The sequence below is a fragment of the Corynebacterium sp. zg254 genome, from assembly GCF_024701495.1.
Lineage (GTDB): Bacteria > Actinomycetota > Actinomycetes > Mycobacteriales > Mycobacteriaceae > Corynebacterium > Corynebacterium zhongnanshanii.
In genome coordinates this window covers 56,072-113,742 of the sequence record NZ_WIAR01000003.1, presented here as the reverse complement: position 1 = coordinate 113,742, position 57,671 = coordinate 56,072, and the positions used below count along the sequence as shown (strand labels likewise).

Annotated in this window: 50 protein-coding genes and 1 pseudogene (2 of these 51 running past the window's edge); 32 read left to right on the top strand and 19 right to left on the bottom strand. The window is 62.0% G+C overall.

The window, feature by feature from the left end:
• The 3 genes from GC425_RS08110 to GC425_RS08100 all read right to left on the bottom strand — a co-directional run.
• Positions 1 to 2,635: the 5' portion of a Pls/PosA family non-ribosomal peptide synthetase gene (locus tag GC425_RS08110; RefSeq protein ID WP_257822966.1), read on the bottom strand. Its footprint begins 1,388 nt before the window's first position; only the first 2,635 of its 4,023 coding nucleotides appear in the window; the start codon lies at positions 2,633 to 2,635; its stop codon lies off the left edge, out of view.
• Positions 2,636 to 2,644: 9 nt separating this feature from the next.
• Entirely contained in the window at positions 2,645 to 3,097 is a 453-nt protein-coding gene (locus GC425_RS08105; RefSeq protein ID WP_151842552.1) for a MarR family winged helix-turn-helix transcriptional regulator, read from the bottom strand.
• Positions 3,098 to 3,220: 123 nt separating this feature from the next.
• Positions 3,221 to 3,526, bottom strand: coding sequence for a rhodanese-like domain-containing protein (locus tag GC425_RS08100; protein ID WP_151844638.1), 306 nt, complete (start codon positions 3,524 to 3,526; stop codon positions 3,221 to 3,223).
• 209 nt (positions 3,527 to 3,735) lie between these two features.
• Here GC425_RS08100 and GC425_RS08095 point away from each other — a divergent pair, with 209 nt between their 5' ends.
• Positions 3,736 to 4,347, top strand: a complete 612-nt coding sequence (locus GC425_RS08095; protein ID WP_151844637.1) for a hypothetical protein — start codon at positions 3,736 to 3,738, stop codon at positions 4,345 to 4,347.
• 156 nt (positions 4,348 to 4,503) lie between these two features.
• On the opposite strand, the gene GC425_RS08090 is transcribed toward GC425_RS08095, so the two are convergent.
• A complete protein-coding gene (locus GC425_RS08090) occupies positions 4,504 to 4,977 on the bottom strand; it encodes an inorganic diphosphatase (RefSeq protein WP_151842550.1) in 474 nt (157 codons plus the stop codon).
• A gap of 31 nt (positions 4,978 to 5,008) precedes the next feature.
• On the opposite strand from GC425_RS08090, the gene dacB reads away from it, so the two are divergent.
• From dacB to GC425_RS07980, 22 genes are all read left to right on the top strand, one after another.
• The gene (dacB, locus tag GC425_RS08085; protein WP_151844636.1) at positions 5,009 to 6,343 is read left to right on the top strand and encodes a D-alanyl-D-alanine carboxypeptidase/D-alanyl-D-alanine-endopeptidase; all 1,335 of its coding nucleotides are present in this window, start codon (positions 5,009 to 5,011) and stop codon (positions 6,341 to 6,343) included.
• Positions 6,340 to 7,359: a tRNA lysidine(34) synthetase TilS gene (gene tilS / locus GC425_RS08080; protein WP_151844635.1), complete on the top strand. Its 1,020-nt coding sequence runs from the start codon at positions 6,340 to 6,342 to the stop codon at positions 7,357 to 7,359. The genes dacB and tilS overlap by 4 nt, the downstream gene beginning before the upstream one ends.
• Positions 7,360 to 7,409: 50 nt before the next feature.
• Positions 7,410 to 8,015 carry a hypoxanthine phosphoribosyltransferase gene (hpt, locus tag GC425_RS08075; RefSeq protein ID WP_151842547.1) on the top strand — a complete coding sequence of 202 codons (606 nt, stop codon included), beginning with the start codon at positions 7,410 to 7,412 and terminating at the stop codon, positions 8,013 to 8,015.
• Positions 8,016 to 8,094: 79 nt separating this feature from the next.
• A complete protein-coding gene (gene ftsH / locus GC425_RS08070) occupies positions 8,095 to 10,446 on the top strand; it encodes an ATP-dependent zinc metalloprotease FtsH (protein ID WP_151844634.1) in 2,352 nt (783 codons plus the stop codon).
• A gap of 30 nt (positions 10,447 to 10,476) precedes the next feature.
• Complete coding sequence (gene folE / locus GC425_RS08065) at positions 10,477 to 11,067, top strand: GTP cyclohydrolase I FolE (RefSeq protein ID WP_151842545.1); 591 nt, start codon at positions 10,477 to 10,479, stop codon at positions 11,065 to 11,067.
• Positions 11,064 to 11,963 (top strand): dihydropteroate synthase, encoded by a 900-nt coding sequence (folP, locus tag GC425_RS08060; RefSeq protein ID WP_231699780.1) that lies wholly within the window; start codon positions 11,064 to 11,066, stop codon positions 11,961 to 11,963. Before folE ends, folP begins: the two co-directional genes overlap by 4 nt.
• Complete coding sequence (gene folB / locus GC425_RS08055) at positions 11,956 to 12,330, top strand: dihydroneopterin aldolase (RefSeq protein WP_151842544.1); 375 nt, start codon at positions 11,956 to 11,958, stop codon at positions 12,328 to 12,330. Before folP ends, folB begins: the two co-directional genes overlap by 8 nt.
• 28 nt (positions 12,331 to 12,358) lie before the next feature.
• Positions 12,359 to 12,934 carry a 2-amino-4-hydroxy-6-hydroxymethyldihydropteridine diphosphokinase gene (folK, locus tag GC425_RS08050; RefSeq protein WP_231699779.1) on the top strand — a complete coding sequence of 192 codons (576 nt, stop codon included), beginning with the start codon at positions 12,359 to 12,361 and terminating at the stop codon, positions 12,932 to 12,934.
• Positions 12,927 to 13,445: a DUF3180 domain-containing protein gene (locus GC425_RS08045; RefSeq protein ID WP_231699778.1), complete on the top strand. Its 519-nt coding sequence runs from the start codon at positions 12,927 to 12,929 to the stop codon at positions 13,443 to 13,445. Before folK ends, GC425_RS08045 begins: the two co-directional genes overlap by 8 nt.
• Positions 13,446 to 13,524: 79 nt before the next feature.
• Entirely contained in the window at positions 13,525 to 14,415 is an 891-nt protein-coding gene (locus GC425_RS08040) for a DUF6779 domain-containing protein (protein WP_151844633.1), read from the top strand.
• A gap of 42 nt (positions 14,416 to 14,457) precedes the next feature.
• Positions 14,458 to 15,375, top strand: a complete 918-nt coding sequence (locus GC425_RS08035; RefSeq protein ID WP_192930426.1) for a Rossmann-like and DUF2520 domain-containing protein — start codon at positions 14,458 to 14,460, stop codon at positions 15,373 to 15,375.
• Positions 15,372 to 16,313 (top strand): pantoate--beta-alanine ligase, encoded by a 942-nt coding sequence (gene panC, locus GC425_RS08030; RefSeq protein ID WP_151844632.1) that lies wholly within the window; start codon positions 15,372 to 15,374, stop codon positions 16,311 to 16,313. Before GC425_RS08035 ends, panC begins: the two co-directional genes overlap by 4 nt.
• Complete coding sequence (locus tag GC425_RS08025) at positions 16,310 to 17,251, top strand: aldose epimerase (RefSeq protein WP_151844631.1); 942 nt, start codon at positions 16,310 to 16,312, stop codon at positions 17,249 to 17,251. The genes panC and GC425_RS08025 overlap by 4 nt, the downstream gene beginning before the upstream one ends.
• Positions 17,252 to 17,382: 131 nt before the next feature.
• Positions 17,383 to 19,038: a sodium:solute symporter family protein gene (locus tag GC425_RS08020; protein WP_151842540.1), complete on the top strand. Its 1,656-nt coding sequence runs from the start codon at positions 17,383 to 17,385 to the stop codon at positions 19,036 to 19,038.
• A 42-nt stretch (positions 19,039 to 19,080) separates the two neighbouring features.
• Positions 19,081 to 19,398 (top strand): hypothetical protein, encoded by a 318-nt coding sequence (locus GC425_RS08015; protein WP_151844630.1) that lies wholly within the window; start codon positions 19,081 to 19,083, stop codon positions 19,396 to 19,398.
• A 25-nt stretch (positions 19,399 to 19,423) separates the two neighbouring features.
• Positions 19,424 to 20,560 carry a galactose-1-phosphate uridylyltransferase gene (galT, locus tag GC425_RS08010; RefSeq protein ID WP_151844629.1) on the top strand — a complete coding sequence of 379 codons (1,137 nt, stop codon included), beginning with the start codon at positions 19,424 to 19,426 and terminating at the stop codon, positions 20,558 to 20,560.
• Between the two features lie 17 nt (positions 20,561 to 20,577).
• Positions 20,578 to 21,876 (top strand): galactokinase, encoded by a 1,299-nt coding sequence (gene galK, locus GC425_RS08005; protein WP_151844628.1) that lies wholly within the window; start codon positions 20,578 to 20,580, stop codon positions 21,874 to 21,876.
• 63 nt (positions 21,877 to 21,939) lie between these two features.
• Positions 21,940 to 22,368, top strand: coding sequence for an aspartate 1-decarboxylase (gene panD / locus GC425_RS08000; protein ID WP_151842536.1), 429 nt, complete (start codon positions 21,940 to 21,942; stop codon positions 22,366 to 22,368).
• A 10-nt stretch (positions 22,369 to 22,378) separates the two neighbouring features.
• Complete coding sequence (locus tag GC425_RS07995; RefSeq protein ID WP_151844627.1) at positions 22,379 to 22,852, top strand: Rrf2 family transcriptional regulator; 474 nt, start codon at positions 22,379 to 22,381, stop codon at positions 22,850 to 22,852.
• A gap of 52 nt (positions 22,853 to 22,904) precedes the next feature.
• Positions 22,905 to 24,503, top strand: a complete 1,599-nt coding sequence (gene lysS, locus GC425_RS07990) for a lysine--tRNA ligase (protein ID WP_192930425.1) — start codon at positions 22,905 to 22,907, stop codon at positions 24,501 to 24,503.
• Positions 24,504 to 24,785: 282 nt separating this feature from the next.
• Positions 24,786 to 26,204 (top strand): acyl-CoA dehydrogenase family protein, encoded by a 1,419-nt coding sequence (locus tag GC425_RS07985; RefSeq protein ID WP_151842534.1) that lies wholly within the window; start codon positions 24,786 to 24,788, stop codon positions 26,202 to 26,204.
• A gap of 40 nt (positions 26,205 to 26,244) precedes the next feature.
• Positions 26,245 to 27,456 carry an acyl-CoA dehydrogenase family protein gene (locus GC425_RS07980; RefSeq protein ID WP_151842533.1) on the top strand — a complete coding sequence of 404 codons (1,212 nt, stop codon included), beginning with the start codon at positions 26,245 to 26,247 and terminating at the stop codon, positions 27,454 to 27,456.
• Between the two features lie 187 nt (positions 27,457 to 27,643).
• Here GC425_RS07980 and GC425_RS07975 read toward each other — a convergent pair whose 3' ends face one another.
• The 7 genes and pseudogenes from GC425_RS07975 to GC425_RS07945 all read right to left on the bottom strand — a co-directional run bounded on the left by GC425_RS07975 (position 27,644) and on the right by GC425_RS07945 (position 39,739).
• Positions 27,644 to 29,422, bottom strand: a complete 1,779-nt coding sequence (locus GC425_RS07975; RefSeq protein WP_151844626.1) for an AMP-binding protein — start codon at positions 29,420 to 29,422, stop codon at positions 27,644 to 27,646.
• 487 nt (positions 29,423 to 29,909) lie between these two features.
• Complete coding sequence (locus tag GC425_RS07970; RefSeq protein WP_151844625.1) at positions 29,910 to 30,371, bottom strand: hypothetical protein; 462 nt, start codon at positions 30,369 to 30,371, stop codon at positions 29,910 to 29,912.
• A 267-nt stretch (positions 30,372 to 30,638) separates the two neighbouring features.
• Positions 30,639 to 33,755, bottom strand: coding sequence for a type I restriction endonuclease subunit R (locus tag GC425_RS07965; RefSeq protein ID WP_151844624.1), 3,117 nt, complete (start codon positions 33,753 to 33,755; stop codon positions 30,639 to 30,641).
• 3 nt (positions 33,756 to 33,758) lie between these two features.
• On the bottom strand, positions 33,759 to 34,844 hold the full coding sequence (locus tag GC425_RS07960; protein ID WP_151844623.1) for a restriction endonuclease subunit S: 1,086 nt from the start codon (positions 34,842 to 34,844) through the stop codon (positions 33,759 to 33,761).
• A complete protein-coding gene (locus GC425_RS07955) occupies positions 34,844 to 36,802 on the bottom strand; it encodes a class I SAM-dependent DNA methyltransferase (protein WP_151844622.1) in 1,959 nt (652 codons plus the stop codon). Before GC425_RS07955 ends, GC425_RS07960 begins: the two co-directional genes overlap by 1 nt.
• Before the next feature lie 219 nt (positions 36,803 to 37,021).
• Positions 37,022 to 37,985, bottom strand: a pseudogene (locus tag GC425_RS07950) (IS256 family transposase).
• 89 nt (positions 37,986 to 38,074) lie between these two features.
• Positions 38,075 to 39,739, bottom strand: coding sequence for an ATP-dependent endonuclease (locus GC425_RS07945; RefSeq protein ID WP_151844621.1), 1,665 nt, complete (start codon positions 39,737 to 39,739; stop codon positions 38,075 to 38,077).
• 1,229 nt (positions 39,740 to 40,968) lie between these two features.
• On the opposite strand from GC425_RS07945, the gene GC425_RS07940 reads away from it, so the two are divergent.
• Together GC425_RS07940 and GC425_RS07935 are read left to right on the top strand one after the other, a co-directional pair.
• Positions 40,969 to 41,454 carry a hypothetical protein gene (locus GC425_RS07940; RefSeq protein WP_151844620.1) on the top strand — a complete coding sequence of 162 codons (486 nt, stop codon included), beginning with the start codon at positions 40,969 to 40,971 and terminating at the stop codon, positions 41,452 to 41,454.
• Between the two features lie 289 nt (positions 41,455 to 41,743).
• Positions 41,744 to 44,413 (top strand): ATP-dependent Clp protease ATP-binding subunit, encoded by a 2,670-nt coding sequence (locus tag GC425_RS07935; protein ID WP_151844619.1) that lies wholly within the window; start codon positions 41,744 to 41,746, stop codon positions 44,411 to 44,413.
• Positions 44,414 to 44,416: 3 nt separating this feature from the next.
• On the opposite strand, the gene GC425_RS07930 is transcribed toward GC425_RS07935, so the two are convergent.
• Together GC425_RS07930 and GC425_RS07925 are read right to left on the bottom strand one after the other, a co-directional pair.
• On the bottom strand, positions 44,417 to 45,754 hold the full coding sequence (locus GC425_RS07930) for a lipase family protein (RefSeq protein ID WP_231699777.1): 1,338 nt from the start codon (positions 45,752 to 45,754) through the stop codon (positions 44,417 to 44,419).
• A 102-nt stretch (positions 45,755 to 45,856) separates the two neighbouring features.
• Positions 45,857 to 46,828 (bottom strand): A/G-specific adenine glycosylase, encoded by a 972-nt coding sequence (locus GC425_RS07925; protein ID WP_231699776.1) that lies wholly within the window; start codon positions 46,826 to 46,828, stop codon positions 45,857 to 45,859.
• A 31-nt stretch (positions 46,829 to 46,859) separates the two neighbouring features.
• On the opposite strand from GC425_RS07925, the gene GC425_RS07920 reads away from it, so the two are divergent.
• The gene (locus GC425_RS07920) at positions 46,860 to 47,510 is read left to right on the top strand and encodes a carbonic anhydrase (RefSeq protein ID WP_225723532.1); all 651 of its coding nucleotides are present in this window, start codon (positions 46,860 to 46,862) and stop codon (positions 47,508 to 47,510) included.
• Positions 47,511 to 47,564: 54 nt separating this feature from the next.
• Positions 47,565 to 48,269 (top strand): hypothetical protein, encoded by a 705-nt coding sequence (locus GC425_RS07915; RefSeq protein ID WP_231699775.1) that lies wholly within the window; start codon positions 47,565 to 47,567, stop codon positions 48,267 to 48,269.
• Between the two features lie 6 nt (positions 48,270 to 48,275).
• Here GC425_RS07915 and radA read toward each other — a convergent pair whose 3' ends face one another.
• Both radA and GC425_RS07905 read right to left on the bottom strand, forming a co-directional pair.
• Entirely contained in the window at positions 48,276 to 49,652 is a 1,377-nt protein-coding gene (gene radA, locus GC425_RS07910) for a DNA repair protein RadA (protein WP_151844617.1), read from the bottom strand.
• Between the two features lie 47 nt (positions 49,653 to 49,699).
• Positions 49,700 to 50,338, bottom strand: coding sequence for a hypothetical protein (locus GC425_RS07905; protein ID WP_151842523.1), 639 nt, complete (start codon positions 50,336 to 50,338; stop codon positions 49,700 to 49,702).
• Positions 50,339 to 50,536: 198 nt separating this feature from the next.
• Here GC425_RS07905 and GC425_RS07900 point away from each other — a divergent pair, with 198 nt between their 5' ends.
• Genes GC425_RS07900 through ispF form a run of 3 tightly spaced genes read left to right on the top strand, consistent with a single transcriptional unit; the run spans position 50,537 to position 52,360 of the window.
• Entirely contained in the window at positions 50,537 to 51,130 is a 594-nt protein-coding gene (locus GC425_RS07900) for a CarD family transcriptional regulator (protein ID WP_151844616.1), read from the top strand.
• Positions 51,130 to 51,864, top strand: a complete 735-nt coding sequence (gene ispD / locus GC425_RS07895; RefSeq protein ID WP_151844615.1) for a 2-C-methyl-D-erythritol 4-phosphate cytidylyltransferase — start codon at positions 51,130 to 51,132, stop codon at positions 51,862 to 51,864. Before GC425_RS07900 ends, ispD begins: the two co-directional genes overlap by 1 nt.
• 7 nt (positions 51,865 to 51,871) lie before the next feature.
• Positions 51,872 to 52,360: a 2-C-methyl-D-erythritol 2,4-cyclodiphosphate synthase gene (ispF, locus tag GC425_RS07890; protein ID WP_151842520.1), complete on the top strand. Its 489-nt coding sequence runs from the start codon at positions 51,872 to 51,874 to the stop codon at positions 52,358 to 52,360.
• Here the strand turns inward: ispF and nadC are convergent.
• Both nadC and nadA read right to left on the bottom strand, forming a co-directional pair.
• A complete protein-coding gene (nadC, locus tag GC425_RS07885; protein WP_151844614.1) occupies positions 52,357 to 53,244 on the bottom strand; it encodes a carboxylating nicotinate-nucleotide diphosphorylase in 888 nt (295 codons plus the stop codon). The two genes, ispF and nadC, sit on opposite strands and share 4 nt — an antisense overlap.
• A 1-nt stretch (position 53,245) precedes the next feature.
• The gene (gene nadA, locus GC425_RS07880; RefSeq protein WP_151844613.1) at positions 53,246 to 54,205 is read right to left on the bottom strand and encodes a quinolinate synthase NadA; all 960 of its coding nucleotides are present in this window, start codon (positions 54,203 to 54,205) and stop codon (positions 53,246 to 53,248) included.
• Between the two features lie 81 nt (positions 54,206 to 54,286).
• Here nadA and GC425_RS07875 point away from each other — a divergent pair, with 81 nt between their 5' ends.
• Positions 54,287 to 55,051: an NUDIX domain-containing protein gene (locus GC425_RS07875; protein WP_231699774.1), complete on the top strand. Its 765-nt coding sequence runs from the start codon at positions 54,287 to 54,289 to the stop codon at positions 55,049 to 55,051.
• On the opposite strand, the gene GC425_RS07870 is transcribed toward GC425_RS07875, so the two are convergent.
• Positions 55,032 to 55,859: a fumarylacetoacetate hydrolase family protein gene (locus GC425_RS07870; RefSeq protein WP_151844611.1), complete on the bottom strand. Its 828-nt coding sequence runs from the start codon at positions 55,857 to 55,859 to the stop codon at positions 55,032 to 55,034. The genes GC425_RS07875 and GC425_RS07870 overlap by 20 nt on opposite strands.
• A gap of 54 nt (positions 55,860 to 55,913) precedes the next feature.
• On the opposite strand from GC425_RS07870, the gene cysS reads away from it, so the two are divergent.
• Positions 55,914 to 57,341 (top strand): cysteine--tRNA ligase, encoded by a 1,428-nt coding sequence (cysS, locus tag GC425_RS07865; protein WP_151844610.1) that lies wholly within the window; start codon positions 55,914 to 55,916, stop codon positions 57,339 to 57,341.
• Here cysS and GC425_RS07860 read toward each other — a convergent pair.
• On the bottom strand, positions 57,338 to 57,671 hold the 3' end of the coding sequence (locus GC425_RS07860) for an MFS transporter (RefSeq protein WP_151844609.1). Its footprint extends 983 nt past the window's final position; only the last 334 of its 1,317 coding nucleotides appear in the window; its start codon lies off the right edge, out of view; its stop codon occupies positions 57,338 to 57,340. The genes cysS and GC425_RS07860 overlap by 4 nt on opposite strands.

The following is a 57,671-nucleotide window of genomic DNA, read 5'->3' as shown; positions in this document are numbered from 1 at the left end:
CCACCGCGCCGAGGGCATAGCCCGCGCGCCACAATGGCCTGCGCGGGGGAGTCTCGGAGGGGAAGGTGCCCTTGGCCTTGCCCACCTTCTTGGCGGGGGATCCGGCCCAGCGGGCTCCGGACTTCACTTTTTTGGCGCCGGTGACACACGAGCCGGCGTCGATATGGGCATTGGAAGCAATGGTGGTGCCCGGCAGGAGCGTCGAGCGCGCACCCACGGTGGCCCCGTCGCCGATGACGATGCGGCCCAGGTGCAGCGTGTCGCCCTCCACCCAGTATCCGGACAGGTCCACCTCGGGCTCCACGGAGGAGTAGTTGCCCAGGCTCAGCATGCCGGTGACGGGCGGCAGGGTGTGCAGTTGCACGCCTCGGCCCACGTCGGCGCCCAGCCATCGGGCGAAGGTGGTGATCCAGCTGGCGCCGGAGACGTCGCGCGCGCCGGAGGTATCGGCCACGCGCTCGGCGGCCCAGAGGCGCAGGTGAGTGGCGCCGCCGCGCGGATAATCACCGGGGTGCACGCCGGCGAGGAGCCCGCGGATGAGCAGCGCGGCCAGGGGCATGCGGCCCAGCGGGGTGGCGAAGATGAGGAACAGCGCCAGGACGAGCCATCCGTTGACGGGCACCACGATCTGGCTGAGGAATGTCCAGGGGGCGCCGGGGCTCGGTTGGTCGGGTTGGCCCGTCAGGCCCAGGATGCCGTGGAGCGCCCAGTTGCCGAACAGGATCCAGGTGATCCATTGCAGTGCGCTGAGCATCATCGCTGGAACCTGGATGAGCGCCTGGGCCAGGCGGGTGGTCCAGCGCACGCGCGGCACGGGGCCCTGGTGTGCGAAGTTGTGGTCGGGCTGCGCCTGCTGTGCGTGCTGATCCCGCCGCGCCTGCTCGGCCACCTCCGTGACCCGGGCGCTGAACGCCGCCAGGCGGGAGTGGTCGTAGAGGTCGCGGACGGAGACGCTCGGCACGGTGCTCCGCAGTCGGGCGATCATGGTAGCCGCGGACAGGGATGTGCCGCCGAGTGAGAAAAAGTCCTGGTCAGGGTTGGTGACCTCGAGGCCCAGCGCGTCCGACCACAGGCGCGCGATCCGTTCCTGGTCGCTGTCGTCGAAGTGGGTGTCCTCCGCTCCGGAGGCGGGCAGCGGCCAGGGCAGGGCCTTTTTGTCTACCTTCCCGGAGGTGGTGACGGGCAGCGAATCCAGCGCGCACAGCCGTGGGACCATCGCCGTAGGAAGGCTGGCGCGCAGGTGGGTCAGCGCGGCGTCCAGGTTGAACTCCGCGGCGGTGCCGTGTTCCGGGGAGACGTAGCCCACCAGGACCTTGTCGCCGCCGCCGGTGGTCTGCACCACCACTGATCCGCTGCGCACGTTGTCCAGGGCGCTTAAGGCTGCGTCCACTTCGCCCAGCTCGATGCGCCGCCCGCCGATCTTGACTTGGTCATCAATGCGGCCCACGAAGTACAGCCCGTCCTCTTCGAGCCGGACGTGGTCGCCGGAGCGGTAGGCACGCTCCCATCCCAACGTGTCCATGGGCGCGAACTTTTCCGCGTCCTTGGCGGGGTCCAGGTAACGGGCAAGACCCACGCCGCCGATGATCAATTCGCCGACCTCGCCGTAGTTCACGGGGTTGCCGTCCTGATCGACGACGCCCAAGTCCCAGCCCCGCAACGGCAACCCAATGGAGACAGAGCCGCGCCCGTCCATGGTGGTGCCGCACGCTACGACGGTGGCTTCGGTGGGGCCGTAGGTGTTCCAGAGTTCTCGGGAGGGGGTGGCAAGCCGCCCGGCGAGTTCGTCGGGGCAGGCTTCGCCGCCAAAGATGAGGAGGCGGACGGCGTCCAGGGCTTCGTCGGGCCAGAGGCTGGCGAGGGTAGGGACGGTGGAGATCGCGGTGATGTTGTGGGAGATCAGCCAGGGGCCTAAGTCCACGCCGGAGCGCACGAGCGTGCGGGGTGCGGGGACCAGGCAGGCGCCGTGGCGCCAGGCGAGCCACATCTCTTCGCAGGAGGCGTCGAAGGCAACGGACAGTCCGGCGAGGACGCGGTCACCGGGGCCGAGCGGGCCGCTGGGGTGGTTCACCAGGAACAGTTCGGCTTCGGCGTCCACGAAGGCGGCGGCGTTGCGGTGGGTGACGGCCACGCCTTTGGGCGTTCCCGTGGAGCCGGAGGTGAAGATGATCCAGGCGTCGGAGTCAGTAGTGGGGCCGGTGGGGGCTGTATCGTCAGCGGAGTCGTGGACCTTCGCCTCCGGGTCCGTGCCTGTGACGGTGAGCCCGTTGTGGTCACACAGTGCATCCACCTGGGCTTCGCCGAACACCAGGTCGGCGCGTTCTTGGGGGTCGTCGGCGTCCACGGGGACATAGGCGGCGCCGGCGTGCAGGGTGGCCAGGATGGCGATGTAGAGTTCCCGGCTTCCCGACGGCATGCGAATGCCCACCCGGTCACCACGGCGGATGCCCCGGGTAGTCAGTTCACTGCTGAGGGCGTGGACGTCCCGAAGGAGTTCGGAGTAGGTGAGCACGCCGTTGCCGTCGTCGAGCGCGGCGGCGTCGGGGTACGCGTCCGCGGTGGCGCGGAAGATGTCAACGAGGGTGCGGGGTTCAGGGGCTTCTGAGGAACGCAGATAGTGCGCGGGAATATCCACAGTCAGGGCTTACTCGTCAATCACGTCGGTGGCGATGATGGAGTGGGCGAGCTTCCTTAAGTGCTTGAGCTGCTTGGATGTGGAGTCATCCAGGGCCTTGTCCTCGGCGGAAGTGACGACCGGTAGGAGGGCATTGAAAGCCTTCTCGCCCTTCTTGGTGATGGAGATGATTTGCCGGCGGCGGTCTTGAGGGTCCTTGATCCTTTTGGCGAGGTGACGCTTTTCCAGGGAGTCCACCAGACGGACCATGTCCGAGCGGTCGATTCCTAGGATATCGCCGAGTGTTGCCTGGCTGGCGGCGTCGCCATCAACGAGGCAGCAGAGGATCCAGTATTCACGGAGGTTGTACCCGTGTTCGTCCAGGGCGGTTTCGACGAACTCACGGGTCCGTCGGCGAAGGCGTTCCAGCTGGAAGCTGGGGGAGGAGAGCAGATCCTTGGGCAGTGGGTACGTCTCTGGCATAGTTCTAGCCTAGCGCCGGGTACAGGGGATTGTCTAATTATTGAGATTTCCCACTATTATTTTTGGGTGTAACCGCTTCTGCGGTTTTCCGTGGTTGCTTGAGTGGTCTCTCGAGAGGGTTCGCTAGCGGTTGTCCACGATGGGTAGGCCGGCGTCGCGCCACCCGGAGGTTCCGTTGAGGATGTTGATGGAGTCAATGCCGTTGAGTTCGAGCCACTGGCAGGCGCGTGCGGAGCGTCCGCCGGATAGGCAGATGATGTAGATGTCTTCGTTCAGGTCCAGCTCCCCGTAGCGGCTTTGGAGCTCGGTCAAGGGGATGTTGGTGGCGCCTTCGGCATGCCATTGTGCGAACTCATCGGCTTCGCGAACATCGATCAGTTGTGCGTTAGCTGGGACATCGGTGGGTTCTACAGATTCAAACTCGCTCATGGCTCTCCACTATAGGGAATCTGTTGAGTGTGGGTTCGTGCAGTGCGTTGGATGGTGGGGGCTTGCTGGGGTGGCTGTTACCCACCTCGATGGCTTCATACCTTCTAGGTTAGGGTAGTGTTAGTGCCGGCGTTTTTGTTGGATATGGAACTTCGAAATTAATTTCGAAGATCTGGAAATAATTTCTTGACATTTAAGCGTTTGAGGTAATGGAGACTAGAAAATCTGCAACAGTCATTTCTTTCATTTTAATAATTGGAGCGTTAGGTTCGGGCGCTTTGGATGTGGCCATATGGGGTTTCGCTGTTGTTAATGTGTTTATGTTGATGTTTACCATGCTTATTGCTCTAGCGTATGTGTGGTCCTTGAGGCAATGTAGGGCTAATATTGAAGGCTTTGGGGTGGATTTTCTCGCTTCTCTCGATGGGCGACGTCTCGGTTTGTTGCATAAGGTCGCGATGCGCGCAATGGGTTTTTTGTTTTTTGTCATGATGTTTAATTTTGTTGCGATAGACAAGAAAAATCCAACATTAAGCAGTCCGGAATTGCTAAGGCTGTCAATGTGTTTCTGGATATTTTTGTCCGGGTTAATTTTCCTGGTCGTGGAGTGTTTGATTCCTTGGAGTGCTGCTGTCTATGATGGTTTTCTATATATGAAGTCTGGATCAATCCGAAAAAGGATTTCTATTTCAAACTCGGTGGATGATGTGGTTTATGCTGATGGTAGCTTTCTCTTGCCTGGGCAAAGGTACAATTGGCTCACTCAATCCTGGGATGACTATCCCATCCTCATTCGGACGGCTGGGTGGGTTAATCGCTAAGGAATTTGAGAATAAGTGGATGTATTGGACCCCTTGAGTTCAGAGAGTCGTTGAAACAGAAACGCCGCAGCGAGAGCCTCGTTCGCGAGACTCTCGCTGCGGCGTTGCATGAGATAAGCCCGTCAGGGCTCTCCGCGGAGCGTTCTTTACGCTTTTTTACTTGTAGCGATCCTTTGCTTCTTCCAGGATCTTTTCGGCCTCAGCCTTGTTGCCCCAGCCAGAGCCGGTGACTTCCTTGTTAGGCTCCAGGTCCTTGTAGTGGACGAAGAAGTGCTCGATCTCGTCCAGGGTGAACTTGTTGACGTCCTCGATGTCCTGGTAGTTCTCGAAGCGTGGGTCGTCCAGCACGCACAGGAGCTTGTCGTCGCCGCCGGCTTCGTCGGTCATCTTGAACACTCCCACGGGGCGTGCCTTGACGATCACGCCGGGGAACACTGGTTCTGGGAGGATGACCAGCGCGTCCAGTGGGTCGCCGTCCTCGCCCAGGGTGTGGTCGATGAAGCCGTAGTCGGCTGGGTAGGCCATGGGGGTGAACAGGTAGCGGTCCAGGTATACCTTGCCGGTTTCGTGGTCCACTTCGTACTTGTTGCGGGAGCCTTTGGGGATTTCAATGGTTACTTCAATGCTCATGGTGTTCCATTCTATTGCTAGTGTGGGGGAGATGAAAAGCAGGAAGACTGTGTGGCGCTGGTTGGCTGTTGTGTCCGTCCTTGTGCTTGTGGTGTGTGGTGCCGTTGCGGGGGCGTGGTGGTGGACCACGCAGCATACGTTCAGCGTTGCGCGCCCTGCCGCCGTGTCCGAGGCGTCTGCGTCCTTCCTTTCCCCCGACGCCCAGTCTGCGTCCCCCAACATCTCTGCCGCTGTGCAGGGCTTTTCTGATGATCCAGCCTTGGGGGAGCTGTCTGCCCACGTGACGGATGCTGTGACGGGGCAGGTGCTGTGGGAGAAGAATGCTGAATCTTTTCTGGTGCCGGCGTCCGTCACGAAGCTGGTGACTGCTGGGGCGGCGCTGAGCGTGCTTCCGTCTGATGCGGTGGTGACCACCCGGGTGGTGGAGGAGGCTCCGGGGCAGCTGGTGCTGGTCGGCGGGGGTGACGTGACGCTGACGGACAAGCCGGGTGGGGGTTTCTACACGGATGCCGCGAGTGTGCAGGATTTGGCTGACCAGGTGGCGACGGCCTTGCAGGGGCGCACGGTGACGTCGATCCGCGTAGGCAATTCCATCCGTGAGGGGTCTGTGTTTAATGACACGTGGGATCCCGAGGATGTGGAGGGGGGAAATGTGGCGGATGTGGACTCTGTGATGTTGGACGGCGGACGGGTGGATCCTTCGGATTCTTATTCGCCGCGCTCGTCTTCGCCCGCGGAGGATGTGGCGCGCAGCTTGGCAGCCCAGCTGGGAGCTGAGGACGTGCAGATTTCCGTGGATGACCAGCCGGCTGCCGCGGAGGCGCAGGAGCTGGGGTCGGTGACCTCGGCACCGCTGGAGGTGCGGGTGCGGGACATGCTGGTGCACTCGGATAACGTGCTGGCGGAGGCCATTGGCCGCGAGGTTGCTGAGGCCCGCGGCCTGCCCCACACCTTCGAGGGCGCTACCCGCGCCACCATCGAGACCTTGAGCGACGACGGCCTGTCCATGGACGGGGTGGTGTTGAAGGATAACTCCGGCATGAGCGAGAAGAATCGCCTGAACGCCCGGGTGCTGGATTCGTTGCTGGCTTCGGAGACGTTCCGCCCGCTGCTGGACGCGCTTCCGGTCTCCTCCGTGGAGGGGACCCTGTCTCATCGTTACGAGGAAGGCTCCGGAGCCGAGGCCTCTGCGGGTTATGTTCGTGCGAAAACCGGCACGCTGGACGGTGTGAACGCCCTGGCGGGCACCGTGATGACGGAAGACGGTCGCCCACTGACGTTTGCTTTCCTCTCGAATGACTCTTCTCCCGACGAGGCGCGGCCGGCCCTCGACCGCCTGGCGAACGCCCTGCACACTGCAGCATGAGCCTGCACTCACAGTTCCGCCGCTGGCTCCGCGAGCTGCCGCCTGAGGCGCAGCTGAGCCAGGCGGCAGACGTGGTGGTGGGGCTCTCAGGCGGGGCTGATTCCCTCGCGCTCACGCGCGCCGCGGTGCGCGTGGGGCTAAGCGTCCACGCGGTGGTGGTAGACCACCAGCTTCAAGCCGACAGTGGGGCTGTGGCGCGCCGCGCCGCGGAGCAGGCCACGCACCTGGGCGCGGCCAGCGCCCACGTGGTGGCCTGCGACGTGGACGGCACCACCGAGGGGGCCGCGCGCCACGCGCGCTACCAGGCCCTCGGCCACGCGGCAGCGCAGCTGGGAAAAGCCGCGCTCCCGGTGCTGGTGGCACACACCGCCCGGGATGACGCCGAAGGCGTGATCCTGGGCCTCATCCGCGGCTCCGGGGCGGCGTCCCTGGCGGGCATGCGGCCCGTGACCTTCGATCACCCCGTGGTGGACGCAGGGGCCGCCTGGCTGGGGCGGCCCCTGCTGACCGTCACCCGAGAGATGACGGAACAGGAATGCGCGCACGCCGGCTTGAGCGTCTACGAGGACCCCCACAACTCGTCGGCGGACTATCTGCGCTCGCGCCTGCGCACGGAACTCTTCCCCGTCCTCAACCGCATCGCGGGCCAAGACGTATCCGCTAACCTTTCCCGGACCGCGCGCCTGCTGCGCCAGGACGAAGACGCCCTGACTCAGCAGGCACGCCAGATCGTGCCGAGCCTGCTCAGCCCCGACGGCGAACGGCTCGATTGTAAGGGAGTGATGGCGGTGGAGGGTGCGCTTCGGCGTCGGATAATCAAACAATGGCTAAGCCCCACGGCGGGTGCGTTGACCAGCACACATCTAGAAAGAATCGAACAATTGGTGGTCAACTACACTGGCCAAGGCGCAGTGTCTGTCCCGTGGCCTACAATGGACGGACACGCGCCAGATCACGCGCGACTTGCTGTGGCACGAGTCACGGGCTATCTCACGATAATCCACGAACCGCGCTAGAGATTTTTAAGAACAAGAACACAACAACCCATCTAGGGAGAAAACACACCATGTCGGACCAGCCCCGCAGCGCAGGACACAGCGACAAGGACTCCAACGTCCCAGCAAACGCCTACGGCGATGATATTGAGAGCGTGCTGATCACGGAGGAAGAACTCCAGACGCGCATCCAGGAGATGGCGGACCGGCTCTCCGAGCGTTTCAAGGACGAGGACGAAGACCTGATCCTGCTGTGCGTCCTCAAGGGGGCCGTGTTCTTCATTACTGACTTCGCCCGGGCGATGAACATCCCCACGCAGATCGAGTTCATGGCCGTCTCCTCCTACGGCAACTCCACCCGCTCCTCCGGCGTGGTGCGCATCCTGAAGGACCTGGACCGCGAAATCGCGGGGCGCAACGTCATCATCGTGGAGGACATCATCGATTCCGGCCTGACCCTGTCTTGGCTGCTGCGGAACCTGAAGAACCGCCAGCCGAAGAGCCTGGGCGTGGTGTCCCTGCTGCGTAAGGCGGAAGCAGTGAAGGTGGACATCGAGCTGGAAGATCTGGGCTTCGACATCCCGAATGAATTCGTGGTGGGCTACGGCCTGGACTTCGCCGAGCGTTACCGCGACGTGCCGTTTATCGGTACACTGCGCCCAAGTGTGTATGAATAAGCGCGCCGTGCGCCGCTGAGCGCACATAACCATTGCCCACTCCCTATTTGATGACACATCGTTCATTACGACAGGAACTATGGAAAAGAAAAAGGCCCTCCGAATCGCCGGCATCGTAGCGCTGGTATTGGTTGCGATTTACGCCTTTGGCCTGCTCACGGACAACACCCGGGGCTATGACAAGGTGGAGACCTCCATTGCGTTGCAGCAGCTGGATTCCAAGAACGTCAAGGAAGCCCAGATCAACGACCGTGAGCAAGAGGTGCAGCTGGAGCTGAAGGAACCCATCACGGTTGAGGGTAAGGAGGGGATCCAGAAGATCATCTCCCAGTACCCGGCACGCGCGTCCCAGGATGTGTTCACGGCGGTGAAGGGCTCCGAGGCGGAGAAGTTCAACACGAAGGTCACGCAGGATAGCTTCCTGATGTCCCTGCTGACGATGCTGCTGCCGGTGCTGTTGATGTTCGGCCTGCTGATCTTCCTGTTCACCCGCATGCAGGGCGGCGGGGGCGGCGGCATGAGCCCGTTCAAGATGGGCAAGTCCCGCCACAAGCAGCTGAACAAGGACAACCCGGAGAACACGTTCGACGACGTGGCCGGCGCCGACGAGGCCGTGGAGGAGCTGGACGAGATCCGCGATTTCCTGTCCGACCCGTCCCGTTATGAAAAGCTGGGCGCGAAGATCCCGAAGGGCGTGCTGCTGTATGGCCCTCCGGGAACGGGTAAAACGCTGCTGGCACGCGCCGTGGCCGGGGAGGCCGGCGTTCCGTTCTTCAGCATTTCCGGTTCAGACTTCGTGGAGATGTTCGTCGGTGTGGGTGCCTCCCGCGTCCGTGACCTGTTCAAGGAGGCGAAGGAAAATGCGCCGTGCATTATCTTCGTCGATGAGATCGACGCCGTCGGCCGCCAACGCGGCTCCGGCATGGGCGGCGGCCACGACGAACGTGAACAGACGCTGAACCAGCTGCTGGTAGAGATGGATGGCTTTGGCGACCGCGAGGGCGTGATCATCATGGCCGCCACGAACCGCCCGGACATTCTGGATCCTGCGCTGCTGCGTCCGGGCCGCTTTGACCGCCAGATCCCGGTCACGAACCCGGACCTGGCGGGACGCGAGCAGATCCTGCGCGTCCATGCTCAGGGCAAGCCGTTGGCCTCCGATGTGGATTTGAAGTCCCTGGCGAAGCGCACCGCGGGCATGTCCGGTGCGGACCTGGAAAACGTGCTGAATGAAGCGGCGCTGCTGACCGCGCGCGTGGACGGCAACGTGATTACGGGCGATGCGCTGGAGGAAGCCACGGACCGCGTGGTGGGTGGACCACGCCGTTCCTCCACGATCATCTCCGAGCATGAGAAGAAGGTCACCGCCTACCACGAGGGTGGTCACACCTTGGCGGCATGGGCCATGAAGGACATTGACCGGGTGTACAAGGTCACGATCCTGGCCCGCGGGCGCACGGGTGGTCACGCGATGACCGCCGGCGACGACGATAAGGGCATGTACAACCGCTCGGAGCTGTTCGCCCGCCTGGTGTTCGCCATGGGCGGCCGTGCGGCCGAGGAATTGGTGTTCGGCAATCCCACGACGGGAGCGTCGGCAGATATTGAGATGGCCACGAACATCGCGCGCGCGATGGTGACCGAGTACGGCATGAGCCCGCGCATCGGTGCGGTGAAGTTTGGTAAGGACGAGGGCGATCCATTCAGCGGTCGCGGCGGCGGATCCAGCTCGGCGCCGTCCCCGGAGGTCGCGGCGATCATCGATGAAGAGATGCGGATGCTCATGGACAAGGCGCAGAAGATCGCCTACGAGGTCTTGAGCGAGAACCGCGCATACCTGGACCGGTTGGCGGAGAAGCTGCTGGAGAAGGAAACGCTGCGCCGCCCAGACCTGGAGGCGATCTTCGGAGATCTGGAGCCTCGGGAGGTGCGCGACATTTTCCCAGGGCAGGACATCGACCGTCCGAAGGACTACCGCGAGCCGGTGAAGACTCCGGTGGAGCTTGCCCGCGAGCGTGGCGAGGAGCCGCCGAAGCGCAATGACTTCTTCTCCGCAGCACGGAAGGCCCGGATGGAGCGGCGGAAGAAGGCTCAGGAGGAGCACCTGCGTGGTGCTGCTCCGGAGCAGACGTCCCAGCCGCAGGGTCAGGCTGCCCCGCAGGGTCCGGCCCAGCCAGCCCCTGCGGAGCCGGAGCGTGGCTTCCAGCTTCCGGAGCACGAGCGCCCGGATAACCCGTGGACCTCGGACGACGCGCCGACCCGCCAGATCCCAGCGCAGCCGGAGACCCCGGCGCAGCCGAAGAACGCAGCGCAGCCGAAGAACGCAGCGCAGCCGAAGAACGCGGAGCAGAGCAGCGGTGGGCGCCATCATAAGGAGCAGCCTTCGGATAATCCTTATGAGCGCTACCCGCTGGATGAGAACGACAAGTAGCACCCTTTTTGAAGAATCGATTGTAAGCACGTGACTGATACGCAGCAGGAATTTCCACAGTTCGACCAAGAGCGCGCCGAAGCCGCCATCCGTGAACTGTTATACGCCGTGGGTGAGGACCCCGACCGGGAGGGCCTCCGGGACACCCCGGCCCGCGTGGCCCGGGCTTATCGGGAGACCCTGTCCGGGTTGTACGAGGATCCGGAGGAGGTGCTGAACACCACCTTCAACGAGGAGCACCAGGAGTTGGTTCTGGTGCGGGACATCCAGTTTTACTCGATGTGCGAGCACCACCTGGTGCCGTTCTTCGGTAAGGCGCACATCGGCTACATTCCGGGGCCGGAGGGCAAGGTCACGGGGCTGTCGAAGCTGGCGCGTCTCATTGATGGTCTGGCGAAGCGCCCGCAGGTGCAGGAGCGCCTTACCACCCAGGTGGCGGATGCGTTGATGACGAAGCTGGGCGCCTCGGCGGTGATCGTGGTGATTGAGGCGGAGCACCTGTGCATGGCGATGCGCGGTATCCGCAAACCCGGTGCGAATACGGTGACCTCGGCGGTGCGGGGCGGTTTCCAGACCAACGCGTCCTCCCGCGCGGAGGCGATGGCGCTGATTCATTCATGAGTTCCCGCAGCACATCCCAGGCCCCCACGTCCGCCACGCAGGTGATGGGCATCCTCAACGTCACGGATGATTCTTTCTCCGACGGCGGCCGCTACGTCGCGGTGGACAGCGCCCTGGCGCATGCCCACCAGATGCTCGCCGAGGGGGCGGACATCATCGACGTGGGAGGAGAGTCCACCCGCCCCGGCGCCACCCGCGTGGACCCACAGCAGGAGGCCAGCCGCATCCGCCCGGTGATTGAACAACTGTCCGCGATCAATACAGTCACCAGCATTGATACGATGCGCGCCTCCACCGCGGCTGTGGCGGTCGAGGCGGGCGTGCACTATCTCAACGACGTCAGTGGCGGCCTGGCGGACCCGGACATGCTCACGGTCGCAGCCCAGTCCGGCCTCCCGATCATCCTCATGCACTGGAAGGCGGACACCTTCGAGTCCGCCGCCGGCTACGAGCAGCACGGCGACATTGTGGCGCATGTCCGCGAGTTCCTGCTGCGCCGCGTGGACGCCGCGGTGGCCGCGGGTGTGGCACCGGAGAAGGTCATCGTGGACCCCGGCATTGGCTTCGCGAAGTCCCCGCAGGACAACTGGCGGCTGCTGCAGGCCACGGGCCAGCTGGCCGGCGAGTTCGCTGACCAGGGCCTCAGGATGCTCATCGGAGCGTCCCGGAAGCGTTTCCTCACCGCCCTGCGCCCCGCTGCCGATGGTGCGCCCGGCGACCCGTCGTCTGCCGACGACGCCACCGCGGCCGTCTCAGCCATTGCCGCGATGCAGGGTGCGTGGGCGGTGCGTGTGCATGCCGTGGCGCCGTCGCGGGCGGCGGTTGATGTAGCGTATGCGGTAGCAACCGGATCCGGACCGGACGTGCCAGAGGATTGGAGGGCCCGCCGTGGCTGACCGCATTGAACTGATGGGCGTGGAGGCCTTCGGCTACCACGGTGTGTACGAGCACGAGAAGAAAGCCGGCCAGAAGTTCGTGGTGGACATCGTGGTGTGGACGGACTTCCGCACCGCGGCGGATACCGACCGGCTGGGCCACACGATTTCCTACGTGGATCTGGCGAAGATCGCCGTGGATGCGATCGAGGGGGAGCCGTTCGACTTGATCGAGACGCTGGCTTCCCGCATCGCGGAGCGGATCCAGGACATCGAGGGCGTGCTGGCCAACGAGGTGACCGTGCACAAGCCGCAGGCGCCGATTAATTATCCTTTCGCGGATGTGCGCGTGGTGGCTCGCCGGTCCGGGAAAACCCCCACCGCTTAGCACCGCAACCAGGGAAGGGGTAAGTGCTGTGTCCACATACATCGCCGTGCTGAGCTTGGGCAGCAACATCCCAGGGGACTTCGACTCCCCGGCGGGCCAGCTGACCCACGGGCTGGAGCTGCTGGAACGCGCCCCCGACGGCGAGCACCTGGAGATTGTGGAAACCTCCCGGGTCTTTGCCACTCCTCCCTGGGGAGGCGTGGAACAGGAAGATTTTTGCAACGTCACTGTCCTGGTGCGCACGTCCCTGCCGCCGCTGAGTCTGCTTCATCATTGTCAGGAGGTTGAGGAGGCTGCGCTTCGGCGTCGGATTATTCGATGGGGGCCACGCACCCTGGACGTGGACATCGTGTGGCTGGCGCGGGAGGAGCCCGGCGCCGAGCCCGTGCAGATCGAGTCCCCAGACGCGGCGGGGCACACGCAGTGGGGCGAGGAGTTGCTGGTGCCGCACCCCTATGCGCATCAGCGGGCGTTTGTGCTGGTGCCGTGGCTGGATTTGGAGTGCGCGCGCCAGCCGTGGTGCCTGCTGAAGGGGTCGACAGTGTCTGAGTGGCTTTCTATACTGGATGCTCACGAGGTGGAGCAGGTGACCGTGCATGAGTGACAAGCGTTCGCAGATGACGCCAACCGCGCTGAGCTCCCTAGCGCTCATCGCCGGGGTGGCGGTGCTGTTCGGCCTGGTCATCGCGCTGAGTTTCTATGGGGATCTGGGCCCCATCAATGTCGTTAATTCCTCCATCCTGTGGATCATCGCCGCGATGTGTCTGGCCGCAGCGGTGGTGGTGCGCAAGAAGATTGCGGACGGGATGATCGGCCTGGACCGTTCCCAGATGAACCCCATGACCGTGGCGACGTGGATGAACATGGGCAAGGCCGCCGGGTGGGTTGGGGCAGGCTTTGCGGGGGCGTATGCCGGCGTCGGTATCTATGTCATGACGCAGTACGCCACGCTCACCGCGGCGCAGGATGACACACCCGGCGTGGTGGCGTTCGTCCTGGGAGGCCTGGCGTGTGCCGCCGCGGGGGTGTTTTTGGAACGCTCCTGTGTTGCTCCCCCGTCTGATTCGGATGCTGATGGCATTCGCGGTATGGGGCGCGCTTCTGGGGTAGAGTGATCCCATGACTTACTCGCAGAATGGACCGCGATCGCCACAGGAGGATGCGATTCCTTCTACTCAAGGTTCCTCCAGGGGCGTGTCAAAGTTCCTGGTGTTTGGCCTGGTTGTCTTGGCTCTTATTGCGAGCTTGTTGATGCTGTACTTCGATTCCGAAGTGTGGCTGAAAATTGCCGTGATCACGGCGTTGTGGGCTGGTTTCCTGGGGGCCGTGTTGGCGACCCGTTACGCGTCTCAGTTGGATTCTATTGAGGACGACGCCCGGCTCCGCGACATCGCCCACCGCGCCGAACTGGACCGGGAGAAGGCTGAGCATCGTGAACGCGAGGCGAAGCTGGCGGAGGAGTACAAGCAGCGGGAGTCCCGTACGCGGGACGAGCACATTGAGGCGCTGCGTTCCGAGCTGGTGCAGATGCGCATCCAGTTGGCGAAGATGTCTGGCCGAGAGTTTCCTGAGGATGAGCAGGCTGCGGTGCAGGCTCATGCGGAGCGTATTCGTGAGCTGGATAGCGCTGCGGCCTCGGAGGTTCTGAACCCTACGCGTAATGCGGCGAATCGGGATCGCGCTAATGTGGCGGCGCCGTCTCCCGCGGCTCCGAAGGCGGAGCCGCGGAAGCCGGGTTCGGGTTCCTCCTCCTTTAGCACGGGGTCCTTCGCGGCGATTAGTTGGACGGGGCAGGATGCGGAGGAGACCGCGCAGATTCCTCTGGTGGTGGACACGTCGTCGATGGACAGTGCTGCCCACACCGCTGCGCATACGCCGTCCCATGCCGCATCCCACAGTGCTGAGCACGCTGCTGAGCACGCTGCCCAGCCAGACTCCACTGAGTCTGGTTCCGCTCAGCCCAGCCACCACCGTCACCGCGCCCCGGAGACCCCGGAGGCGCAGCCTACCGGCGGCCGTCGCCGCGCCGATGATTCTGAGCGCAGCTTGACGGTGGCTGAGCTGATGAGCCGTTTCAAGAAGTAATCTGTCACACGACGTGTAAGGCCCTGTGAGGTTGAAGGCCCTATGAGCATTTCGGACGCGCAGGCGCCACAGTTGACCGTGGGCATTATCTCGGCGGGGGCTGTGGGCGTTGCCGTGGCGGAGGCCTGTCTGCGTGCGGGCCACCACGTCCATGGCGTGGTGGCGCGTTCCGAGGCGTCCCGCGCGCGGGCGGCCGAGCGCATCCCGACCGTTCCCGTGGTGTCCGTGGAGCAGGCCGCCCAGGCCGCGGTGGTGATCCTGGCGGTGCCGGATCCCCAGCTGCCCACGGTGATTGAGCAGGTGGCGGCGGTGACTCAGGCCGGCCAGATCGTGGCGCATACGTCGGGGGCGTTGGGCTGCGAGGTGCTGCAGCCCGTCACGGACACGGGGGCGCTCCCGCTGGCGCTGCACCCGGCGATGACGTTCACGGGCGAGCCCGCGGATGCGGACCGCCTGGCCGGCTGCGCATGGGGTGTGACCTCCGATTCGGGCCAGGGCGCGGCGGTGGCCGAGCTGCTGATCCAGTCCCTGGAGGGCGTGCCCGTGCCGGTGCCGGAGCAGGGCCGCGCTGCCTATCACGCGGCGATGTCCCATGCGGCGAATCACACGGTGGCCCTTTTAACCGACGCTCAGCGCATGCTCGACCACGCCCTCCTGTCCCCTGACGGGGACGAGCAGTCGGCCGTGTACCCGAATCCCCAGAGTGGTTTCCTGTTGCGCCGCTTGGTGCACGCGGCGGTGGACAACGCGTTGGATCAGCGCATCGATGGGTTGACGGGGCCCGCTGCGCGCGATGACGCGCAAGCCGTGTTGCGTCATATTCAGGCGCTCCGCCAGTTGGGTGGGGGGATGACGATGTTGCCGGAAGCGTATGTGCATGCGGCGGAGCGTACGGCGCAGTTGGCGGGGGCCCTGGAAGTGGAGAGGGTGTTGGCGGAGTACTACTCTTGGGATTCATGAGTGACTCAACCGCTACTTCGTCCACCCAGCCCTTTGAACGTGGCACCGCGAAGGTGTTCACGGAGATTGCTCCGCTGTCTCAGCTGACCCGCGCGATGCGTAAGGCTGGCCGGCCGGTGGTGTTGGTGCCCACGATGGGTGCGCTGCACGAGGGGCACGTGTCTTTGGTGCGGTCGGCGCAGCGCATCCCGGGTGCGCTGGTGGTGGTGAGTATCTTCGTGAACCCTCTGCAGTTCGCCGAGGGTGAGGACCTGGATGCGTATCCGCGCACGCTGGAGGCGGACGTGGAGAAGCTGAAGGCCGTGGGCGTGGATGCGGTGTTCGCGCCGTCGCCGCGGGAGATGTACCCCAATGGTCCTCGCACCACCATTCACCCCGGTCCCGTGGGCAGCATCTTGGAGGGGGCGCACCGGCCCACGCACTTTGCTGGGGTGTTGACGGTGGTCAATAAGCTGTTCGCGATCAGCAACTGCAACCACGCGTTCTTTGGGGAGAAGGACTATCAGCAGCTGATGGTGATTCAGCAGATGGTGACGGATCTGAACATGGATGTGCAGATCCACGGGGTGCCCATTGTGCGCGAGGCCAATGGCTTGGCCATGAGCTCGCGCAATGCTTACTTGTCTGCCGAGGAGCGGGAGCTGGCGCTCACGCTGTCCGCGGCGCTGACGGCGGGGTCCTTCGTGGCGGATAAGGGTGCCGAGGCTGTGCTGTCGACCGCCCGGGAGATTCTGGATGCGCAGCCGCAGATCACGGTGGATTACCTGGAGCTTCTGGGCGCGGACCTGGGCGAAGTCCCGGAGCAGGGGGATGCTCGTCTGCTGGTCGCCGCGCGGGTGGGCAGCACGCGCCTGATCGACAACGTCGGTGTGCCGCTGGGCACGGGCTTCAAGGGCCTGGACGAAGGTAACCCAGCCGAGGGCAACCCCGCAGAATGACAGCTGCCCTGCCCCTGGTGGCCGGGGACTACCGCGCCACCATCGATCCCGTCGGCGCCGGCCTGCACAGCCTGACCTTCCGAGGCCGCGATTTGGTGTTGAGCTATGACATCGCTCGCCATACGCCGGGAAGCCCTGCGCCCCATTCCTCCGGCGCGATCCTGGCGCCGTGGCCAAACCGCACCGCGGACGCCCGCTTCACCTGGGCAGGTCACACCCACGAGCTGCCGATGACGGAAGCTCAGCGCCGCAACGCGCTGCACGGCCTGGTGCTGGACAAGCGCTGGGAAGTGGAGGAGCACCGCGACCCATCAATCGCGCTGACCTGCAGCATCGGGCCAGAACACGAACCACATGCCCCCTGGCCGTGGCCACTGCACCTGCGCGCGACCTACGCGCTGGACGCGGCCGATGGCCTGTCCGTCACCCTCGCCATCACCAACCAGTCCGATGAGGACTGTCCCGTGGGCGTGGGCTTCCATCCCTATCTCAGTGCGATGGGCGCGCCCCTGGACAGCTCGGAGCTCACGATTGGTCTGGGGGAGTGCGTGGAACTGGACCCGGACCGCCTGCTGCCCACGGGCCGCAGGCTCCCCGCCGCACAGACCCTGCCCGCCGCCGCGCAGGGGCTGGCGCAACCCATGGCCGGTATTCGGTTAGACCACTGCTATGAGGGTGCGCTGGGCGTCGTATATTTTGTCGATGACAACGGCGAGGGAGTGTCGCTGCACCCCGACCCCGCATTGCGATATTTTCAGATATTTACCGCCGACCCGCAGCTCGGTCACGGCTACCCCGGCGTGGGGCGCGCACTAGCCGTGGAACCTCAGACATGTCCCCCGAACATGCTCAACACCGGTGAGGGGTTGCATACCCTGTGCCCTGCGGAAACGCTGACCACGGGCTATCGTCTGCGCGCGATTCACCCCAGCGCGTAGGCCACGGCCCGCGCCCACGGAGGGGATCAGTAGGGGATATGTCACAGTATTTTCTCTTTATCGGGCAGGAATGAACGGTCTAGACTGAGAGCGATTTCATTCCCATCCCTACGAAAAGAAAGCTTCCCCACATGCCGGCAGATGCATTGCGGCTGGACGCGTCCTGGATCGACTACGCGCTCGTAGCCCTCTACTTCCTGTTCGTTTTGGGCATTGGCTGGGCTGCAAAGTCCAAAGTCTCTAGCTCCATCGATTTCTTCCTGTCCGGCCGAGGCCTCCCCGCCTGGGTGACCGGACTGGCCTTCGTCTCCGCCAACCTGGGCGCGGTGGAAATTATCGGTATGTCCGCCAACGGTGTGGAATACGGATTCCAGACCATGCACTACTTCTGGATCGGCGCGATCCCGGCGATGGTGTTCCTGGGCATCGTGATGATGCCGTTCTACTACGGCTCCAAGGTCCGTTCCGTGCCGGAGTTCATGCGCAAGCGCTTCGGCAATGGCGCGCACCTGGTGAACGCCATTTCCTTTGCTGTGGCGCAGCTGCTCATCGCGGGTGTGAACCTGTACCTGCTGGCCACCATCGTGGAGGCGCTGCTGGGCTGGCCGCAGTGGGTGGCGCTGATTGTGGCCGGCATCATTGTGCTGTCCTACATCACCCTGGGTGGCCTGTCCGCGGCGATTTACAACGAGGTGCTGCAGTTCTTCGTGATCGTGGCTGCGCTGGCGCCGCTGACCATCATTGGCCTGAACCGCGTGGGCGGCTGGAATGGTCTGAAGGAGATGGTGAACGATGAGTCCCACTTCCACACCTGGCCCGGCACCGGCCTGTCCGGTTTTGAGAACCCAGTGTGGTCCGTGATCGGCATTGTGCTGGGTCTGGGCTTCGTGCTGTCCTTCGGTTACTGGACCACGAACTTCGTGGAGGTGCAGCGCGCGATGGCTTCCGATTCCATCTCTGCAGCGCGCAAGACCCCGATCATCGGTGCGTTTCCGAAGATGTTCGTTCCTTTCCTGGTGGTGCTGCCGGGTATGGTGGCGTCTGTGCTGGTGGTGGACCTGGTGGAGGGCCACGCGAAGCCGAATGACGCGATCCTGTTGCTGATGCGCGATCTTCTCCCGAACGGATTGTTGGGCATTGCGATTGCGGGTCTGTTGGCCTCCTTCATGGCCGGCATGGCTGCGAACATTTCCGCGTTCAACACCGTGATTTCTTATGACATCTGGCAGACCTATGTGGTCAAGGACAAGTCGGACGAGTACTACCTGAAGTTCGGCCGCCTGGCCACGGTGGGCGCCACCCTGATCGCCATCTTCACGGCGCTGCTGGCGAAGAATTTCGGCAACGTGATGGACTACCTGCAAACGCTGTTCGGCTTCTTCAACGCCCCACTGTTCGCCACGTTCATCCTGGGTATGTTCTGGAAGCGCATGACCGCCACGGCCGGCTGGACGGGCCTGGTTGCGGGTACCGCCTCCGCCATTGCCTTCTGGTACGTGTCTACCTTTACCGACGCCACAGCGGGCATCTTCAATCTTCCCGGCCAAGGAACGGCCTTCGTGGCGGCAGGTATTGCCTTCGCGGTGGACATTCTGGTGTCCGTGATTGTGACGACGTTTACGCAGCCCAAGCCGGAGGCGGAGCTGGTGGGCTTTGTCCACTCGGTCACCCCGAAGGGCCACTTTGCGGACGTGACGGAGGCCTCCCTGCCGTGGTACCAGCGCACGGTGCCGTTGGGCGTGCTGTGCCTGGCCCTTGTGGTTACCTTGAACGTGATCTTTGCGTAAGCGCTTGTCTTGAAGTGACACACCGAGATAATGGAGTTAACAATGTCTGAGAACACCACTACTGCCTCCGGGGCTTCTGGGTCGTCCGAGTCTTCCGGTGCTGGCGCCTTTGATCTGCGCAATGTGATCGGCGCGCTGCTGGGACTGTACGGCCTGATTTTGCTGTGCGCCTTCTTCCTTGTGGATCCGGGCGTGGACGTGACCACGAATGAGCCGAAGGTGGCCGAGTACAACCTGTGGGCCGGGGTGGCCTTGGTCGTGGCCGCTGTGGTCTTTTTCCTGTGGGCGAAGCTGAACCCGATCACGGTGCAGCCGGTGCCCGAGGAGTCCACCCCTGCCGAATCTGAACAGCCTGCCTAAACCTTAAAAGGAGGAGTGATTCTTCGTGGAGCCCACTGGTTCCCATCCCGTCCGGGTGACCCGCACCGAGCTGTCCGATGGTCGCGAACTGCTGTACTTCGACGACCAGCCCAGCTTTGTGAGCGGCGAGCTCACCCGGGAGCTGAAAGATTCCCGCGAGCTGCCGCCGGCGCAGACCCAGTCCGAGATGCGGCAGGATCCGTTGACCGGCCAGTGGTACGCCTATGCCGCGCACCGGATGAACCGGACGTTCATGCCCCCGGCGAACGAGAACCCGCTGGCCCCCACGAAGCCCGGCGAGCTGCCCACGGAGATCCCCGCGGATGACTACAACGTGGTGGTCTTTGAGAATCGCTTCCCGTCCCTGTCCCTGCACATGGCCGATCCGGCGGCGCTAGAAGGCTGGGAGGATGGCTTCGCCCTGTCCTCGCGGCGCGCGGCGGCCGGGCGCTGCGAGGTGATCTGCTTTACCCCGGATGTCTCCCAGTCCTTCAAGGACGTGGGCTTCCACCGTGCCCGCACGGTGGTGGAGGCGTGGGCTCACCGCACCGCGGAGCTGTCCGCGCTGGAGGGGGTGGAGCACGTCTACCCGTTTGAAAACCGCGGCGAGGAAATCGGCGTGACGCTGCAGCACCCCCACGGGCAGATCTACGCCTACCCCTTCGTGCCGCCGCGCGCGGCAGAGGTGGCCGCGCGCGTGCGCGCCCACCGGGAACAGCACGGTACGGACCTGTTCGATGACCTGCTGGCCGAGGAACGCCGCGTGGGCGAACGGATCGTGGCCGAAGGCGAGCACTTCACCGCGGTCGTGCCGGTGGCGGCGAAGTGGCCGGTGGAGGTCATGCTGATGCCGCACCGGGCGGTGCCGAACTTCGCGGAGCTGACCGACCCCGAAAAGGACGAGCTGACCCGCATGTACCTGGACCTTCTGGCCCAGATCGACCGCTTCTTCGACGGAGTGGACAAGACCCCCTACATCGCCTCCTGGAACCAGGCTCCCGTGAACGCGCCGCAGGACGGCCGGCTGTACCTGCAGCTGTTTTCCATGATGCGCTCGGCCGGCCGGATGAAGTTCCTGGCGGGCTCCGAGTCTGGCATGGGCGCCTGGATTTCGGACACCACCCCGGAGCGGATCGCGGCGCGTTTCCGCGAGATCGCGTGACAGAAAGGCTGATCGCCATGACTACAGACCCCGGTGTCACTACCCAGTGGACCCGCACCCGAAGCACGGACACCGCCACCGTCGATGTGACCCGCCTGTTCGCCGAGCACTTCGGCGGCGAGCCCGCGGTGGTGCACTCCGCCCCCGGGCGCGCGAACGTGATCGGCGAGCACGTGGACTACGCCGCCGGCATCTGCCTGCCGTTTGCGCTGGAGCAGCGTACCTTCATTGCGGCGCGCCTGAACGACCTGGGCACCTACCGCCTGGTCTCGCGCATGCAGGACAGCGCCGGCCAGGAGTCCGTCACCACCGCGGAAGTACCGACGGGCGAGGTGGGCCCCGGCTCGCCGGCGGACTGGTCGGGCTACGTGGTGGGCACGATCTGGGCAGCGATGGACAACGGCACCATCCCGCCGCTTCCCGCGGGCACTGGCCTGGACCTGGCGATCGAGTCGGACGTGCCGCTGGGCGCGGGCCTGTCCTCCTCGGCGGCTCTGGAGTGCGCGGCGGGGCTGGCGGCCTGGACGCTGCTGACTACCCAGACCGCCCAGATCACCCAACCCACTCTCACCGACGCGATCCGCGAAGGCCTCATGCACGCCGCGATCCGCGCGGAAAACGACGTGGTCGGCGCCTCCACCGGCGGCCTGGACCAGCGCGCCTCCCTGTTCGCGACCCGCGCCCACGCGCTGGCCATCGACTTCGGCCGCGACGAGCACTACCAGGTCCCCTTCGACCTCGAGTCCCACAACCTCGCGATCTTGGTGACGAACACCAACGCCCCGCACACCCTCGCCGATGGGCAGTACGCCTCCCGCCGCGCCGTGATCGACGGCATGACCGCCTTCGTGCAGCAGCGCCTCGGCTACGCGAGCCTGCGTGACGCGGACGAGGCCGGTCAGGAGATGGCTGTGTTGTGCGCGCGCTGGGCGTCGGAGAATAATCAGGACGCGCACGTGGTGACCGACCGCGTGGCGCATGTGACGGGCGAGATTCGCCGCACCGCGCAGGCGATTGAGTTCCTGCAGGCGGGCGACATGGCCGCGCTCGGCAGCGCGATGACGGCCAGCCACGCCTCCCTGCGCGACCTCTACCAGGTCAGCTGCCCCGAGCTGGACCTGGCGGTGGACGTCGCACTCGCCACCGGGGCCCTGGGCTCGCGGATGATCGGCGGAGGCTTCGGCGGCTCGGCCATTGCGCTCGTCCCCGTTAAAACAACCGACGCCACAGCCTCCGCCATCGCCAGCGCCTTTTCCGATGCGGGTTTCCGTGCCCCGGAGTTTCTGGTGGCGCGCGCGGGCGACGGCGCGGTCTAGTCACGGCCGAGCCCGGCCGGTAATTAGGCATTGCCCGCGGTCGTGCGGGTAAGGTGGTACCCCGTGATGCGCACAATGCTGAAATCGAAGATTCACCGGGCCACGGTCACCCAGGCGGATTTGCACTACGTGGGGTCCTGCACCATCGACGCAGACCTCATGGACGCTGCCGACATCCTCGAGGGCGAGCAGATCGACATTGTCGATATTAATAACGGCAATCGCCTGACCACCTACGCCATCACCGGCGAGCGGGGCTCCGGCGTGATCGGCATCAACGGTGCCGCGGCGCGGCTGATTAGCCCCGGTGACCTGGTCATCATTATCGGGTACGGCATCTACAGCAACGAGGAGCTGAAGGACTACCACTCCCGCGTGATCTTCGTGGACGAGAACAACCGCCCGCTGGACAGCGGCGAGGATCCGGCGCACGCGCCGCAGGGCTCCGGACTGTGGGATCCGCGCCACCCAGGGCATGAGGACGCGCATTAAGCTATAGGCCATGCAGCTGAGGACTTTTTCCGATCTGGGGATGCGTTCCCTGTTGGTGCTGGGTGAACTCCCGGACGATACCCGCATGACCATTTCGCAGCTGTCGCGGGCACTCAACGCCTCGGAGAATCACGTGGCCAAAGTGGTGGCGAAGCTGGCAGACCTGGGGGTGGTGCTGGCGATCCGCGGCAGGAACGGGGGAGTGTCCATCGCCCCGGAGGCTCTGGATCGGGGAGTGGGAGATCTGATGCGGCAGCTGGAGGGGCCGGACGAAGTGGTCGATTGCGAGGGATCGCAGGAGTGCCCGCTGGTGCCGCGCGATTGCGAGCTGCGCCGGCAGCTGGTGGTGGCCCAGGATGCGTTCTATGATTCCTTGAATCGCAACACGGTGCGCTCCTTGCTGGAGCGCACGATTCCGCGCTCGGCGTTGGACGGGCCGGTGGGGCCGCGGCCGATTGGTTTGCCTGCGATGCCGGAGCGGTGAGTCGCCCGTGCTGCGTAGGTAGTGAGCGCCGTATGCAGTAGGCTAGGGAGGCGTGACTCAAGGAACTAATTCTGCCGCAAATACTCAAGACGATCTCCCAGAACAGCTGCGCATTCGCCGCGAAAAGCGCCAGCGCATTCTAGACTCCGGGCGCGAGCCGTACCCCGTCGAAGTGCCGCGCACGCACACCCTGGCCCAGGTGCGTTCCCAGTGGGCCGTGGCGAAGGAAGCCAAGGAGGGCGAGCCGGAGGTCATCATCCCCGAGGGCGCTACCGTCCTGGCTCCTGGCGAGGAAACCCAGGAGGTTGTGGGGGTCGCCGGGCGCGTGATGTTCGTGCGCAACACCGGCAAGCTGTGCTTCGCCACCTTGCAGGACGGCGACGGCACCACCCTGCAGGTCATGCTGAGCCTGGCTGAGGTGGGCGAGGAGCTGCTGGGCCAGTGGAAGAACGACGTAGACCTCGGCGACATGGTCTTCGTAGAGGGCCGCGTTATTTCCTCCAAGCGCGGTGAGCTGTCCGTGATGGCCCAGCGCTGGTTCATGACGTCCAAGTCCCTGCGCCCGCTGCCGGTGGCGCACAAGGAGCTCAGCGAGGACACGCGTATCCGCCAGCGCCACACGGACCTCATCATGCGCGAGCAGGCCCGTACCAACGCGATGACGCGCATCAAGGTGATGCGCGCCCTGCGCCGTTCCCTGGAAAACCGCGGTTTCTACGAGGTAGAAACCCCGATGCTGCAGACCCTCCACGGCGGTGCCGCGGCACGGCCTTTCGTGACGCACTCCAACGCGTTGGATATTGACCTGTACCTGCGCATCGCCCCGGAGCTGTTCCTGAAGCGCGCCGTGGTGGGCGGCCTGGACAAGGTGTTTGAGGTCAACCGTAACTTCCGCAACGAGGGCGTGGATTCCTCCCACTCGCCGGAGTTCGCCATGCTGGAGACCTACTCCGCCTATGGAACCTACGACGACTGCGCCGCGGATACCAAGCAGACCATCCAGGATGTGGCGATGGAGGTGTTCGGCACTCTGCAGGTGAAGTTGGTCGACGGAACCGTCTACGACTTCGGCGGCGAGTGGAAGACCATCGAAATGTACCCGTCGCTGAACGAGGCACTGCAGCGTAAGTTCCCAGGCCAGCCGGAGGTCACCATCGACTCCACGGTGGAGGAACTGAAGGACATCGCGAAGGTGATTGGCCTGGACGTGCCCGCCAAGGGCGGCTGGGGCCACGGCAAGCTGGTGGAGGAGATCTGGGAGGTCCTGTGCGAGGACCAGCTGGAAGGCCCGATCTTCGTGCGTAACTTCCCAGTGGAGACCTCCCCGCTGACCCGCCAGCACCGCTCGGAGCCCGGCGTGACGGAGAAGTGGGACCTGTACGTGCGCGGCTTTGAGCTGGCCACGGGCTACTCCGAGCTGGTGGACCCCGTGATCCAGCGCGAGCGCTTCGAGGACCAGGCCCGCCTGGCCGCCGGTGGCGATGACGAGGCCATGGTGCTGGATGAAGACTTCCTGGCCGCCATGGAGTCCGGCATGCCTCCGACAGCCGGCACGGGCATGGGCATCGACCGCCTGCTGATGGCTCTGACGGGACTGGGTATCCGTGACACGGTGCTCTTCCCGATCGTGAAGCCAGAGCGCGACAACTAACGCGCGCTATCACTACCCCCATTTTTGAGTAGTGACCCCGCGCGGCGCCTCAGCTCACCCGTATAGGGGGAGCGGTGGGCGTCGGCGCAGGTCATGACACGAAAGGCATCGCGTTCCACCTGCAAATTTTTTGGAGGTCCTAGTGATCCTCAAAAGAAATTGCCGAAAACGTGAGCCAGGCCATCTTTTGTTTTATGCTGTTCCTATAACTATCCACTCAACGCAGATTCACGCGTGTTTGTGTGCGTCTGTGTCAACTGCAGTGAAAGGTGGCCGCCTCATATGAGCGACCGTAGTAAGCGTGACGACTCGACCCCTGGCCTGAACAACATCAAACGCGATGCCATCGGCAACGTGATGCGTGTTCTGACCCGTTTCACCGGCTCCGAACTAGCCGAGAAGTACGGCCTCGGTCCCAAGATTGACCGAGTAGCCTACGAATCCACCAAGACCGGCATGCGCACCCTGGGTGCCGTGAACCGTCAGTTCAAGAAGATCAAGGGCACCGGCAAACCAGTCCGCCTGCCAAGCCAGACCCTGGACGAGAACAACGAGCCAGTACCAAGCACCGAGCCAAAGCCAGGCCGCGCTCCGTTCGACCTGAACCCCACCGAGGATCAGGAAATGATCGTGGCAGCCGTCCGCGAATTCGCCGAGGAGCGCCTGCGCCCTGTGGCTTCCGAGTGCAACGAGAAGGCAGAGCCAGCCGAAGGCCTGCTGGACACCGCAGCAGAGCTGGGTGTGGCACTCATCAACCTGCCTGAGGAGTACGAAGGTATCGCCAACGCCTCCGGCGCTACCACCAACGCCCTCATCGCCGAGGCCCTGGCCTTCGGTGACATGGGCCTGGCCGTGTCCATCCTGGCCCCAGCTGCCGTGGCGAACGTCATCACCAACTACGGTGACGATTCCCAGCAGAAGACCTACCTGCCAGAGTTCGCAGGCGAGACCTTCCCACCAGCAGCCGTTGTGGTCTCCGAGGCACGCCCACTGTTCGACCCATTCGTGCTGCAGACCACCGCTGTGCGCGAGGGCAACGACATCGTCATCAACGGTGTGAAGACCATGGTTCCGAACGCCGGCAAGGCTGAGCTGTTCGTGGTCGCCATCGACCTGGACGGCGTGAACACCTTCGCCATCGTGGAATCCGGCACCGAGGGCGTTGTGGTTGAGGCTGACCCATCCATGGGTCTGCGCGGCGCAGCCCTGGGCCGCCTGCTGCTGAAGGACGTCCGCGTTCCTGCGGCGAACCTGCTGGGCGGCACGGACCTGTCCGACGACGAGCGCAACGAGAACTATGCGGAGATCATCCGCCGCTCCCGCCTGGGCTGGGCCGCACTGGCTGCCGGCACCGGCGAGGCTGTGCTGGAGTACACCAAGAAGTACGTCAACGAGCGCGAAGCGTTCGGCGAGCCCATCTCCCACCGCCAGGCTGTGGCCTTCATGGTCGCCAACCTGCGCATCGAGCTGGACGGTCTGCGTCTGATCCTGCAGCGCGGCGCGTCCCGCCTGGACCAGGGCCTGTCCTACCACCGTGAGGCTGCGCTGGCGCGCCGTTTTGCGTCGGACAAGGGCATGGTCTTCGGCCTCGACGGTGTGCAGCTGCTGGGTGGACACGGATTCACCAAGGAGCACCCTGTGGAGCGCTGGTACCGCGACCTGCGCGCCATTGGTATCGCCGAGGGCGTTGTTGTTCTGTAAACCCGCTAGATAAGTGCTTATCAGTTAAGGAATATCACTCATGATTAATCTCGAACTTCCAAAGCGTCTGAAGGCGGGCGTTAACCAGGCGCACCAGGCAGCCGCTGAAATCTTCCGTCCGATCTCCCGCAAGTACGACTTGGCGGAGCACGCTCGCCCCGTTGAGCTGGACACCATGGCATCCCTGGTTGAGGGAATGACCGACGCCGGCAAGGGCATGGCAGGTGCTTCCGGTGGCCGGGCGGATGCCGGCAAGAAGCAGACTGAGGGTGTGAAGAACGGCGGCAACATGGCCTCCATTCTGAACATCATCGAGACCTGCTGGGGTGACGTGGGACTGACCCTGTCCATCCCTTACCAGGGTCTGGGCAACGCCGCGATTGCTGCTGTGGCGACCGATGAGCAGCTGGAGAGCTTCGGTAAGGTGTGGGCCGCGATGGCCATCACCGAGCCTCAGTTCGGTTCCGACTCCGCTGCCGTGGCTGCGACCGCTCGCCTGGATGGCGACGAGTACGTCCTGAACGGTGAGAAGATCTTCGTCACCGCTGGTGACCGCTGCACCCACGTTGTGGTGTGGGCTTCCGTGGACAAGTCCGCTGGCCGCGCAGCTATTAAGTCCTTCGTGGTTCCTCGCGATACCCCTGGCTTCGAGCTGGTTCGCCTGGAGCACAAGCTGGGCATCCGTTCCTCCGATACCGCTCACTTCATCTTGGACAACGTCCGCATTCCGAAGGAGAACCTGCTGGGCTCCCCTGAGGTGGACACCAAGAAGGGCTTCGGTGGCGTGATGGCTACCTTCGACAACACCCGCCCAATGGTGGCCGCTATGGCCGTGGGTGTTGCTCGCGCGTCCCTGGAGAAGCTGCGCGAAATCCTGACCGACGCCGGCGTGGACATCAACTACGACGCTCCAGCATGGGCACAGTCCGCTGCCGCGTCCGAGTACATCCGTCTGGAGTCCGATTGGGAGGCTGCCTACCTGATGACTCTGAAGGCTGGTTGGATGGCTGACAACAAGATGCCAAACTCCAAGGAGGCGTCCGAGTCCAAGGCGAAGGCCGGCCGCATGGCGACCGACCTGACGCTGCGTGCGGTGGAGATGGCTGGTGCCTACGGCTACTCCGAGCGTGAGCTGCTGGAGAAGTGGTCCCGTGACTCCAAGATCCTGGACATCTTCGAGGGTACTCAGCAGATTCAGCAGCTGATCGTGGCTCGTCGTGAGCTGGGTCTGTCTTCCGCTGAGCTGAAGTAAGAGCTGACAAGGCCCGGGCTCCGGGCTTGTAGCGGCCTGCTGTTGAGCAGGCCGCTTTTGCGTGCGGCCGTGCTACACCGGCGCGATGCTTAAGAACATGACACACTTAAGCCCCGGAAGCCCTCAAAACTGGTCTAGCTCAGAGGCTTCCGGGGCTTAACTGTGTCATTACACGGCGCTAGCCGCGTTAAGGCTTCGGCAGCTCCCGCGGAACCACCTTGCCCACGGCGTTGCGGGGCAGCTCGTCCATGAACACGAAGTAGCGCGGCACGGCGTGGCGAGCCAGCTTCTTCTTCACGGCCGCCTTGGCCTGCGCTTCGAACTCTGCGCGTTCCTCAGCGCTGATGCTGTCTGCGGGGCGTGCTGCGCTCACTCCGCTGGACTCGTGGTCCTTCAGCACAACCCATGCGCACAGCGCCTGGCCGAACTCTTCGTCTTCCACGCCGCGGATGGCGGCTTCGTGGACGTTGTCCATGGCGGCGAAGACGTCTTCGGTTTCCTGCGGGTATACGTTTTCACCACCGCAGACGATCATGTCGTCGGAGCGTCCCGCGATGAACAGCAGTCCGTCCTTCCAGTAGCCCAGGTCGCCGGTGGTGACCATGCCGTCGATGACTTCCTTGTCGGTGCCTGGGCGGGTGTAGCCTTCGAATAGCATGTCGTTCTTCACGAAGATGCGGCCGATTTCTTCGTCGGCGCATTCCTTGCCGTCGTCGTCCAGGATCTTCAACGTGGTGGCCATGGGTGGCTTTCCGGCGGTGCGTGGGTATTTCGCCATCTCGTCGGGCCGTGCGATGGAGGCCCAGGACACCTCGGTGGAGCCGTACAGGTTGTACAGCACCGGGCCGAATTTCTTGAACGTCTCTTCGATCACGGCCGGCGGCAGCGCCTCTCCGGAGGAGGCGATGACCTTCACGCCGGCGTCCATGCCTTCGGGTACTTCCTTCAGCAGGCGGCGCAGCATCGTCGGCACGATGGAGATCGCGTACGGCCGGTTCTTTTCAATGACCTGGATGGCGTCCTTCGCGGTGAAGCGCCGCTGCAGGATCATGGTGTTGCGCAGCGCCAGCGCCAGTTGGATGTGCGCGAAGCCCCAGGTGTGGAACATGGGTGCTGCCAGGAATACGGGGCGGTGGTGCTTCAGCGGGATGCGGCTCATGATGGAGCTGGCCGGCATGTAGGTTTTGGGCTCTGGTCGCCGCGCGCCCTTGGGGGTTCCGGTGGTGCCGGAGGTGAGGATGATGGTGCGTCCCATGCGGGGGCGGGCGGGGATGGTGAGGTTTTCTGGGGTGGTGCGCAGGACCTTGCGCAGGCTCGGCCAATCCTCGGATCGTGTGGCGTAGTTGCCGCTCGCTATGGCGTCGGTAATATTCGACGCCGCCGGCAGCTCCGCCTCAGCCTCCTCCGTGAGGCCTAGGGTGTCTCCGTTTTCCCAGGCGATGATGACGGGGCAGTCGTTGAAGTCTTTGGGCAGGAGCGGCAGGAATTCTTCGTCGATGAACAGGAGGTCGATCTTCTGCTCGTGCATCACGGCGCGGGTTTGTTCGGCGGAGGAGCCGGTGTTGAAGAAGACGATGTCGGTGCCGAGGCGGCCGTGGGCGCACAGGGCCATGATGAGGCCGCGGTGGTTGCGGCAGAGCACTCCGATGCGGTCGCGTTCGCGGATGCCGGTGCGGAACAGTGCGCGTGCCAGGGTGTTGACTTGGTTGTGGAGGTCGCTGTAGGTGATGGAGCCGGCGTCGTCGATGATGGCGGTGTGGAAGGGGTCGCGGCCGGCGCCGATGGCGAGGAGTCCTGCGGGGAGGAAGCGCCATTGGTAGATGCCTTTGAGGGCTTTGCCGGCGGCGGCGGGGGTCATGCTGCCGAGTACTCCGGAGCGGAAGAGGGGCAGGGTGCCTTTGAGGAGGGTTCCGGCGTTGCTGGCGTGGTCGGTGAGGGTGAGTTTGGGCGCGTGGGCTGCGTTCATAGGGCGGGGCCTCTTTCCTGTCTCGGTGTTGTGGAGGTGCTGTGGTCTATGCCGTGCGTGGCGTTGGGGTGGACGCTGCGCACAAGCATAGGGTTAGTTACAAAAATAATGTTGTATTCAAAGTTAGATCAGGAAGGCCGCGCTGTCTTGGTTTTGGCGATATTCGCTGGTGCTGGGGTGGTGTGGTGGGCGCCCGCACCTCCACTTTCCCGGATCGAGGGCAACCTGCTGTGATTCCTGCCGAATCACAGCAGTTTGCCCTCGATTCAGGACACCGAGCCGTGCTAGCGGCTACGCCCTCTTGTCTTTGCGAACTGCTTTCCACATGCTCCTGGGAACTAGCAATGCTGCAGCTCCGATGATTACCACAAGCAGCGAAATGAGGAAGGGAGCGAAGCTTCCTTCTGCGAACAAGGAACTTTAGGGCGATGTTGCACGATGCGCAACGCGTTTAACTGAATCGAAGGAGGCTCAGTCGGCGGGATGCTTACGCCGCTATCTGAAGAGGTGTCTCAATATACTTCCATTCTGGGTATTGGTCTGGGTTTCCGATGGCGTCAGCGACGTCCATGATATTTTTCTTTTCGATGGTGAGAATGCTCCTTTGATTCTTTTTAGTGCGGACATACTTGTACATAACCGTTGCGGTTTCACCAGGGTGAAATTGCTCGGTAGCTACGTACGTTCTTCCGAGGCGTGGAATATAGAACCCACCTTCACCGCCTCTGTAGCCATCCGCTCGACGTATGGCGCTTCCGCCGCATGGGCGCCAGGAGCCTCCGACGACTACAGGCCGGAACCGGTTATTTCTCAATGTAGCCCGGTTTTCTCCACTGTAAATGAGTTCCACAGGAGGTCTGCGAAGATAGTCCGCGATCCAAAGAGAGAAGGAAACAAGGAACCCGGAAATTACCCCTGAGATGATACCTAAAATCAATGCCTCATTCATGAGCATGTCTTTCTGTGAGTCAAATGTACTTGTTGAGTCGAGTGGCGTGTGTTCACTCGGGCGATATGACACTTAGTGTACTAAATCAAACATTTGAGAATTAACATGCAAGGGGGTAAGGGATCACAAGAACGATTCTTGTCAGAATGCGCCGTGGCGTCCTGGCGCCGTTTGCATTGCTGCTTGATAACGATTCAAGCTCTGTAGGACAAGGGGGCATTCACGTCCACTGTACTAGGTGGGCGGTACCGTGAGACGATCCCGTGGTTAATCATGCAGTTGCTTCTTTACGTTCGCGTCGCGTGACGCCGCAACCAGCAGGGCGGCCAAAGCGTTGAGCACGGTATCGACATTGTCCATGTCTGCCGACAATGTGGTGTAGACCTCCTGTGATTCTTGTGCGGATCCTAGCAAGGCCATGAGCCCCTTTTGCTTAAAGTCTGCTGCCGCAGCCAGCTGATCTGAATCATTTTCGCTAGCCAAGTCTTGAATCTGCTTGTCTTCAACCAATTTGCCGTAGCAGGCTCGTATAGCCCCAGTCTTGGCTTCATCGGACGCACTGACGCCAGCGGCAGCGAGAATTTCGTTCACCTTCTCCACCGCGGCATCGAAGGCAGTCTTGACTGGAGAGGTTTCCGATACTGGCTGACCGTCAAAGCCCGGCAGCTCGATAGCGCCGTCGATGTCTTCCGCCGCCAGTCCAAGGTCGAAATCAGTATTCGTTGGTTCTACGGCTACACCGACAATCTCTAGTCCTGTGGTGAGGTCGTCATCGTCAATCTGGCGTTCCAGTTTGAGGTTTTTGGCCAGCAGACCTGTCACAATGGCACGCTTGTGCAGGATCGGGTCCTGATAATCGACAATCTGGCTTAGGAACTCCCATGCATTGGTGTATTTGATGCAGTTTGTCCTAAATGCCTTACCGTCTGCGAGACTTTCCTTATCTCCGCTCTGTCGTGCCTCACGCATGTGAGCGTTCCAGTTTTTGCGGATGGGTGAGATGAGGGATTGTATCTTTTCTGACGAGGCGTTCTCCACAAAAGCAGTTCCCAGCTCGTCGACTTCTTCGGCGGTATAAAACTCGAGATTGTCTAGCTCCTCGCCCAGGTCATCAAGTGCGTTCGCAGGAATCTCCGCATTGATGTGAGCCTCTTGGAAGTAGGGCTTAAAGGAATCCACGATGGTCTGCGGATCGTTAATGAAGTCCACCACCATGGGCTTCGGCTTATTGGGGAATGTGCGGTTCAGTCGCGAGAGTGTCTGTACTGCCATAACGCCCGAGAGCTTCCTATCGACGTACATAGCGCACAGTCGTGGTTCATCGAAGCCGGTCTGGTACTTATTGGCCACGATGAGTACCTTGCACTCCTCATTCTCTCGGAAGTGCAAGGCGGTGTCTTTTACTCCGTTGAGTGAATGTTCGGTGACTTGCGTATCTGCCACGTCCAGCGACCCTGAGAAGGCAACCAGGGTGGTCATGTCGTTGTAGCCTTGCTTGGCGATGTATTTGTTCATCTCCATTGACCAGGTCAGCGCGGCCTTGCGGTCAGGGGCAACCACCATAGCCTTCGCGGTGCCGTCCAAATGGGACATGACGTTGCGGCGGAAGTGCTCGACTGCTACAACCACCTTCTGCGCGATGGAGGTGGGGTGCATACGGACAAAGCGCACCATGTCGGATACCGCTGCGGACTCGTCAACTACCTCGGTTCGCCCCAGTTCGTCTTTGATTCGCGCGAACATGGAATACGTGGAGTAGTTGGCTAGAACATCAAGGATAAAGCCCTCTTCGATTGCCTGGCTCATGGAGTACACGTCAAACGGAACCCGGTGGGATGGATCGTCTGGGTCGGGGACACCGTAAGTAGCTAGTGTCTTTCCCTTTGGTGTGGCGGTGAGTGCAACAAACGAAATGTTCGCGGAGTTGGCTACGGCAGAGTCTACGGCCACCAACATGTCGTCACTGGAAATATCTTCGTCGTCGGCCAGGTCAAGATCTGCGGTTACTAGTGTCTCACGCAGCTTCTTCGCCGCTTCGCCATGTTGGGAGGAGTGGGCTTCGTCGATAATGACGCAGTATTTTCGCCCGGCGAGAGCTTTGTTGGTTTCCATCAGCCGGGCCAGCGCCGGGAAGGTCTGAATGGTACAAGAAATAATGTGCCCGCCTGATGAAAGCGCCTGGTCTAGCTTCTTAGACTTGGATCCCAGTTCATTATCGACGCTGACTACCATGCCTTCCGATGCACGCAGGAGGTCAAGGCCTTCCTTGATGTTATCGTCCAAGGCTGTGCGGTCAGTGACTACGATGACCGAGTTAAACAGTGGCTGGCCATCGGGGGTGCATACGCGGTTGGCACGGTGTGCTAGCCACGCAATCGTCTTGGTCTTGCCAGATCCGGCGGAGTGCTGCACGAGGTAGCGCCCACCGACGCCGTTGGTGGTCATGTCAGCAAGCACGCGCTCACAGGCACGAAGCTGGTGGTAGCGCGGGAACACTAAACGACCATCGTTACCCTTCTTGGCGGGTTCCCACAGCGCGTAGTCGCGAAGGATGCGTAGAAATAACTCTGGTTCGAATACGTCCTTCCAAAGATAGGCTGTATCGGAACCCTGTGTGTTATGTGGATTCCCTGCGTGGAAGCCATCGCCCTTGTTAAACGGAAGGAACACCGTGTTAGCCCCAGCGAGTACCGTGGCCATGTAGACCTCTTGGTTGGACACGGCAAAATGCACGAGCGCGCGTCCCGGCTTCAGCAAGGGACGATTCTTGCCCGGTACGCGGTCTTGCTTGTACTGCTTGATCGCGTCGGTCACGGCCTGTGTGTTGTCCGTTTTCAGCTCCATGGTGACCACGGGTATACCGTTGACGGTCAGCACAAGGTCTAGGGTTTCCGTAGAGTTCACATCAAAGCGGACCTGCCGCATGACACGCAGTCGGTTCGTCTTTGCCTTTTCGGCTACTTCAACATATAGCGGATTCTCAGGAAAGAACTCCACCATTTTTGAAAATGTTGCCTTCTGACGGCCCCGCTGCGAGTGCGAAAAGCCATACCGAAGGGTGCCCAGCAGGCCATTTTTCACCTGTTTGGTTTTGCCTGTCAGGGTGTGAGGTTTGTTCAACATCTCAACCAGACGGTCGAGGAGCTTGTTGATGGCGACCTGCCGCTCGGCACCCGCCAGTTTGGCTGGAACAGCCTTATCAAACTCGGAGGGATACTGGCTCTGCAACCAGTCCAGAACGTCTCCGACGTGTATTGCGCGAGCTACGTCCCAGTCTGCATTCGACGGGTCATGCACCCAACCAGCTTGTTGGAGTTCAGTTACAACGGTGTCCTCAAAGCCACGCTCGAGGTAATTGGCCAGTGATTTTTCTACTTCGGACATGTCTTAGACCTCCACCTTTCCGGTAACCACGTCAGAAATAAGCACCTGACGGCGCTTGAGCAAGAGGTCCTTCAACTCGCGGCACTCATTGATGATGGTGTCGGTGAGGGCGTGTTCTTTGGTGATTTTTTGTGCGATTTCTTTCTGCTTGTCGAGGGGGACGTAAGGAACTCTTTGTCTAATTACGTCTCCTCCGTTAATTCCCGGCTGTGCGGCCGCCTGCGACAAACTTCCGAGTCTCATGTATCGGAGGATATGTTCCATCCATTCAACGCATACGTCAACTTTTGGTGTGAAAACTAGAGCATGCTCGGAAGCGAAAAATGGTGCGCGTGCAAGGTGGATATTTCCGCATAAGGCACCTTGCCGACCGATTAGCACCTTGTCTACGTCTTGATTGGCTGACAAACAATAGCCCCGCAGCCCGTTCCCTCCGAACACCGGTATGTTACCTGTTGCTGTGATGTCATGGCGCGAAATCACTTCTCCGGATTGAATAGAACCAAGCGAAAACATCGGAACCAATTCAAACCGTGTTGTTTTAATGATGGACTCTACGAGTATGGTTTTCCGATTCTCCAGTAGTTCCACGTACTCGTCCAGCTCCGCCATGAGGGCGTCAATCTGCGCGGTTTCGCTATCGAGATAGTCCGCGATACGACGCTGCGTGTCGAGGTCGGGGAAAGGGGTTGGGAACTGACGGAGCTTATTCCACTCGCACCTTGGCATTTTTGCGCCCTCGGACGAACCGTCTGCGAATGAGATGAACTGAGGGGTGCGGACTATGTAGGCAAGAAAGCGAGGTTCCGTAATGCAAGATTTTGGACGGTATACATGAATGTCGCCAACTGCTACCCCGTTGGAGGTAGCAAGCCAGGACTTAGCTAGATAGGGACGGAGCTTTCCGAATAGAACGTCGCATTCCCTATATGGTGTGCCCGTAAAACTGTTAGGGGTGTCTATTCCTGCGATGAGCTTTCCCGACCATGGCTCAATGTCTTCGAGGCGAACTCCTGATGTGGAGATTTCGCTCGAATCATTGATGAACGAAAGAATCGACCAGAACGGCACCAGCGGAAACTCAGCCATTATTTCTTCACCTCCGCGAGCAGGGATTGGATGAGTGCCAGTTTCTCGTCGATTTTCCTGTCTAGTTCCTCTAGTGTCTCTGTTTGTTCTGGTTTGTAGAACAGTCGGGTCATGGGGATTTCGTAACCAACAGTTACCTCATCCTCGTTCCAGACAAGGTCTGGGGCGAAGGGGTAGACTTCGCGCTCCAAGTGCTCGGCAATGTCCTCGCTGCGCGGCACCCGTTCGACAATCTTGGAGCTGGGGTCAACAACGCGGTTGCCCTTGTGATCGATGGCTTCTGGGGCGGTTGCGTCGTCGACTGCTACGGACTGCATGATGTGCCCGAGTAGCGGTGCTCCCATTTTGAGGCCAGCCTTCTTCGCCTGAGCTTTCAGGTGGGCAGGTAGGTCATTCCAGGCCATGTCTTCGCAGGTGCGAATGACGGCCTCGTGCCCGGTCAGCGCACTTTTGTGTGACAGTGCAGTGGCCACCGTCTCTTCGGTGATGGAGGTGCTGTAATGCTTCGCGCGGAACATCGGCACGTCGTAGAACGATAAGTCCTTCGCGGTGACTATCTTCGACAGGTCTGGGTCGGCCTGGTCGAACTGCGCGTACAAGCCACTGATGAAATTGCGGTCGTCTTCCGAGAACTGGCGCCGCTTATTACCCATTGACTTGGGCATGGGAGTCCACTGCGCGGTTGCGTCGATGAGCTGAATTTTTCCCTGTCGGCGCGGTTCCTTGTTCTTGTCCACAATCCAGATGTAGGTGGCGATGCCGGTGTTGTAGAACATGTCGGTGGGCAAGGCAATGATAGCGTCGAGGTAATCCTCCTCAATAAGCCACCGGCGAATCTGATCAGGTCCCGAGCCGGCTGAACCAGTAAATAAAGGGGAGCCGTTAGTGACAACACCGCCACGTCCGCCCTTCGTCGTACCTGGTTCTGCATCTTTGAGTTTGTCCACAACGTGGCACAGGAACAGCATCTGGCCGTCATTGACGGGTGGCAGACCATGGGAGAAACGTGAACCTTCCCGCTTAGACTCGGCGGTCACCGCGTCCTTCGACTTTTTCCAGTCGGTGCCATACGGCGGGTTGGAGAGCACGTAGTCGAACTGCTGCCCCTCGTAGCGATCGTTGGTAAGGGTGTCTCCGAGTTGTAGGGAGGTGGGGTCTACCCCGGAGACGATCAGATCGGAGCGTCCCAATGCATAGGATTTGGGCATGATTTCTTGACCGGCTAAGCCCACCTGAATGTTGGAGTTCAACTCCTCCATGGCGTTCTTAGCTACCAGGAGCATGCCGCATGTGCCTGCTGCAGGATCGTAGACAGTACGTGCAGGGGCCTTGCCCTGGAGGCCTGCGTCGTCAGAGTTGAGCAACACGTCGACCATGAGCCGGATAATTTCGCGTGAGGTGTAGTACTCGCCGGCGACTTGTCCGTTTTCAGAGAAGGAGCGGTACATGAGGTCCTCGAACAGGTCACCCATGGCGTTTTCTGCGCTATTCTCTGCCCCCTTGGACAATGCTGCGTCCGATAAGTCAATTCCGGCAAAGTGGGAGACCACGCCCCACAAGACGTTGCCATCCTCCAGAGTCTGCAGCAGTTCGGGAAACTTGAACGCCTTCCAGACCTCACGGACAGTGTTATTGAAGGAATCAAGGTAGGACAGCATACCCGCCATCACGTTGTCATCAGAGCTAGCAATAACCTCCAAGGACAGTGGTGAGGAGGAATAGAACGGCAGGTTGTACTTGGCTAAAACCGTAGCGTCTAGCAGGTGGTCAGGCATGTGATCCGATTGCTTGACAGTCTCCAATACTTCAGGCTTGGTGTCTTTGAGCGCGCACTCCAAGCGGCGCAGCACAGTAAAGGGCAAGATAAAGTCCCCGTAGTTTTGCCGCGAGACGGTGCCGCGCAGGTAGGTGTCAGCGGTGCCCCATACGGCTTGGTAGAGGGAGTTGGAAGAGGTCATGGTACCGTTCCTTTATTGTGAACCCCGCAAACGGGTATTCGAGCTTGGTTGCAGAGTGCTGGTGTTTTTCTTCGTTACATAATAACCGCTTGTATCGACTTTTATGGAGAATTGTGGGTCGCAAAGTATGAAAGTCCAGGGAAGTGGGGTAACCGTCGTTTCTGAATCGAGGACAGTGTCGGGGATGGGGGCAGGGTCCGTCTCTGGTGTGACTGTAGCTCATGAGGCAACTTCCTCGATGACGTCAGTCTTGCTGATATTGATGGTGTTGGCGGCTATGAGGTTTCGGGTGTGTTCTAAGCTAGCCAGTGACATGTAGCGTTTTTGCTGGATCCAGTCGTCATGCTGTTCTGCTAGTACGGCACCGACTAGCCGGATGACGGCTTCGCGGTTGGGAAAGATTCCCACCACGTCGGTTCGCCGGAGAATTTCCCTGTTCAACCGCTCAGTGGGGTTATTGGACCAGACTTTTTCCACACGGCTTTAGGTGTTTGTGTGAATGCGAGGATCTCATCTAATGATTCCTCCAGATAGTTTGCTACCTCGGGGAAACGTTCGTTGCAAAACTCAACGACCTCCTGGGCCTGGTCCCAGGTAGCCTGCGCATTTACCTGTTGAAAGATGGAGTGAAACATTCCTGACAGGGTTGTCCACTGTCGTTTCGACACTGTTGATGACAGGTTTTTGGCACAATGCGCGCGGCAGCGCTGCCAGCTGGCAGTGTGAAGTGCCTGCCCAACAGCAGATTGGATCTCCAGGTAAGCATCACTGGTGATGAGGAACACCCCGTGTAACCCGCGGGCGAGAAAGTCACGCCAAAAACCCGGTCCACGAAGCTCCGGATTCTGATGTGACTATCTGCATTCCCAGAAGTTCGTGGTAGTCATCGTTGATAACACCGATAGCAACAAGCACGCAGGTTTTCACCACCCTGCCCCCTTCACGCACCTTCCTGGTCAGCGCGTCACAAGACAGGTAGTAGTAAGGGGCGGAATCTAGCGGGCGTGTTCGGTACTCGTTGCGTCTATTGGTCCGTTTAGGGGAGACAGTGGCGTAGTCAGCACCACAGATGCTGTCGGCTTGGGGTGACAGGATCTGGTTGATGAAGTATCGAGGCATCTGCCGCATCAGGGTCGGGGAAAGCTTGGGTAAGCAATTCTTCGAGATAGGTGGTCGGGTCCATATGATGGTCGCCTGCGTGTGCATCGGCAAGTAGCTTACCGCCGTTTACAGATCCACCACGCTAGAGGAGGCAACCTCTGGTATTAAGAGCTAAAATACGGCAAACGTACGCATAGGAATTAAATCTTCGAACGGCTTGAAGAAATTGCGAACCTTTTCTGGGTATGCTTCACACCAGCTATTTACGAACGCAGTTTCTACAATTTGAACTCCTGAACAATGAAGTTCGTCATTTAAGCGTTCAAATACCGTATGAAAATCTTGAATTTCGAGATTGATGCGTTCGCAAAGTTGCCGTACTTCAGGAATGTGGTCTGGAGTTAATCCTAACATAACGGTAAGCTTTTCTAGAGTGGTCTGAATTCCGTCTGACGTTTTATTATTAAACGCTTGAATAGTGTCCTGAAATAGAACTTGTTCAGGGTCGTACTTGCCAGGCAAAAATCCCATGTATGATCTAGGGGCATTCTGTCCTGGATTGCTTTCGGCGGAACCTTCTGAATTGTATTTATTATTCCAGTCCTTAAATTTTTTGGCCCTGATCTCACCTTCTTGTTTTTGAGATTGGTCACCATCCAGCAAGCCAACTACGGGAAACTTGACAAAAGTCGAGTTCGTAAGGCTCTTAGTTTGCTGCTCGACATTTTGCGCTCCTCCAACAAAGTGGACCTCGATTTCATCGAGGTTAGGGGCCTTCTGGGGATTATATTGTGATCTATAAGTTCTAAGCATGCCCTCAACGAAATTCTTTGCCGCCTTGTCTTCCACTAGGAAAGCTAAAGATGTATCGACATCGCCCGTTAGTGTCTTAAGTGTTTCTACGTCTGGCTTTCCCCTCGATAGTTTTCCAGAAGTTACATAATACACCGCTTCATCTGGTAGAGCTTTTAGTGCATCATTCGAGTGCGTTGTAAAAATGATTTGCACCTTTTTTCGCTTCGCTACACGAAGTAGATACTCTACCAGTCGATTGACGGCTACGGGATGTAATCCGTTTTCGAGCTCATCAATCAAAATAAGACTATAGTCATCCGATCGCTCAATCTCGTCAACAATGGAAATGATCGATGCTTCTCCCGCGCCAAAATGAAATTGCGAATAGTTAGTGCCTTTACTAGACCCTGAATCCACTGCATAGATCTCTCTTGGGCCAGTGCGACGCTTTTGGTTTCCAGATTCGATAGACAGTCTAATGTAGTTTTCGGTTTCTTTCGAGATGATTTGTTTTACTTCATTTTTTACAGTGTCGGATAGAGGTATTTCGTGGCTGGCGGTAAATTTTAAGCCACTGAATTTTGTGAGATTCTTACGCTCGTTGGCTGGGATGGTGCGCGTGACGCCAATGTATGTAACTGGGCGTGTACTAATCGCTTTGTTTCTTCGCCATCTCGCATCGGGGTAAGTGGTGCAGGATGTTTTGACATTGTCGATTCCATTTTGTCCAATGTTTTGTCGATATTCGACTGACCACCCACGCATCGAGTCGTCGTACTTTCCTGCACGCGCAAAGAATACTTGCGGTTTGATGGACTGAGAGCTTAATGCTGCAGCGCCTAGTACGGTGGACTTGCCAGATCCATTAACTCCTATTACTGCAGTTACTGGGAATCTAAATTCGATTTCTGTATCGGATAAGCCGCGGAGCCTGTCAATGCTCAGCGAGTGTAGGTAGTAAGGATAAATGCTTTTTTGGGGCATTTTTCTTAGTTTATCGATATCGCTCTTTAAGGTTGTTTCTCGGTAATACTTCCCCATTTAACCTGCTCCCATGTCGGACTTTTATCTTGGATAGCTTATCAGATCTCATGTAGTTCGCAAAGTTCTGTTCTTAAGGCAATGCATCGGCGTCAGCAGGTACTGGGCTGTGTTGGCGCTGAAAATTCGCCGACCCAGACTCTGCGTCGATGATCGTGCTGTTCCCAGTTGTTCCTACGTTGCTAGCGTTGTTCCTTGTGATAAGCACTGGATTTCTATTGTTCCTTAATGAGGGCGGTGGTTTTAAGGCTCCGGTTCCCCTCAGTCCACGTCAGGCTACTGTGCCCACGATTGATCTTCGGATTAGTCCGTCAGTTCGTTCATTCGGTTCTTGCCAGCTCTCGGTCTGGAGCGTTTTCACCTTGTCAAGCTTTCGCAGTGAAACCCTGGTGTTCGTTTGTTTGAGCAGGTGCGCGGCAGGGGGGTGCTTGTAGGAAGCGGTCCATGGCGGCCTTGGGGATATACCCGGTGCCGTAGTGGATTCATCGCCGGTTGAAGATGGTCTCAATCCATTCTCTACGCCTGCCCGTGCTTCGGCTTGCTGTCGGTTTCCCAGCGTCTGTAGGGAACATGCAGCTTTAGGGAGGAAAAGGATGCTCTGAACACTGCGTTATCCCAGCACGCACCGGCCGGACCGACTGATTTGCGAATATCAGCTCGTGCACCCTAAGCCTGAATGCTGCGCTGGTGTATTGGCTTCCTCGACCTGAGTGGAGGATGGCGTTTCCGGTTGCCAACCTTTCGGAGCGTGTCATCGACAAGGCATTAATGAAAAGCGACTATGTTATCCCAGCTCCCATCTCCCATCTGCCATCTGCCATTTGCCAGCCCATTACCATCCGTGTAGTTACGTCGATGACTGTTCTGAGGTACATCCGTGCCGCAGGGTGCGAAGGTAGGTAGCTTCGCAGTCAGATGCGTCGTGGCAACTCGCGGGGTGATGTTGCGTCGAAGAAGGCCATCGCGGTCAATAGGGGCAGGCCTTGGGGTGGAGATGCGTGTATGTTTCCAGCGGTACTTCCCAACTAGTCGAAGCTTGACCGTTGTTGTGCGCACTGCGTACGCGGAAGGGGTAATACCCTGGGGAACGGATACACCACTCGAGCGGACGGGATCGCCAAGCTTTGTTAGGAAAAGTTGTTGTGGTAACCTACGTTTCTTGGTTGACGGGAGACGAGTCGCTGACCTGTTCTTCGTCAGTGTAGTCCGGCAAGGAAGAAAGGGAAGTTGTGAGTGGATTAACGCCTGAGCTGGTGGTGGCGCTCATGAATAGTGGGTACTCGCAAACTGCAATTGGGGTCGAATACGGTGTTTCTCGTCAATATGTTCACCAATTGGCTCTAAAGGCGGGGCACAGTCCCGTCATTCAGAAAGTGAAAGACATATTTCCGTGGGATGTTTCGAGTGAATACTATGATAACACGGTTTATCAGGGGCTTAAGCTGTTAGGTCACTATAGATTGGGGGGCGAGGGGTCGATTAATGGTTCCAGCAAGAAGAAGGTCAACTCTATCTTGAAGAAAATTGTTGTTTTCCATCAAGTGATTGATTTTGATCCTAGCTATCCCGCTATTCCTGGAATTACGAACGGTCCCGGGTTTGCGTATGTTCCACGAACGGAGAAGGACGAGGACTTCGTCGTAAAGATTCGTCCGGGCACGAAGATCGTCGGTGAAGGGGATCGAATCTGGAGGATCCCGGAAGTCTGGCCATAGACCTAACGCAGGTGGCTGTGCATCAATGACGGCTATTTATCGTCGCATCAACACCCCACAAACCATCCCCAACCACCCCGTTCGCTACAGGCGAACACCGCCACAAATTTCCCCAACGCAACCCCCTGACCTGCAGAGATGCGACCCAATCCGGAGCCGGGCGTCGGCACAAAGGACATAAACGTGGCACTCGGACGTCCAAAGTGCCAACGATGTCTGGCGACGGCGCTACAGTGGGCAGCACGAATACAACCCGCTCTCTGTGGCCAATTTAGAAAAGGGGACGCACATGTTTGAGAGGTTTACCGACCGCGCTCGTCGCGTGATCGTGCTCGCGCAGGAAGAAGCGCGCGCCCTGAATCACAACTACATCGGCACCGAGCACATCCTGCTGGGCCTGATTCAGGAAGGTGAGGGCGTTGCAGCGAAAGCCCTCGAATCCATGGGTATTTCCATGGATGCTGTGCGTACCGAGGTGAAGGAGATCATCGGCTCCGGAGGCAACCCGCCCACCGGCTACATCCCCTTCACCCCGCGCGCGAAGAAGGTCCTGGAACTTGCCCTGCGCGAGGCCCTGCAGCTGGGCCACAAGTACATCGGCACCGAGCACATCCTGCTGGGCCTGATCCGCGAGGGCGAGGGCGTGGCCGCGCAAGTGCTGGTGAAGCTGGGTGCGGACCTGTCCCGCGTGCGTCAGCAGGTCATCCAACTCCTGTCTGGTTACGAGGGCGAGGAGGGTAAGGCCGACGCCAACGGTGGCGAACCCGCCGCCGCGGGTGTGGGCGGAAGCCCGAATACCGGGGACGCTCCGAGCTCGAAGATGGGGCAGAAGTCCAACTCCCTGGTTCTGGATCAGTTCGGCCGGAACCTCACCCAGGCTGCGCGCGAGGGCAAGCTGGATCCGGTGGTGGGCCGCGAGGATCAGATCGAGCGTGTGATGCAGGTCCTGTCCCGCCGCACGAAGAACAACCCTGTCCTGATCGGCGAGCCCGGCGTGGGTAAGACCGCAGTGGTGGAGGGCCTGGCCCTGGCGATTGTGAACGGCAAGGTGCCGGAGACCCTGAAGGACAAGCACCTGTACAGCCTGGACTTGGGTTCCCTGGTGGCGGGGTCCCGTTACCGCGGTGACTTCGAGGAGCGCCTGAAGAAGGTGCTGAAGGAAATCAACCAGCGCGGCGACATCATCCTGTTCATCGACGAGATCCACACCCTGGTGGGTGCGGGTGCCGCCGAGGGAGCGATCGACGCCGCCTCCATCCTGAAGCCAAAGTTGGCCCGTGGCGAGCTTCAGACCATCGGTGCCACCACCCTGGATGAGTACCGCAAGCACATCGAGAAGGACGCAGCGCTGGAGCGCCGTTTCCAGCCGGTGCAGGTGCCGGAGCCTTCCGTGGAGCTCACCATCGAGATCCTTAAAGGCCTGCGCGATCGCTACGAGGCGCACCACCGCGTGTCCATCACGGACGGCGCCCTGGCTGCTGCTGCGAACCTGGCGGACCGCTACATCACGGACCGCTTCCTGCCGGATAAGGCCGTGGACCTCATCGATGAGGCCGGCGCTCGCATGCGCATCAAGCGCATGACCGCCCCACCGGCAATCCAGGAGATCGACGACAAGATCACCGCCGTGCGCCGCAAGAAGGAAGCCGCGATCGACGAGCAGGACTTTGAAAAGGCAGCGTCCCTGCGTGACGACGAGCGCGTTCTGACCGAGCAGCGCGAGGAGAAGGAAAAGTCCTGGCGTGCCGGCGAGCTGGATGACATCGCCGAGGTGGGCGAGGAGCAGATTGCCGAGGTGATGGGCACCTGGACCGGCATCCCGGTCTTCAAGCTCACCGAGGAAGAGACCTCCCGCCTGCTGCGCATGGAGGACGAGCTGCACCAGCGCATCATCGGCCAGGAGGACGCGGTCAAGGCCGTGTCCCGCGCGATCCGGCGCACCCGTGCCGGCCTGAAGGACCCGAAGCGCCCCTCCGGCTCCTTCATCTTCGCCGGCCCCTCCGGTGTGGGTAAGACGGAGCTGTCCAAGGCCCTGGCGGAGTTCCTGTTCGGTGAAGATGATGCCCTCATCCAGATCGACATGGGCGAGTTCCACGACAAGTTCACCGCCTCCCGCCTATTCGGCGCCCCTCCGGGATACGTCGGCTACGACGAGGGTGGCCAGCTGACCGAGAAGGTCCGCCGCAAGCCATTCTCCGTGGTGCTGTTCGACGAGATCGAGAAGGCCCACACGGAGATCTACAACACCCTGCTGCAGGTGCTGGAGGACGGCCGCCTGACTGATGGCCAGGGCCGCATGGTGGACTTCAAGAACACCGTTCTGATCTTCACCTCCAACCTGGGCACCAGGGATATCTCCAAGGCCGTGGGCATGGGCTTCTCCGGCTCCGGCGAGGCGGATGAGGAAACTCAGTACGAGCGGATGAAGGGCAAGGTTCACGACGAGCTGAAGAAGCACTTCCGCCCGGAGTTCTTAAACCGTATCGATGACATCGTGGTGTTCCACCAGCTCACCCGCGAGCAGATCGTGGAGATGGTGGACCTGCTGCTGCGCCGCGTCACCAAGGCGCTGGCGGACAAGGACATGGGCATCGAGCTGTCCGAGCAGGCGAAGAACCTGCTGGCCAAGCGCGGCTTCGATCCAGTGCTGGGTGCGCGCCCCCTGCGCCGCACCATTCAGCGTGAGATTGAGGACCAGCTGTCCGAGAAGATCCTGTTCGGAGAGATCGGCGCTGGCGAGATTGTCACCGTGGATGTGGAGAACTGGGATGGCGAGTCCAAGGGCGAGGACGCGAAGTTCGTCTTCGGGTCCAAGCCCAAGCCACTGCCAGAAGAGATTGAGGTCACCGAGGCCGACCGTGCCCAAGAGGACGTGGCCGAAGCCTCCGAGGTGACTGTCCCAGAGGACGCATCCTACTCGGACGTATCCTCCGATGATAGCTGGGACGATAAGCAGTAAATCCTACTGCGGGATGTCTGCGCAGGAGCTGGTTGGGTAGTCCTGACCTCGGAAGATCTGATCCAACCAGTTCACCGCAGGGGAGATCTGCGGCAGCAGAGGAATAGCGTGGTCCGCCAGCGGAGCCACCTTCGGAATGTTGTACTCCTTGTAGTACACAGGCGTTCCCGCCTCGCACCACGTGCGGGCCAGCGTGCGGCCCTGCGCCACAGGGATCGTGTCATCATTCGTGCCGTGGCCGATGTACACCGGCACATTCGGAGTCTCAGAGCCGATCTGCTGGCGGCGCACGATCTCCGCAATTGGCTCGTCCTTCAGCAGCTCCGCGATCGAACGGCCGTCCTTCGTCAGCGTGCGGCTGTCACCGTAGGCGTGGCGAGCCAAGGAATCCCAGATGCACTCGTCGGAGGTCTGCTTCAGCAGGTGCCATCCGCGCTCGTTCAAGTGCTCCTCCAGGTAGGTGCGGATCTCTGGGTCGGACTCCAGGAAGCCGTTGATGGTGTAGCCCATCGCGGCAGCCAGCGCGCCATTGTCGATGGCGTTAGCGGTCATCGCCAGGTCAGCCGGCACACCGCCGGCGTAGCCGCCCTTCAAAGGCACCTCCGGCGCGTACTTCGGCGCCAGCTCCAGGGCAGCGGCGGACGCGCCGCCACCCTGGCTGTACCCATACGTCGCCACAGGAGAGGTCTTCGTGATGCCACCCAGACCCGTGTTCGCCGCCGCGCGCGCCATGTCCAGGGTGGCCTGCGCCTGCTCCACACGGTTCATGTAGGTGTGCTGGATCTTCGGAGTACCCAGGCCGCGAAGGTCCGTCATGGCCACGTTCCAGCCCTTGGACAGCGCTGCCACCACGGGCAGGGTCTCGTACTCAAAGCCGGTGCGCATCAGGCGGCTTGGCGCACACTGGTCGGCGGTGCCCTGGGTGCCCGGCGCGATCACCAGGGTGGGGCGCTCGCCCGGCCCGGTCCAGGGCAGCTTGTTGGTCACGATGGTGCCGGTGACGGGGGTGGGGTTGCCCTTGGAGTCCCGGGAGACGTAGGCGATGGTGGTGGTGTTCCCGGCGGACAGGTCCACGCCCGGCAGTCCGAAGGCCAGCACGCCCGGTTGGGTGTCGATGATCTGGCCTGGCTCGCCCTCCACGTCGCGGGAGAGGAAGTTATAGAAACCGTTGGGGTCGTTCGGGATGCTGGATCCGGGCAGATCCTCCAGGCTTCCCAGGGATGCCGCGCCCCGCAGGGAGGATTCCGCGCTGCCGTGAACCTTCTCGCCGGCGTCGTAGACAGAGCCGAGGGCAGAATCAGGGGCAGAATCAGACGCAGAACCAGGCGCCGCAGAAGCCATTCCAACGCTGGTCAGGGACGCAGAAACAAAACCAATACTTGCAAGTAGCGATGCTACAACTCTTCGTGAATGTGTCATGTGGAATTAGTTTAGGGTAAGTATTTAGCGCGGGAGGGAAAATGAATTATTTTCTTCTATCGCTAACCCATCGGCCACTAAAGAATCCACCGCGCGCCACAATTGCACCTTCTTCGGCCACACGTCATTGATCGCTTCCCGGTCCACGCCCTCGGGCCCCGCATTCCGCAACAGCGCCATCACTTTGCCCCGCACCTGCCGGTCCGTGCCCGCGAATTTTTGCACCCGCTGGGCCGCCGCGGCCTGCTCCTCCTCGCTGGGCTTCGGCTTGCCGAGCGCCACCCACCGGCAGTGCTCCCGCACGGGGCACTGGTCGCACGCGGGGTTGCTGGCCGTGCACACCAGGGCGCCGAGCTCCATCAACGCCACGCACATCGTCAGCGCGGCCTCCTTATGCGCCGGATCGGACCGCTCCTCATACAACTCCGGCGCCTGCTTCCGCACCGCCGGATCCTCATCCAAATACGGCAGCAGAGCCGCCACATCCGCCAGATCCCGGGCCTTCGCTGATCCTTGCAAAAACTCGCCCTTGACCAGCCGCTTATACACCCGCCGCACATTCGTATCCACCACGGGCACCGCCTGCTCCAGCGCGAACGCGGCCACCGCCCGGGCAGTGTAGGCCCCCACGCCGGGCAGCGTGAGCAGGTCGCTGACGTGGGTGGGAAGCTGGGCGTCGAAATTATTGACGACGCCCACAGCGCACTCCCGCAAACGCAACGCACGACGAGGGTAGCCCAGGTTCGCCCACATCCGCAGCACGTCCGCCCGCTCAGCCCGCGCCAGATCGGCGGGGGTGGGCCAGCGGTTCATCCACGCCTCCCACAGCGGCGCCACGCGCGCGACGGGGGTTTGCTGGGACATCACCTCGCTGACCAGCACCGCCCACGGGGAGGTAGACGGCATGCGCCACGGCAGCGGGCGGGCGTGCGTGCCGAACCAGGAATTGAGATCGGCGGCAAGGTCACGGTGCTCGGGCGTTTCTGCAGTAGTCACGCGCACCCATGTTAATGGCAGAATGATAATTATGAATACGGCACAGTACGACACCCCTCAGCACGCATGGGCCGCCCTCATGGACGGCAACCAGCGCTTCGTGGACGCGCAGCTGCAGCACCCGAACCTGGACGAGAGCCGCCGCCGCATCCTGACGGAAGAGGGGCAGGCGCCGCACGCGGCGGTGCTGGCGTGTTCGGATTCGCGCGTGCCGGTGGAGATCGTGTTCGACCAGGGGCTGGGTGACATGTTCGTGGTGCGCAACGCCGGCCACTTGAGCGGGCTGTCGATCCTGGCGTCCATTGAGTTCGCGGTGGATGCCCTGCAGGTGCCGCTGATCGTGGTGATGGGGCACCAATACTGCGGCGCGATCGCCGCGACGGACCGGGCGCTGACGGAGGGGAAGATCCCGTCGGGTTTTCAGAACCTTCTGGTGGAGAAGGTGGCGATCTCCGTGCTGAAGGCGAAGGCGGACGGGCACACCACCCGCGAGGCCTACGAGCGCTACCACGTGGCGGAGAGCGTGGGCCAGCTGGTGTCCCGTTCCATGGTGGTGCGGGACGCCGTGCGCGACGGCCGCCTGGGCGTGGTTGGCACGCACTACGACCTAAAGACCGGGCGCGTGGAGCCGGTCTTGAGCTACGGCGTGGCGATCGACGGGGTGGACTGCCGCGAGCTCTAGTTCGCGGGTGTTGCTCCCGAACATAGTTGAGCCGCCGCATTAGACTCACCAACTGTGAGCCCCCGTAACCAGAACCCTCCGAAAAGACCCCTCCCGCGCGAAATCTACATGCGCCGCCGTATTGCCGCGGGAGTGGTGCTGTTAGTTGTGATCCTGTTGCTGTGGTGGCTGATTAGCTCCCTGAGCGGGGGCGACAAGGATCAGAGCGTGGCCCAGTCCGAGGTCGCGACCTCCCGGTCCATCGACGCCACCAGCCCAGCCGAGCCCCCTCACCAGACGGACAAGAAGTCCAGCGAGCCGTCAAAGACTGAGTCTTCCACCAAGGACGAGAAGGGGGACGAGAAGGACGATGCGAAGAAGAAGGAGGTCTGCACCGTCGCAGACCTGAAGGTCACCGCAACCCCCGGGGCGCCAACGTTCGGCGCGGACCAGCAGCCGAATTTCTTCGTGAATATCAAAAACCCCACGAAGGGCGATTGCAGCGTTGATTTCGACGCCCACAAACTGATGTTCGAAGTATTCACCCTGGATAATTATCAGCGGGTGTGGGGCGATTTGGATTGTAACGACGCCGAGGTTCGCGGCACCGTAGACATCAAAGCCGGTGAAGAAGTGAATTATGAATTGGGTGCGTGGTCGCGCACTACGTCGGCGCCGGGCCACTGCGATAACCGCACTGCCGTGGGGCCGGGTGGCTTCCTGCTGTACGCGCACGTGGGCGACAACGTCTCGGAGCCGGCGACCTTCAACTTGGCCTAAGGCAGGTTAGCTTAAGCAGTACGCCACAGCCTGCCCCAGGCTTTTCACCTCCTTGATCTGCATCGCCTTCGGCGCATCGTACATGCATCCCTCGGGTACGATCGCGTGGGTGAACCCCAGGCGGGCGGCTTCCGCCAGGCGCTGCGTAAGTTGAGGTACGCGGCGCACCTCGCCTCCCAGCCCCACTTCTCCCAGGGCAATGAGCCCCTGGGGGAGTGGGGCTTTCTTGCTGGTGGAGGCCAGTGCCAGGGCGATGGCCAGGTCCGCGGACGGCTCGGCGATCTTCATCCCGCCCACGGTTGCGGCGTAGACCTCCTTGTCCGTGAGCTTCAGCCCGCAGCGCTCTGCGAGCACGGCCAGGTTCATGCTTACGCGCCCGGTCTCCATCCCGGTGACGTAGCGCTTCGGGTTTCTGATGTCCGTCTCCACCGCGAGGGTCTGCACCTCTCCCACCATCGCGCGGCGCCCGTCCATGGCGACCGTGATGGCGGTACCGGGCACGGACTCCGTGCGGTGGTGGAGGAATAGCCCGCTGGGGTCCGTGACCTCCCGGATGCCGTGCGCGGTTTGTTCGAAGCAGCCCACCTCGTCGGTGGCGCCGAAGCGGTTTTTGATGCCGCGCAGGAAGCGCATGGAGGAGTGCTTGTCGCCCTCGAAGTGCAGCACCACGTCCACGAGATGCTCCACGGTGCGCGGCCCCGCAACGTTTCCCTCCTTGGTGACGTGGCCGATAGTGATGAGCGGGGTGCCGGAGGTCTTCGCCAGGGTGGTGAGCGTGCTGGCCACGGCGCGGGTTTGGGTCACGCCTCCGGCCACGCCTTCTGCGCCGGGCGCGTGCATGGTTTGGAGGGAGTCGATGATGATGAGCTCCGGCTGTAGCGCGTCGATGTGACCGAGCGCCCGCTCCAGGTCGTTCTCGCTGGCCAGGTACAGCTTCTCTTCTAGTGCGCCGGTGCGTTCGGCGCGGTGGCGCACTTGTCCCACGGATTCTTCCGCCGTGATGATGAGGACCGTGTGGCCGGAGCGGGCCCACCAGGCCGCGACCTCCAGCAGGAGGGTGGATTTGCCCACGCCGGGTTCACCGGCCAGGAGGATGGCCGAGCCGGGGACGATGCCACCGCCCAGCACGCGGTCCAATTCCGCGATGCCGGTGGGCTTGTGGGTGGCGGTGGTGGGGTCGATCTGTGTGACCGGCTGGGCGGGGCTGGTCGGTACCAGGCTGCGTGACGCCCCACCAGAGGTCCCCCCTGAGCTGGTCAGGGTCTGCTTTTCCTCCAGCGTGCCCCATTCGCCGCAGGAGGGGCAGCGCCCCATCCATTTGCTGAGTTGGTGCCCACAGCTGGTGCAGTGGAACACCGAACGTGTTTTAGATCCCTTGGCCATGGCCTATACCTTAGACGAAGGGACCTACACTCCTCGTCGCCAGGAAATTAGTGGCTGTGAGCAGGGGAGTGCTCGTCGTTGGGCTTCAGGATGCCCTTCGGGGTCTGTGGGTCGGCTGGGGTGCCGCCGTTGTTCTCGGTCAGGCCGTTCTCGCCGCGGTTGAACTCACCGGCAGCTGGGGTGTAGGCCACCACGGAGGCGGGGGTTTCCAGCTCAGCGTGATCGAAGGTGAAGGTGACGGTGGAGTTGCCGCCCACGAACACACCGGAGGCGTCGGCCAGTTGGGTGACCACGTAGGTATTGCAGGACTTGGTAGCGCCCTTCTTCAGTGCGTTGACTTCCTCCTGGTAGGAGGCGATCAGGGAGCAGCCAGCCTCGATGTTCTTGTCGCCGGTCAGGGTGACGGGCTTGCCGTCCACCTTCACGGACTTCAGGGTGTGAACCTGGTGGTTGTTCTCGATATTTCCGGCGGTGAACTTCACGGCCGCGGTGTTGTCAGGGGCGATCACCACGGAGACGTCGCGGACGGTGGTGTGTCCATCTTCGGCGGACGTTCCGTTGACGGCAGCAACCTGGTTGGCAGTCTGAGAGATCTGGCCAGCACCGCAGGCGGTCAATGCCAGTGCGGAACCTGCAGCTACGAAAGTCAGGGCGCCGCGCACGGCAGTCGACTTCAGGGTCTTCACGATGTGGATCCTCCATCTGAGGCGAAAGTTCATAAACGTCTGCCTTCTAGACTAGCCTCTTGAGGTCTTTTTACATAGTTATAGGCCGCGCTCTCCGCCGCCCTGCCCCTTATTTGGGTGATGGTCGGCCCGTGGTGCCCGTGCGGTATAATCTGGGGCATTCATGTTCTTTCGAGTGTTACTTAGGGGCGCCTTTTAATGGACTTCAAGGTCGGAGATACGGTTGTTTACCCTCACCACGGTGCTGCGGTGATTGAAGGAATCGAGCAGCGTGAGTTCAAGGGCGAAACCGTCGACTACCTCATCTTGCGCATCAATCAGGGTGATCTGTCTGTCAAGGTTCCGGCGAAGAACGCAGAGAAGGTCGGTGTGCGCGACGTGGTGGGCGAGGAGGGCCTGCTGAAGGTCTTTTCCGTCCTGCGTGAAACGGACGTGGAGGAGGCCGGCAACTGGTCTCGCCGTTACAAGGCCAACCAGGAGCGCCTGACCTCCGGCGACGTGAACAAGGTGGCCGAGGTGGTTCGCGACCTGTGGCGCCGTGACCAGGATCGTGGCCTGTCCGCCGGTGAGAAGCGCATGCTGGCGAAGGCCCGCCAGATTCTGGTGGGCGAGCTCGCCCTGGCTGAGGGCGTGGATGACAAGAAGACGGACGCCCTGTTGGAGGAGATGCAGCAGACCATCGCCCGTCACCGCGCCGCCTTCGAGGCTAAGCGCGCGGCTCAGTCCGAGGACGACCTGGCCGGCGAGGGCGATGGCCCTGTGGACCTGGACGCCCTGGACGACGAGCTGTAATTTCCGTGCGCACCCTGGCATTGATCGCCGCCGCCGGCTCCGGTACCAGGCTGGGTTTTTCCACGCCGAAGGCCTTTGTGGAGCTCGCCGGCCGCACGCTGCTGGAGCGCTCCCTTGACCTTATCCATGACGCCCACCGCGTCTCCCACACCCTCGTCATCGCTTCTGCGGACATGATGCCGCGCGCCCAGGCTCTGCTCGACAATCCCGAGAATCTCCGCCGCTGGCAGGGCATGCGCGTGGGCCTTGTCCGCGGTGGCCGCGAGCGCGTGGACTCGGTCTACCAAGGCCTGCTCGCCCTCGAGCGTGAGTACGGCCGTGATGATTCCTTGGTCTTGATCCACGACGCCGCCCGCTGCCTCACGCCGTCATCGATGGTGGCGGGCGTGGTCGATCATGCCACGGACGTGCTGGCGCGGGGCACGGCGGTGGGCGCGATCCCGGTGGTGCCGGTGGCGGACACCATCAAGGTGGTGGAACAGGGCCAGGTGGTGAGCACCCCGCCGCGGGAGTCCCTGCGCGCGGTGCAGACTCCCCAGGGCTTCGCACTGGATCGGCTGCTGGAAGCCAACGAGGCGTATCAGGCCTCCGCCGGGCCACTCGCCACCGACGACGCCTCCCTCATGGAAATGGCCGGCCTGCCCGTGTCCGTGGTGGACGGGGACGCCAGGGCTATGAAGATCACCACCCCGAGCGATTACCGCATGGCGCAGCTGCTGCTGGAAGAAAGGTAACAAGAGCATGAATGCTGGACAGGGCATCCCCCGCGTGGGCATCGCCACGGACGCACACCAGGTCGAGGCAGGTAAGCCCTGCTGGATGGCGTGCCTGCTGTGGGAGGACCAGGATGGCTGCGAGGGCCACTCCGATGGGGACGTGGTGGCCCACGCGGTGGTGGACGCCCTGCTGAGTGCCGCGGGCTTGGGGGACCTGGGCTCTTTCGTGGGCGTGGGGCAGAAGGAGTACGACAACGTCTCCGGTGCCCGCCTGCTCACCGAGTGCCGCGCGCTACTGGAGGAGCGCGGGTTCACCATCGGCAACGCCGCCGTGCAGATGGTGGGCAACCGCCCGAAGATGGGCACCCGCCGCGAGGAAGCCGAAGCCGTCATGAGTGAGCTGGTGGGGGCGCCCGTGCGGGTGTCTGCAACCACCACGGATCACATGGGCTTCACCGGCCGTGGCGAGGGCGTGGCCGCGGTGGCCACGGCCCTGGTGTTCGAGCAGGCCTAGCGGAAGTCCAGCCCTAAGTCCAGGACGGTGGCGCTGTGCGTGAGCGCACCCACGGCCACGTAGTCCACGGCCAGCCCCGAGTAGTCGCCGATCGTGTCCAGCGTGAGCCCGCCGGACAGTTCCGTGGCCACGCTCGCCGGGGTGGTGAGCGCCAGGCACTCGGCCACCTGGGTGGGGGACATGTTGTCCAGCAAGATCAAGGACGCCCCAGCATCAATCGCTTCGGAGACCTGTGCCACGGTATCGCACTCCACCTCGATGGGCAGGTCGCTCGCGTGCGCGCTGATGGCCTGGAAGGCGGCGGTGATGGAGCCGGCCGCTTCGATGTGGTTGTCCTTGATGAGGGCGGCGTCGCCCAGCCCCATGCGGTGGTTCACGCCACCGCCGCAGCGCACAGCGTACTTTTGCAGCACGCGCAGCAGCGGCTGAGTCTTGCGGGTATCGCGCACGCGGGTGCCCGTGCCCGCCAATGCACGGACCCACGCGGCGGTGGCGCTGGCCACCCCGGACAGCTGGCACAGCAGGTTTAGCAGGGTGCGCTCCATCGTGAGCACCAGCTGCGTGCGGCCTTCCACACGCAGCACCACGGAACCGGGCTGCACGGCATCCCCGTCCTGCAGCACACCAGTGACCGTCACGGCGGAGCCATCCCGCGCCGCCGCGATCTCCGCGACCGCGCGGGCCACCGGCACGCCCGCCAGCACGCCGTCCTGGCGCGCAACCACCTCCGCCACGCACCGCTGATCCGCCGGGATGGTGGCCAGCGTGGTCACGTCCTCGCCCCACTGCAGATCCTCGTCCAGGACAGCCGTGATGAGTGCGGTGACGTGCTCAGGGTCCAGCCCGGCGTGGGTGAGCTGGGCGTCGGTATCAGGGGACAACATCCTAGCCTCCAATGGCGATCATGCGCTCCACGGCGCGACGGGCGCGGGTGGCGATCTCCGGGTCCACGAAGATTTCGTCGGTGCCCTCGCGCAGGCAGGTCAGCAGTTTGTCCGGGGTGATCATCTGCATGAATGGGCAGGCGGCCTCCGGGTTCACGGGCAGGAACTCGGTTGCTGGGTTGGCCTTGGTGAGCTGGTGCAGCATGCCGATCTCCGTGGCCACCAGGACCTTACCGGCCTTGGTGTTGCGGGCGGCGCCCAGCATCCCGCCGGTGGACAGGACGTGGGTGCGCTCGGCGGGGATGTCGCCAGTGGAGTTCATCCACAGGGCAGAGGTGGTGCAGCCGCACTCGGGGTGGATGAACAGGTCAGCGTCCGCGTGGGTCTGGACGGCATCGCGCAGGCCCGCGGGGGAGATGTCCGCGTGCACGTGGCACTCCCCGGACCACAGGTGGATGTTGTCGCGGCCGGTTTCGCGCTGCACGTGGGCGCCCAGGAACTGGTCGGGGCAGAATAGGACCTCCGTGTCTTCGGGGATGCTGCGGACCACGTCCACGGCGTTGGAGCTGGTGCAGCAGATGTCCGTCTCTGCCTTGACGGCGGCGGTGGTGTTGACGTAGCTCACCACCACCGCGCCGGGGTGCTCGGCCTTCCAGGCGCGCAGCTCGTCGGCGGTGATGGTGTCCGCCAGGGAGCAGCCGGCGTTTGCGTCGGGGATCAGGACGCGCTTGTCGGGGGAGAGGATTTTGGCGGTTTCGGCCATGAAGTGCACGCCGCAGAAGATGATTTCGTCGGCGTCGGTATCGGCGGCGATGCGGGACAGGCCCAGGGAGTCGCCGACGTGGTGGGCGATGTCCTGGATGGCGGGCAGTTGGTAGTTGTGGGCGAGGATCAGGGCGTTGCGCTCGTCGGCGAGGCGGCGGACCTCGGCGGCCCAGTCGGTCTGTGTGGGTGTTGTCATGGATCGTCACTTCTTGTCGTCGGCACAACCGCAGTTATGTCCATGCGGTCGAAAACTCTGGGACAGGTTATCATGGATAACGTGCATTCTCCGAATATCTCTACCCCCAGCGGGCCGTTGCGCGACCACGCTGGCACGCCGAAGTTCCGACATCAGGCCATCGCCGTTGTCATGTCCGTCGACGCCCACGACGGCCTCCGCGTACTACTACACCGCCGCCACAGGGCGCCCTTTTCCGGAGGCCTGGCCCTGGTCTCCGGGCCAGTGGATGTGAAGGAGACCATTGACGAGGCGCTGCTGCGCCACCTGGACAACGCCGGTGTGCACCGCGACATGTTCGAGCACTTTGAGCAGGTGGAAACACGCTCCGACGTGGACCGCGACCCCTACGACCGCACCATCGCCACCGTCTACTTAGTGCTCCTGCCCGCCGCCCAGGCGCAGAAGTTGGGGGAGGACAGCACCGCCTACCGGTGGGTGCCCATCAAGGACGAGCAGATCAACAACCTGGCGTTCGACCACTCTGAGATTGTGCAGAACACCGTGGAGCGCCTGCGGGCGAAGATCACCTACAGCAACATCTCCTTCGCGCTGGCACCCGAGGAGTTCACGATCCTGGACTTGAACGTGATCTACCGCCACGTCCTGGGCTTCCCCATCGACACCACAAACCTGGGGCGCGTCCTGTCCCGCCGTGGCCTGCTGGTGGAAACTGGCGAGAAGCGTAAGCCCCACGGCGGCGGCCGCCCCGCCCGCGTCTACCGCTTTGTCTCCCGCGAGCTGTCCATCACGGACCCCTCGGCCATGTTCCGGCCTGCGGGAACCTCTATAGTTCAGCCGGGATAACCTTCACCCGGTTGGAAATCTCACCAATGCCCTCGATGGCGATGCGCATCTCGTCGCCATCGGTGAGGTAGCGCGGGCTTTTCATCCCGTGGGCCACTCCGGCGGGAGTGCCGCACACAATCACATCCCCCCTGTTCAGCGGGGTGAACTGCTGGATGTACTCCACCAGCTCCGTGGGCTTGAACACCAGGTCAGCCATGGAGTGCTCCTGCCGCAGCTCACCATTGACCCAGGTGCGCAGCATGGAACCCCGCTCCACGGGATCGCATTCGTCGGGCGTGACCATCCACGGCCCGAAGCCCGAGGAAGCGAACAGATTCTTGCCCTGCAGCCACTGCTGCGTGCGGTATTGCCAATCCCTCTGGGAGAAGTCATTCATGATCGCGTAGCCCGCGATCTCGCCGAAGTCGCCGATGACCACGGCCAGCTCTCCCTCGTAGTCCGCGGCATCCATCAGGTGCTCTGGCACCATCACCTCCGCGTACGGCCCGGTGATGCTGTCGGCAAACTTCGCAAACAAGGTGGGGTGGTCCGGGATGGGGTGGCCCATTTCCTCGATGTGCTCGCGGAAGTTCAGGCCCACGCAGATGATCTTGCCCGGATTCGGGATCACGGGGCGCAGCTCCGCGGCGGTGAACTCCACGGTGGGGTAGGCGCTGAGGTCCGCCTCCGGCACGTGCCCTCCGGCAAAGGTCCACAGGTCTGGGATCAGGTGCCCTCGCCCGTGCCCGTCTACGAAGGACTCCACGGCGACGGGCACTGTGACGTCGCTGGGGGAACCGGGGATGTGGATTGAGGCAATCTTCACGATGAACTCCAATGAAAAGTCTTCTCGGGGACAGTGTGCCGTAGAATAGGGCTCGTGACACTCAGAATCTACGATACCGCCACACGTTCACTGCGCGATTTTCAGCCCATTCGCGATGGGCACGCCTCCATTTATTTGTGTGGAGCCACCGTTCAATCCATCCCTCACATTGGGCACGTGCGCTCCGGGGTGGCTTTTGACATTCTGCGTAATTGGCTGACGTTTAAGGGCCTGGACGTTGCGTTTGTGCGTAATGTCACGGATATTGATGACAAGATTCTGGCGAAAGCCGCGGAGAATAACCGCCCGTGGTGGGAGTGGGCAGCCACCCACGAGCGCGCCTTTACCTGGGCATATGACCAGCTGGGCGTGACCCCTCCGTCCATTGAGCCGCGCGCCACCGGACACATTCCTCAGATGATCGATTACATGCAGCGCATTATCGATAATGGCCACGGCTATGCCGCTGACGGAAATGTGTATGCCCAGCCGGCCACCATCGATAATTACGGCCAGATTTCCGGTCAGAAATTGGACGAGGTGGACCAGGGTGAATCCGCGGGCACGGGAAAGCGCGACCCGCGCGATTTCACGATGTGGAAGGCTGCGAAGCCAGGCGAGCCCGCGTGGGATTCCCCGTGGGGTCCGGGCCGCCCGGGCTGGCACATTGAGTGCTCCGCGATGGCCACGAACTACCTGGGTTCCAGCTTTGATATCCACTGCGGTGGCCTGGATCTTCAGTTCCCGCACCACGAAAACGAGACGGCTCAAGCCCACGCGGCCGGCGATGGCTTCGCCAACTATTGGATGCACAATGGGTGGGTCACGATGAGCGGCGAGAAGATGAGCAAGTCCCTGGGCAATGTGCTGTCCGTCCCGAACGTGCTGACGAAGGTGCGCCCGGTGGAGCTGCGCTACTACCTGGGTTCCGCGCACTACCGTTCCATGCTGGAGTACTCCGAGTCTGCCCTGGCCGAGGCTGCCGCCGGCTACCAGCGCATCGAGAAGTTCGTGCTCCGCGCGCTGGAGTTCGTCACGGGCGTGAAGCCCACCGCCGAGTCCGCCGATCAGCTGCCGGTGGGGGATGTTCTGCCGGAGTTCGCCGCCAAGATGGACGATGATCTTGCGGTGCCGCAATCCTTGGCCATTATTCACGACGCCGTGCGCGCTGGTAACAAAGCCCTCGAGGCCAAGAACCGGGATGAGGTTGTCCGGCTCGGCTCCGCCGTCCGTGCGATGGCCGGCGTGCTGGGCGTGGACCCTCTGAGCCAGACGTGGCTGGGCCAGACCTTTGCCGGAGGCGGCGCCGCCGAGGGTGCCATGAACGCCCTGGACGTACTGGTCACCGCGGAACTGGAACGCCGTGCCGAGGCCCGTGCGGAGAAGAACTGGGCCGTGGCCGACGAGGTCCGCGACCGCCTGGCCGCCGCCGGCATCGAGGTGACAGACACCCCCGAGGGTGCCACCTGGTCCCTGCGCTAGAGCACCCTGCCGCGCTGCTCCGGCAGCAGGAACGCGGCCCCCGCCGCGATCGCGAAGGCGGCTCCGAACAGCGCAAACAGCATCGGCGCTCCGCCGAGCGCCAGAATCGGCGGGACGATGAGCGGCGCGATGATGGACGCGATCCGCCCGAACCCAGCGGCCGCGCCCGTGCCCGTGCCGCGCAGGTGCGTGGGGTACAGCTCCGGCCCCACGGCGTAGAGCGCACCCCACGCGCCCAGGTTGAAGAAGCTCAGCAGGCACCCCGCCGCGATGATCTGCCACTCCTGGCTGGCCATGCCGTACAGCCCCGCAGCCACAGCGGAGCCCACC

Coding starts and splice junctions, on each gene's coding strand:
- GC425_RS08105 (WP_151842552.1), bottom strand. CDS start 3,097: ATGCCAGAGACGTACCCACTGCCCAAGGATCTGCTCTCCTCCCCCAGC.
- GC425_RS08100 (WP_151844638.1), bottom strand. CDS start 3,526: ATGAGCGAGTTTGAATCTGTAGAACCCACCGATGTCCCAGCTAACGCA.
- GC425_RS08095 (WP_151844637.1), top strand. CDS start 3,736: ATGGAGACTAGAAAATCTGCAACAGTCATTTCTTTCATTTTAATAATT.
- GC425_RS08090 (WP_151842550.1), bottom strand. CDS start 4,977: ATGAGCATTGAAGTAACCATTGAAATCCCCAAAGGCTCCCGCAACAAG.
- dacB (WP_151844636.1), top strand. CDS start 5,009: ATGAAAAGCAGGAAGACTGTGTGGCGCTGGTTGGCTGTTGTGTCCGTC.
- tilS (WP_151844635.1), top strand. CDS start 6,340: ATGAGCCTGCACTCACAGTTCCGCCGCTGGCTCCGCGAGCTGCCGCCT.
- hpt (WP_151842547.1), top strand. CDS start 7,410: ATGTCGGACCAGCCCCGCAGCGCAGGACACAGCGACAAGGACTCCAAC.
- ftsH (WP_151844634.1), top strand. CDS start 8,095: ATGGAAAAGAAAAAGGCCCTCCGAATCGCCGGCATCGTAGCGCTGGTA.
- folP (WP_231699780.1), top strand. CDS start 11,064: ATGAGTTCCCGCAGCACATCCCAGGCCCCCACGTCCGCCACGCAGGTG.
- GC425_RS08045 (WP_231699778.1), top strand. CDS start 12,927: ATGAGTGACAAGCGTTCGCAGATGACGCCAACCGCGCTGAGCTCCCTA.
- GC425_RS08035 (WP_192930426.1), top strand. CDS start 14,458: ATGAGCATTTCGGACGCGCAGGCGCCACAGTTGACCGTGGGCATTATC.
- panC (WP_151844632.1), top strand. CDS start 15,372: ATGAGTGACTCAACCGCTACTTCGTCCACCCAGCCCTTTGAACGTGGC.
- GC425_RS08025 (WP_151844631.1), top strand. CDS start 16,310: ATGACAGCTGCCCTGCCCCTGGTGGCCGGGGACTACCGCGCCACCATC.
- GC425_RS08020 (WP_151842540.1), top strand. CDS start 17,383: ATGCCGGCAGATGCATTGCGGCTGGACGCGTCCTGGATCGACTACGCG.
- GC425_RS08015 (WP_151844630.1), top strand. CDS start 19,081: ATGTCTGAGAACACCACTACTGCCTCCGGGGCTTCTGGGTCGTCCGAG.
- galK (WP_151844628.1), top strand. CDS start 20,578: ATGACTACAGACCCCGGTGTCACTACCCAGTGGACCCGCACCCGAAGC.
- GC425_RS07995 (WP_151844627.1), top strand. CDS start 22,379: ATGCAGCTGAGGACTTTTTCCGATCTGGGGATGCGTTCCCTGTTGGTG.
- GC425_RS07985 (WP_151842534.1), top strand. CDS start 24,786: ATGAGCGACCGTAGTAAGCGTGACGACTCGACCCCTGGCCTGAACAAC.
- GC425_RS07980 (WP_151842533.1), top strand. CDS start 26,245: ATGATTAATCTCGAACTTCCAAAGCGTCTGAAGGCGGGCGTTAACCAG.
- GC425_RS07975 (WP_151844626.1), bottom strand. CDS start 29,422: ATGAACGCAGCCCACGCGCCCAAACTCACCCTCACCGACCACGCCAGC.
- GC425_RS07970 (WP_151844625.1), bottom strand. CDS start 30,371: ATGAATGAGGCATTGATTTTAGGTATCATCTCAGGGGTAATTTCCGGG.
- GC425_RS07965 (WP_151844624.1), bottom strand. CDS start 33,755: ATGTCCGAAGTAGAAAAATCACTGGCCAATTACCTCGAGCGTGGCTTT.
- GC425_RS07960 (WP_151844623.1), bottom strand. CDS start 34,844: ATGGCTGAGTTTCCGCTGGTGCCGTTCTGGTCGATTCTTTCGTTCATC.
- GC425_RS07955 (WP_151844622.1), bottom strand. CDS start 36,802: ATGACCTCTTCCAACTCCCTCTACCAAGCCGTATGGGGCACCGCTGAC.
- GC425_RS07945 (WP_151844621.1), bottom strand. CDS start 39,739: ATGGGGAAGTATTACCGAGAAACAACCTTAAAGAGCGATATCGATAAA.
- GC425_RS07935 (WP_151844619.1), top strand. CDS start 41,744: ATGTTTGAGAGGTTTACCGACCGCGCTCGTCGCGTGATCGTGCTCGCG.
- GC425_RS07930 (WP_231699777.1), bottom strand. CDS start 45,754: ATGGCTTCTGCGGCGCCTGGTTCTGCGTCTGATTCTGCCCCTGATTCT.
- GC425_RS07920 (WP_225723532.1), top strand. CDS start 46,860: ATGAATACGGCACAGTACGACACCCCTCAGCACGCATGGGCCGCCCTC.
- radA (WP_151844617.1), bottom strand. CDS start 49,652: ATGGCCAAGGGATCTAAAACACGTTCGGTGTTCCACTGCACCAGCTGT.
- GC425_RS07900 (WP_151844616.1), top strand. CDS start 50,537: ATGGACTTCAAGGTCGGAGATACGGTTGTTTACCCTCACCACGGTGCT.
- ispF (WP_151842520.1), top strand. CDS start 51,872: ATGAATGCTGGACAGGGCATCCCCCGCGTGGGCATCGCCACGGACGCA.
- nadC (WP_151844614.1), bottom strand. CDS start 53,244: ATGTTGTCCCCTGATACCGACGCCCAGCTCACCCACGCCGGGCTGGAC.
- nadA (WP_151844613.1), bottom strand. CDS start 54,205: ATGACAACACCCACACAGACCGACTGGGCCGCCGAGGTCCGCCGCCTC.